The sequence below is a fragment of the Actinoallomurus rhizosphaericola genome (assembly GCF_024055675.1).
In the GTDB taxonomy this organism is placed as follows: Bacteria; Actinomycetota; Actinomycetes; order Streptosporangiales; family Streptosporangiaceae; genus Actinoallomurus; species Actinoallomurus soli.
Map to the genome: position 1 here is coordinate 282,765 of NZ_JAMXMW010000011.1, position 42,033 is coordinate 324,797.

Below are 42,033 nucleotides of genomic sequence, written 5' to 3' on the forward strand. Positions count from 1 at the left end.
TACCTCGCCGGGCTGCTCATGCCCGTGAGCCCCGGCCACCTCGCGGGGGCGCCCGCCGAGCAGGGCACGGCCTTCTACACGATGACCGACGTGGCCTTCGGGTCCTGGCTCCACCTGACGTTCGTCATCGTGAAGGGCATCGGGCCGGCGTTCTCCGCCATGTCGGCGGTCGCGGCCGCCTCCCGGCTGATGTACGGGATGGCCCGCGACCACGGCCTGCCCAAGGCGCTCGCCACCGTCGACTCCCGCACCCGGGTGCCGCGGGCCGCCCTCCTCACGACGGCGGGCGTGGCGGCCGTCGTGTCGATCTGGGCGGCCTGGCTGTCCAACGGCCTCGACGTGCTCGTGTCGATCGTGAACATCGGCGCCCTCGTCGCCTTCACCCTGCTGCACGCGTCGGTGGCCGGTTACTTCGTCGTGCGCCACCGGAGCCGGGCCTGGCTGCCGCACCTGCTCGTGCCGGCCGCGGGCGCCGCCGTCTCGATCTGGATCATCGTGTCGGCGACCACGATGGCGAAGATCGTCGGCGGCGCCTGGCTCCTGATCGGGCTCGTCCTGGTCGCCCTGCAGTACCGGGTCAGCCGAACAGGTCGGGGCGGCGGTGTTCCAGCGCCGGGAGGGTCTTCCGCACGTGTTCGGTGACCACGTCGTCGATCTCCACCACGCGCACGCCCGGGAACGGCCCCAGGTCGGTCTGGACCGTGCCCATCGGGTCCACGAGCAGGCTGCGTCCCACCCCGATCGCGCCGCCCTGCGCGTGCGGCGGGTCCGGGGCCTTGTCGACGGCGGCCGTCCAGACGGTGTTCTCGATGGCGCGGGCGCGGACGAGCGTGACCCAGTGCTCCTCCTTGAAGTTGCCCTGGGCCCAGGAGGCGATCACGGCGAGGAGATCGGCGCCGCGATCGACCAGTGCCCTGGCCAGCTCGGGGAAGCGCAGGTCGTAGCAGGTGATCAGGCCGATCCGCGCCCCGGCCAGCTCGACGACCACCGGCGTGTCCCCGGGAGCGATCAGCTCCGACTCCCGGAACCCGAAGGCGTCGAACAGGTGGATCTTGCGGTAGGCGCCGGCCCGCCGGCCGTCGGTGTCGATCGCGACGGCGGTGTTGTACACCCGGCCGTCCGGCGACGGCTCGAAGACGCCCGCGATCACGGCCGTGCGGTGCCGGCGCGCGGCCTCGGCCAGCGTGGTCACCCAGGGGCCGTCGAGGGGCTCGGCGGCCGCGGCCATGGCGCGGCCGAACCGCACCTGCACCGCCTCGGGGAAGATCGCCAGGTCGGCCTCCGAGGCGACCGCGAGCGCCTCCAGGACATGCTCCAGGTTCTCCTTGGGGTCGTCACCGACCGGGATCTGGCACAGGGCGATCCGCATGACGGGCCTCCTCATCTCGTCCTCCCACCACCGTATCGATCTCCGGCGCCGGAGCCTCGTTCACTTACGCTGATCCGGTGACCCTTGAGAACGACCCGCTCGTCGCCCGCATGCAGGGCTTCGGCACCACCGTGTTCGCGGAGATGACCGCGCTGGCGATCCGCACCGGGGCGATCAACCTGGGGCAGGGCTTCCCGGACACCGACGGCCCCGCCACGATGCTGGAGACCGCGGCCGCGGCCATCATGGGCGGCGCGAACCAGTACCCGCCCGGACCCGGGCTGCCGGAGCTGCGGGAGGCCGTCGCCGCGCAGCGCGCGGACCGCTACGGCCTGACCTACGACCCCGCCGAGGAGGTCCTGGTCACCGTCGGCGCCACCGAGGCGATCGCGGCGGCGATCCTCGCCCTCGTCGAGACCGGCGAGGAGGTCGTCGTGTTCGAGCCCTACTACGACTCGTACGCGGCGATCATCGCCCTGGCCGGCGGCGTACGCCGGCCGGTCACGCTGCGGCCCGACGGCGGGCGGTTCACGTTCGACCCGGAGGAGCTGCGCGCCGCCGTCACGCCGCGCACCCGCGTGCTGCTCCTCAACTCCCCGCACAACCCGACCGGCACGGTCTTCACCCGCGAGGAGCTCGAGGTCGTTGCGGACATCTGCCGCGAGCACGACCTCATCGCCGTCACCGACGAGGTCTACGAGTACCTGACCTACGACGGCCCGGCCGCGCACGTGCCGCTCGCGACCCTGCCCGGCATGCGCGAGCGCACGGTCGCCATCTCCTCGGCGGGCAAGACCTTCTCCGTCACCGGCTGGAAGATCGGCTGGATCACCGCCCCGCCGCGGTTCGTACGGGCGGTGCAGACGGTCAAGCAGTTCGTCACGTTCACCGCGAGCGCCCCGTACCAGCGCGCGGTCGCCTACGCGCTGCGCGAGGAGGGGAAGTGGGCCGAGGACCTGCGCGTGGCGCTGCGGGCCAAGCGCGACCGGCTCAGCGACGGGCTCGCCGCCGCCGGGCTCACGACGTTCCGGCCGCAGGGCACCTACTTCGCGCAGGTCGACGTGCGCCCGCTCGGGTTCGGCGACGGGCGGGAGTTCGTCACCGCGCTGCACGAGCGCGCCGGCATCGTCGCCATCCCGACGCAGGTGTTCTACGACTCCGACGCCGGCGACCCGTACGTCCGGTTCGCCTTCTGCAAGCGCGACGAGGTGATCGACGAGGCCGTCGAGCGTCTGCACCGGCTCTGAGGGCCGGCCGCCGGCACTCGGATACGCTGGACTGCCGTGTCCGGACACCGCATTCCGCAGCCGCAGTTCCCCGACGACGACGGGACGACGCCCGCCGAGGTCGCGCGGGCGCTGAGCGACTACGCCGAGGGCCGCGCGGGGGAGCAGCCCGTGCTCGCGGCGCTCGCCGGCACCCGCCTGCTCGTCCCGGTCGTCGCGGTGCTGACCGAGGACGAGACCGTCGACGGCCTGCGGCGGGAGAAGGAGAGCGAGATGGCGCTCCCCACCCTCGTCGGGCAGGACGGCCGGCGCGCGGTCCTCGCCTTCACCTCCACCGACAGCCTCGCCCGCTGGCGACCGGACGCCCGGCCCGTCGCGGTGCACGCCCGGGAGGCGTGCCAGGCCGCGGTCGGCGAGTCCGCCGACGCGCTCGTCGTCGACGTCGCCGGCCCCGTCCCGTACGCCATCGAGGGCGCCCGGCTGCACGTGCTCGCGAACGGCGGCGCGATCACCGCGCCGCACGAGGACCCCGACGTTCTGATGGCCGTGCACGGGGCGGTCGACGGCCTGCCCGGCATCACCGGCGTGCGCGTGGAGCCCGGCGAGCGGGCCGAGCTCGCCGTACGCCTCCGGCTGGCGGAGGGCGCCGGCGCGCAGGAGGTACGGGCCGCCGCGGACCGTCTCGCCGAGCGCCTCCGCGGCCACGTCACCGGAGGCGTCGAGATCGGCGTCACCCGCGGCTAGACCGGCCGGATGACGGTCCCCGGCGGGCGTGGTCGGATCGCCCGGCCGCCCACCGCCGAGCGGCGCGGTTAGATTGTCGGGTGACCACCCCCGACTGGGCCGAGCCGGTGCTCCGGCGGCGGCTCGCCGTCGTCGCGGTCGCCGTGATCGTCCTCGCGCTCGTCGTGTGGCGGGTCGGACCGGCGCCCGACCTCCCGGCGTTCGGCTACCTCGCGGTGGTCGGCGTCGCGCTGACCTTCATCGACGTCGCGCTCAAGCGGCTGCCCGACCCGGTGACGCTCCCGTCGTACGCCGCCGGCCTGCTGCTGCTCGGCCTCGCGGCCTTCTTCACCGACCGGGGCGGCACGCGGTTCACGCATGCGCTGCTCGGCATGGTCGTGCTCTTCGCGCTGTACGCGCTGCAGTGGCTCATCGCGCCGAGCCAGATCGGCCTGGGCGACGTGAAGCTGGCGGGCGTGCTCGGGCTCTACCTGGGCTGGCTCGGCCTCCCGACGTGGGTCCTCGGGGTGGGCGCCGGATACGTGCTGGCGGCGGTGTGGTCGCTCGCGCTGCTGGCCGGCCGCCGCGCGACGCTCAGGACCCAGATTCCGTACGGGCCGTTCATGCTGGCCGGAGTGCTGGTCGCGGTGCTCGCGCACGGCTGAGACCGCAGGGACCGCCCTTTTGCCGTCGCGTGAATTCCTCTGTCGCTCCGGACGGGTATGCCGACCGCGCGACGTGCCCGCGCGCTGAACCCGTCGCATCGGGATCGAACGGATGAGGGGCGACAATTGACTGCTCGCAGGTGGATCGCCGTGCTGACCGCCGGAACGGCCGGACTGCTGACGGCCGTGGCATCGTGGGACACGGCACCGGCCGCCGCGTACTCCACCTCCTCGGCCGGACCGGCGCGGCGGGGACAGGGCCCGCACGCGGCGCCGTCCCCGTCTCTCAGCCCGGCGACCACGGCCGGCGGCGGGGAGACCGTCGTCATCGCGCCATCGGCCCCGTCCCCGAGTCCGGCGACCACGGCCGGCGGCGGGGACAACGTCGTCATCGCGTCGCCGGCCCCGTCACCCAGCCCGACGAACACGCCGTCCCCGTCTCCGAGCCCGACGAACTCTCCGAGCCCGGCGAACACGGCCGGCGGCGGAGACACCGTCATCATCGCGCCGGAGAACGACGGCGCGAACCAGAACGCCCAGAACAACGATCGGTTCTTCCGCCGCCGGCGGCCGTTCCGGGAGAACCCCCACCTGGAGTTCACCGGCTGGATCGGCTGGCCCGAACTCGCGATGGGCTGTCACTTCGACCCGTACTTCGAGGGCGTGGACTGGAACGGACGCCGTGTCGTCTGCGTCGACCGGGCCGTCCGGCCGCCGAGTGTCGGGCTGCCCCGGGTCCGCGGCCGCCGCTTCTTCTTCCCCCGCCGCCGCTTCCCCTTCCGCCGCTTCTCCTGACCCGCGGCGGGTGGCGAGCCCGACGTGCGTTCATACGAGCTTCCCGACGCAAGCGTCGGGGGAGACGGTTTGCGACCCGAACTGGCGCAAGTGCCGTGGGTCGAGCTGCGGGCGCTCGCGTACGGAGAATGAATCGACCCGGCACGGGGTGGGTTCGTCTCACGCTGCGGACATGTGCGCGTAGCCTTCCGTGGGGATGGAAGGATTCACCTCATGCTGCGCTGGTTGACCGCGGGGGAGTCTCATGGCCCGGCCCTCGTCGCGATCCTGGAAGGGCTGCCCGCCGGGGTGCAGGTGACCTCGGCCGACATCGCCGAGGCGCTGCGCCGCCGCCGGCTCGGACACGGGCGGGGCGCCCGCATGAAGTTCGAGCAGGACAAGGTGACGATCGTCGGGGGGATCCGGCACGGCCGCACCCAGGGCGGTCCGGTGGCGATCGAGGTCGCCAACACGGAGTGGCCGAAGTGGGAGACGGTCATGTCGGCCGATCCGGTCGACCCGGACGAGCTGGCCGCCCAGGCGCGCAACGCCCCGCTGTCCCGGCCCCGGCCCGGCCACGCCGACCTGGCCGGCATGCAGAAGTACGGCTTCGACGACGCACGGCCGATCCTGGAGCGGGCGAGCGCCCGCGAGACCGCCGCGCGCGTCGCGATCGGCGAGGTCGCCAAGGCGTTCCTGGCCCAGGTCGCGGGCGCCCGGATCGTCAGTCACGTGGTGGCGCTGGGCGAGATCGCCGCGCCGGACGGCGTGGTGCCCGGCCCGGACGACCTCGAGCGGATCGACGCGGACCCGGTGCGCTGCGCCGATCCGGAGACGAGCGCCGCGATGGTCGCCCACATCGACGAGCTCCGCAAGGCCGGCGACACGCTCGGCGGCGTGGTCGAGGTCGTCGTCCACGGCCTGCCGCCCGGCCTGGGCAGTCACGTGCACTGGGACCGGCGGCTCGACGCCCGCCTCGCCGGCGCACTGATGGGCATTCAGGCGATCAAGGGCGTCGAGGTCGGCGACGGGTTCACCACCGCGCGCCGCCCGGGTTCGCAGGCGCACGACGAGATCGAGAACACTCCCGAGGGCATCCGGCGCCGCACCTCGCGCGCCGGGGGCATCGAGGGCGGCATGACCACCGGCGACCCGGTCCGGGTCCGGGCCGCGATGAAGCCGATCTCGACCGTGCCACGCGCGCTGGACACGGTCGACGTGAAGACGGGCGAGCCGGCGAAGGCGATCAACCAGCGCAGCGACGTCACCGCGGTCCCCGCCGCCGGGGTCGTCGCCGAGGCGATGGTGGCGCTGGTGCTGGCCGCCGCCGTGGTCGAGAAGTTCGGCGGCGACTCCGTCGAGGAGACCGCGCGTAATCTGCAGGGCTACCTCTCAACGCTGGTGATCAAGTGAACTCCAAGATCGTCCTTATCGGCCCGCCCGGCTCCGGCAAGACCACCGTGGGCCTGATCGTCGCCGAGCGCCTCGGTGTCCCGTTCCGCGACACCGACCACGACGTCGAGGCCACGGCCGGCAAGCCGATCGGGGAGATCTTCGTCGACGACGGCGAGGAGCACTTCCGCGCGCTGGAGCGCGCGGCCGTGCGCGACGCCCTCGCGACCCACGACGGCGTGATCGCCCTCGGCGGCGGCGCGATCCTGGATCCGGGCACCCAGGAGGACCTCGCCGGGCACCGGGTCGTCTACCTCGAGGTGGGGCTGTCGGACGCGGTCAAGCGGGTCGGGCTGGCGGCGGCGCGGCCGCTGCTCGTGCTGAACCCGCGCAGCCAGTTCCGCAAGCTGATGGAGGAACGCCGGCCCGTCTACGAGCGCCTCGCCGCGCTCACGGTGACCACGGACGGCCGAGAGCCGGCCGACATCGCCGAGGAGATCGTGAAGGGGCTCTCGTGACCCGCGTCCACGTCGGGGGCGACACGCCGTACGACGTCGTCATCGGCACCGGCGTGCTCGGGGGGCTCCCGGCGCTCGTCGGCGAGGCCAGGACGGTCGCCGTCGTGCACGCCGAGGGCCTGCCGGAGATCGCCCGCCCGGTGTGCGGGGCGCTCGCCGAGGCCGGCTACGACGTCCACGCCCTGCCCGTCCCCGACGGCGAGGCCGGCAAGGACGTCGCCGTGCTCGCGCGGCTCTGGTCCGACTTCGCCCGGCTCGGCATGACCCGCACCGACGTCGTCGTCGGCGTCGGCGGCGGCGCGACCACCGACCTGGCCGGGTTCGCCGCCGCGACCTGGCTGCGGGGCGTGAGGGTCGTGCTGCTGCCCACGACGCTGCTGGCCATGGTGGACGCCGCGGTCGGCGGCAAGACCGCGATCGACATTCCCGAGGGCAAGAACCTCGTCGGCGCCTTCCACCCGCCCGCCGGCGTCCTGTGCGACCTGACGACGCTCGTGACGATGCCGCGCGCCGACTACGTCGCCGGGCTGGCCGAGGTGATCAAGGCCGGGTTCATCGCCGACCCGAAGATCCTGGATCTGGTCGAGGAGGATCCGGAGGCCGCCGGCCGGCCGGACGGGCCGCACACTCTGGAGCTCATCGAGCGGGCCATCGCCGTCAAGGCGCGGGTCGTGTCGGAGGACCTCAAGGAGAGCGGCCTGCGCGAGATCCTGAACTACGGCCACACGCTGGGCCACGCGATCGAGAAGGTCGAGGAGTACCGCTTCCGGCACGGCGACGCGGTCGCGATCGGCATGGTGTACGCCGCCGAGCTGGCCCGGCTGGCCGGCCGCCTGGGCGACGCGGACGCCGAACGGCACCGGGAGATCCTCACCGCCGTCGGCCTGCCGACCTCCTACTCGCCCGACGTGTGGCCTTTGCTGCGCGACGCCATGCGGATCGACAAGAAGGCGCGCGGGGCGCGGCTGCGCTTCGTTGTCCTGGACGGAGTCGCCGAGCCGGGCCGCCTGGAGGATCCGGACGAGGACCTGCTCGTACGGGCGTACGAGCGGGTGACCCGGTGACCATTGGACGAGAGACGGAGGACGGGCGGTCGATGAGTGAGGTCTTCGTCCTGAACGGGCCGAATCTCGGCAGGCTGGGCAGCCGCGAACCCGACGTGTACGGCGCCGCGGACTTCGAGGCCCTCACCGCGCTGTGCCGGGACACCGCCCGGCGGCTGGGCCTGCACGCCGAGGTGCGCCAGACCGACGACGAGGCCGAGCTGATCTCGTGGCTGCACGAGGCGGCCGACGGCAGGATCCCGGTCGTGCTGAACCCCGCCGCCTTCACGCACTACTCGTACGCGGTGCGCGACGCCATCGCCCAGCGGACCGCCCCGCTGATCGAGGTGCACCTGTCGAACCCGGCCGCCCGGGAGGAGTTCCGCCACAACTCGGTCGTCGCGGGGGTGGCCACCGGCACGATCGCCGGCTTCGGGTTCCTGTCGTACGTGCTGGCGCTGCAGGCGATCGCCGAGCTCCTCGCGGAGAGCGAGGGCTGACGCCGGGGGTGCCGCGCCTGCGCCGGTACGGTATGACTGAACGTGATTCTGTTACTCGGCGGTCAAGGTCAGGATGGGTGGGTGCGGCGCCATGCGGATCGGGATGTCCCTCAACTACGCGGGCGGTTTCACGGAGACCGTCGACGAGCTGGCGGACTATGAGAAGGCCGGCCTCGACATCGTGTTCGTGCCGGAGGCGTACAGCTTCGACGCCGTCAGCCAGATGGGCTTCATCGCGGCGCGGACCGAGCGCCTGCAGATCGCCTCGGGCATCCTCCAGCTGTACTCGCGGACCCCGACGCTGACCGCCATGACGGCCGCCGGCCTGGACTACGTCTCCGGCGGGCGGTTCGTGCTCGGCCTCGGCGCGTCCGGCCCGCAGGTCATCGAGGGCTGGCACGGCGTCCCGTACACCGCGCCGATCGGCCGGACCAGGGAGATCATCGAGATCTGCCGCATGGTCTGGCGCCGCGAACGCGTCGTCTACGACGGCAAGTACTACAAGCTGCCGCTCCCCGCCGAGGAGGGCACCGGCCTCGGCAAGCCGCTCAAGCTGATCAACCACCCGGTCCGCGAGCGCATCCCGATCTTCATCGCCTCCCTCGGTCCGAAGAACGTCGAGATGACCGCCGAGCTGGCCGAGGGCTGGGAGCCGATCTTCTACGTCCCCGAGAAGGCCGGCGACGTCTGGGGCGACGCGCTCGCCCGCGGCAAGGCCAAGCGCGACCCCTCGCTCGGCGAGCTGGACATCGTCGCGCAGGCGTTCCTGGCGATCGGCGACGACGTCGACGGCCTGCTCGACCTCGGCCGGCCGATGGCCGCGCTGTACATCGGCGGCATGGGCGCCAAGGGCCGCAACTTCTACAACGACCTCGCCCGGCGCTACGGCTACGAGAAGGAGGCCGAGGAGATCCAGGACCTCTACCTCGCCGGGAAGAAGGACGAGGCCGCCGCCAAGGTGCCGTACGAGCTGCTGCAGAAGACCTCCCTGATCGGCTCGGAGGGCTTCGTCCGCGACCGGCTCGCGGCGCTGAAGGAGTCCGGCGTCACGACGCTCAACGTCGCGCCGATGGCGGGCGACCACGAGTCCCGCGTCAAGCTGATCGAGCGGGTCCGGGAGCTGGCCGCCTCCGTCTGACCACGCGGCCGCCCGTCGCGGCGCGCCGGGACGGGGCGCCGTGCTCGGGGCTCGGCGGCTCCGTCCGGCGGCGCGGGCGTAGAGTTCGGGCATGCCGGAGATCCACGAGGCCCGCCGCGCGCGGCTGGCCGGGCTCGTCGCCGCCCGCGGCGCCGACGCGGCCCTCATCACCCGCCTGGTCAACGTGCGCTACCTGACCGGGCTGGCCAGCTCCAACGCCGCGCTGCTCGTGCGCGCCGACGGGACCGCCGTGCTGGCGACCGACGGCCGGTACGCCGGCACGGCCGCGCGCGTGTGCCCGGAGCTGGAGTGCGTGATCGACCGGGCCACCGCGGGCGTGCTGGCCGGACGGGCGACGGGCCGGCTGGCGTTCGAGGCGCACGAGGTCACCGTCGAGGCGCGCGACGCGCTCGCCGGGGAGCCGGACGCGCCGGAGCTGGTCCCTCTCGGCCACGCCGTGGAGGAGCTCCGGATGGTCAAGGACGAGGAGGAGATCGTCCTCCTCGCGGAGGCCTGCGCCATCACCGACCAGGCCTTCGACGCGGTGCTGCCGACGATCCGCCCCGGCGTCGCCGAACGCGAGATCGCGATCGCCCTGGACCGCGCCATGGTCGACCTCGGCGCGGACCAGCCGGCGTTCGCCACCATCGTGGCGAGCGGCCCCAATGGCGCGATCCCGCACCACGTCCCGTCCGAGCGGGCGATCGAGCGCGGCGACCTGGTCACCATGGACTTCGGCGCCCTGCGGGGCGGCTACCACGCCGACATGACCCGGACCATCGCGATCGGCGAGGCCGGGGCGTGGGAGCGCGAGATCTACGAGCTCGTCGCCACGGCCCAGGCGGCGGGCGTCGCGGCGGCGCGCCCGGACGCGGTGACCAAGGAGGTCGACGCCGCGGCCCGCGGTGTGATCGAGACGGCCGGGCACGGCGACGACTTCCCGCACGGGCTCGGGCACGGTGTCGGCCTGGAGATCCATGAGGCACCGCTCATGGGGTATGACAAGACCGGTAAACTGAGGGATCGAGTTCCCATCACCGTCGAGCCCGGCGTCTACGTCGCCGGTCGCGGCGGGGTCCGCATCGAGGACACCCTCGTCGTCCGTGCGGACGGTCCGGAGCTGCTCACCAAGACGACAAAGGACCTGCTCGTCATCTAGACGCGGCAGACCGCCGAAGCGGGAGAACGACACACAGTGGCGACGACGAACGACCTCAAGAACGGCATGACGCTGAACCTCGACGGCCAGCTGTGGACCGTCCAGGAGTTCCAGCACGTCAAGCCTGGCAAGGGCGGCGCGTTCGTCCGTACCAAGCTCAAGAACGTCCTGTCCGGCAAGGTCGTCGACAAGACCTTCAACGCCGGCACCAAGGTCGACGTGGCGAACGTCGACAAGCGGGAGATGCAGTACCTCTACCGCGAGGGCGAGGACTTCGTCTTCATGGACACCGAGACCTACGACCAGCCGCACATCCCGGCGGCGACGGTCGGCGACGCGGCGAACTACCTCCTCCCGGAGCAGAACGCCGTGATCGCCTTCAACGAGGGCACCCCGCTCTACATCGAGCTGCCCGCCGCCGTGGTGCTCGAGGTGACCGAGACCGAGCCCGGCCTGCAGGGCGACCGCTCCACCGGCGGCACCAAGCCCGCGACGGTCGAGACGGGCGCGACGATCCAGGTCCCGCTGTTCATCACGACCGGCGAGAAGATCAAGGTCGACACGCGCTCGGGCGACTACCTGGGTCGTGCCTGATCCGTGGCCGCACGGAGCAAGGCGCGCAGACGCGCCCTCGAAATCCTCTACGAGGCCGAGGTCCGCGGTGAGCCGCCGGTCGAGGTCCTCGACCGGCGCACCCGGCAGGCGGAGCACCGGCTCGCCGAGCAGGACTTCGTCGACCGGCTCGTCGAGGGCGTGGCCACGCGCCGCGAACGCCTCGACGAGCTGATCGCGACGTACGCCGTCGGCTGGACGCTCGACCGGATGCCCATCGTCGACCGCAACATCCTGCGGCTGGGCGCGTACGAACTGCTGTGGAGCGAGGACGTCCCCGACGGCGTCGCCGTCAGCGAGGCGGTCGCCCTGGCCACCGACCTGTCCACGGACGAGTCGCCCCGGTTCGTCAACGGCCTGCTGTCGCGGCTGTTGGAGCTGAAGCCGTCCCTCGCCCTGTGAGGTCTTAGGGTGGGCGGGGAAGCGCCGAGCCGGGAGGGGGAGCCGTGACCGATCGTCCGCGATCGCGGTCGACGCGCACCGCCATCGTGTGGGAGATCCTGCGCGATGTCCTCGACGAGACCGCCAAGGAGTCGGGGCGCGACCGGCTCGACGTCGTCGACGCGGGCGGCGGCACCGGCGGGTTCGCCGTGCCGCTGGCCGAGCTCGGGCACCGCGTCACGGTCGTCGACGCCAGCCCGGACGCCCTCGCCGGCCTCGAACGCCGCGCCGCCGAGGCCGGGGTCGCGGTGCGTGCCGCGCAGGGCGACGCCGACGGCCTGCTGGACGTCGTGGGCCCGGACAGCGCGGACCTCGTCATCTGCCACAGCGTGCTGGAGTACGTCGACGATCCGGCCACCGCGCTGGCCGCGATCGCCCGCACCGTACGGCCCGGCGGAGCGGTCAGCGTGCTGGCCGCCAACCAGGTCGCCGCGGTGCTCCACCGGGCGCTCGCCGGGCACTTCGAGGACGCCCGCCGCGTCCTGTCCAGCGCGCAGGGCCGCTGGGGCGATCGCGACCCGGTCCCGCGCCGGTTCACCTCCGGGATGCTGGCCGAGCTGATCGACGCGGCCGGCCTGCGGTCGGGGCCGGTGCACGGGGTCCGGGTGTTCGCCGACCTGGTCCCGAGCGGCATCATCGACGGCGAGCGGGGGGCCGCCGACGAGCTCGTCGCCCTGGAGCGCGCCGTCTCCATGCATCCCGTCCTGAAGGACGTCGCCACCCAGCTCCACGCCCTGGCCTACCGCCGGTAGTTCTCAGTGAGCGACCATTGAGCAGGAAGCAGCAGCTGCACCGGCCGGGGCCGCAGCCCGGGCCGCCGGGGGACGACACCGGCTGCACGGTCCTGCACGTGGACATGGACGCCTTCTTCGTCAGCGTCGAGCTGCTGGAGCACCCGGAGCTGCGCGGCCGCCCGGTCGTCGTCGGCGGGGCGGGGCCGCGCGGTGTCGTGGCCGCCGCCTCGTACGAGGCCCGGGCGTTCGGGGTGCACTCGGCGATGCCGATGAGCCGCGCCCGGCGGCTCTGCCCGCAGGCGGTCGTGTTGCCGCCCCGCCACGCCCGGTACGCCGCCGTGTCGGCGGGCGTCATGGAGATCTTTCGCTCGATCACGCCACTGGTGGAGCCCCTCGCGCTCGACGAGGCGTTCCTCGACGTGGCGGGGGCGCTGCGCCGGCTGGGCCGGCCCGCCGAGATCGGCCGGATGATCCGGGAGCAGGTCTACGAGCGGCAGGGCATCACCTGCTCGGTCGGGGTCGCGAGCACCAAGTTCGTGGCCAAGCTCGCGTCCACCCGGTGCAAGCCGGACGGCCTGCTCGTCGTGCCGGCGGACGGGGTCGTCGACTTCCTGCACCCGCTGCCGGTCGCGGCCCTGTGGGGCGTGGGGGAGCGTACCGAGGAGACCCTCCGGCGCCTCGGCCTGCGCACGGTCGGCGACCTCGCGCGGACGCCGGTCGACACGCTCCGGCGCGAGGTCGGCGAGGCGGCCGGCCGGCACCTGCACGACCTGGCCTGGGGCCGGGACCCGCGGTCGGTGACGGCGAGCGTGCCGGACAAGAGCATCGGCGCGGAGGAGACCTTCGACCACGACATCGCCGACCCGGAGGCGATCCGGCGCGAGCTGCTGCGGCTGTCCGACCGGGTGGGCGCGCGGCTGCGCGGAAGCGACCAGGCGGGCCGCACCGTGGCGGTCAAGCTCCGCAGGCCGGACTTCACCACCCTGACCCGCGCCCGTACGCTCCCCGAGCCGACCGACGTGGCGCGTGAGGTCTACGCGACCGCCTGCGCGCTGTACGAGGCGTCCGGGCTGGAGGGCGTCCCCCTGCGGCTGGTGGGCGTGCGGGTCGAGAACCTCGTGCCCGCCGCGACGACCCCGCGGCAGCTGACCCTGGACGAGCCGGAGGTCGGCTGGCGCCAGGCGGAGGCGGCCATGGACCTGGCCGCCCGCCGGTTCGGCGCGGGCGCCGTACGTCCCGCCGCCCTGGTCCGCCCGGACGGCGGGCGTGATGCTCGCCACGGTCGAGAGACCGGTGACGACCAATGAGGCTCATGTGAAACATGTGACGACGCCGAGTGATCAGGGGTGATGACTTGACGATCCTCCTGTCCACAGGCGAACGTTTTCTTTCCCCCGGTCGTCAGGGCTCGTATTCTGGGCATATCACCGATAGCCATGTCCCCGTCCGGCGTGGGATTCCCCCTCGCGGGGCTGTCTTTGGGAGGCGCCGTGCCGCTCTCTGACCACGAGCAGCGCATGCTCGACCAGATCGAGCGCGCGCTGTACGCCGAGGATCCGAAGTTCGCTTCGGCGGTCCGCTCGACCGATCCGCAGGTGCATTACAGGCGCAGGATCTGGAAGGCCGCGATCGGCTCCGCACTGGGCCTGTTCGTGGTGTTGGCAGGCGTCATCGTGAACACGATGCCGATCAGCATCGTGATCAGCGTGGCCGGGTTCCTGCTCATGGTCACCTGCTGCGCGTGGGGGCTGACCAGCTGGAAGCGGATGAACGGCGTGGCCGAGGCACCGCGCAGGCGGGGCAGGCGGCAGAAGGCGGCCAGCGGCGGGTTCATGGAGCGCCTCGAGGAGCGCTGGCGCCGCCGCCACGGAGAGCTCTGACCCCCCGAAGACCGACGTCACCGCCCGGCACACCGCCGGGCGGTGACGCGCTTCCCCCCGGTACGCCCCGGGGCGGTGACTCGCCGACCGCGCGCCCCTGAGCGGACGGCCTGCCGGGTCCGCCGGGCGGTCAGCCCGCGGAGTGGCGTCGCCGGCGCATGACGAGTGAGTCGATCTGGTCGAAGGCGTCGAGCGCCCGGCCGGCCACGCCGCGCGGGAACGCCGCCGAGGACGGCGGCAGCACCCGGGCCCGCCACCGGCCGCGCCGCCCCGCCGCGGCGGCGAACGCGGCCCGTACCGTGAACGCGTCCTCGCGGAGCCCCGTGCCGGGGCCGGGCGCCGGCGCGTACCTGGCGAGCTCCTCGGCCCGTACCAGCCGGTTCAGGGCCTCGGCGGACGGCTCGTCCAGCGACAGCGCCTCGGTGAGCCGCCGCCCCGCCGCCCGGGGACTGTCCCCGGTCCGCCACGGCAGCCGGTGATCCACCGCGGCGATCCGCAACTCCTCCCATGCCGCGTGGGCCAGGTCGGCCTCGTTGGCCGCGCGTGCCCAGCGGCGGACCCGCGCCAGGCGATGCAGTGCCGCGGGGGCCGAGACCAGGAGGAGGAGGAGCGCCAGCAGGGCCAGCAACCGGCCGATCGGCGGGCCGCCGTGGTGGGGCGCGGCGAGCGGTCCGGCCGCGCCGGCCGGGTCGAGCGGGTCGGCGCGGTGGCGCGGAACCGACCCGTGGCCGGTGGCCGAGCGGCCGCCCGGGGCCTGGCCCGTCGAGGGCAGCCGGCTCGTGGATCCGCTCGTCGGCGCGCCGGGGAGCAGCAGCGGGCTGGTGTAGTCCGGCACGGTCGCGCTGCCCTGGCCCGTACCGCCCGCCGGGGTCGGCTCGAACCGCAGCCAGCCGACGCCGGCGAAGTAGAGCTCGGGCCAGGCGTGCGTGTCCTTGGTCCGTACGATCCAGCTGCCGTCCGCCTGCCGCTCACCGGAGGTGTACCCCATGGCGACGCGCGCGGGGATGCCGACGATACGGGCCAGCAGCGCCATCGACGCCGCGAACTGCTCGCAGTATCCGGTCCGGCTGCCGAACAGGAAGTCGCGGAGCGCCCCGGCGTTACGGGGGGAGGGCGCGTCGAGGCTGTACTTGAAATTGCCGGGCTTGGTGAACCACTCCTGCAGCTTGACGGCCCGGTCGTACGGCGTCGACGCCGTCGCGGTCAGCCGGTGCGCCAGCGCGATGACGTCCCTCCCCACCGACAACGGGGCCGGCACCGCGAGGTAGCGCGAGGCGACGTCGTCGGGGACCGGGACGGCGGCCTCCAGCTGCTGGTACGTCGGCGAGGGGCGCACGCTCGACACCGTGTAGGTCCGGCCGCCCGCCGTCTCGTGCGGCGAGAAGATCATCAACGTGGGGGCGTCGACCCGCCAGTCGCCCTTGATCGACACCTTGGTCGGCGGGTAGGGGGCCGGCAGGACACTCATGCCGCGTACGTGCGAGTCGATCCTGACGCTGGTGGTCACCGGATGGAGGAGGGAGGAGTCCAGGTTCAGGCCCGGCGCCGAGGGCAGGGTCTTGCCGTCGACGCGCGCGTTCTTGTCCCCGTGAATCGTGGAGTACGTCCACCCGTCGCCGTCGAACCGGTCGAGCGAGTACATCCGCAGGTAGTCCGGTGTGGAGTCGTCCGACGTGCGGTAGGTGAGGACGACGGCGTCGTCCGCCCGTACGAGCTGGCGTTTCAGGCTGACCAGTGGATCCGGGGTGGTCACCGTGGTGAGCCCGCCCGGGCCGTTCCCGTCGGAGTCGGGGAGCCAGTGCGGATCGACGTCGGGCACCGCCAGGGGGACCACGACCGCCAGGACGACGGCGGTCAGCCCGATCCGCCGTCCCGTCACGGCCAGCGGACTGGAGTCGGGGCGGTCGCGGAGCCGCACGTCGTCCGACCAGTGGCGGGTGAACACCGGGCGGCCCCAGCCCGAGAGGCGGTCACGGGCGTCGGCCACGAGGAGCGCGAGGTATCCGGCCGCGCCCGGCAGGAAGACCAGCCAGCCGGCGCTCTCCTCGCGGAACCGGGCCGGCAGCGCGTACATCGCCAGCAGGGGCAGACCGGCCGGGGCGGCGCGGCGCAGGCGGACGGCGAGCAGGTCGACGAGGATCGCGACCAGCCCGATGCCGCCGGTGCTCAGCAGCTCCACTCCCGGAAGCACCGGCACGGGCGGGGCGTAGCGGAACGAGTCCTGCCACCCGTCGCGGGCCAGCTCCGCCAGAGACGACAGCGACCCGGGGGTCGGGATCGCTCCGAGGAATGCGTCGCCGGCGGCGAACAGCACGTCGAGGTAGAAGACGAGCGCCACGACGGAGATCAGGAGACAGGCCACGGCGGGCAGGCGGAAGCGCCGGGTCAGCAGGCCCGCCCCGCCGACGGTGAGCACCGCCCCCAGCCCGCTGCCGAACCACCCCGCCGTCTTGAACAGCGGGTAGAGCGCGATCGAGGCGAGCAGTGTCGCCACGCAGGCCACGATCGTCAGCCGTATCCTCATCGCGCCTCCGTCCGCTCCGGTCGGCCGGGCCGTCCTCCGTCGTCGGGCCAGGCCGTCCGCAGCGCGGCGGCCGAGGAGACCGGGATGATCCGCCATCCCGCCGCGCGCAGGATCCGGGCGACCTCCGGGTCCGCGCCCTCCTCCCCGATGATCACGGCGACGCGGGCGGCGGTCCCGTGCCCGGCCCCGGCGATCTCGCGGGCGTCCTCCGGAGTGAGCCGTCCGAACACTCCGACGATCAGGCCGTCGCCTTTGTTCGCCGTCTCGCGCACGGCCGCCAGGCCGGGCCGCAGCGACCGGCTCCGCGACGTGCGGACGACGGCGAGGAGGTCCAGGAGCGTCCCCTCGAACGTCGCGGAGGGGGCGAGCGCCACGCCTTCGTCGGTGACGTATCGCAGGCCGAGCCCCTCCCGCCCGAGCCGCAGCCCGATCGAGGCCGCCGCGGACACCGCCTGCTCGAACGACGCGCCGGGACCGTCCCCCCAGTGCGCCGTCCGGCGGGTGTCGAGGAACAGGGTGCCGCTGGTCTGCCACTGCTGTTCCTCGCGGCGCACCATCAGCTCGCCGCGGCGCGCCGTCGACCGCCAGTGCACCCGCCGGAGGTCGTCGCCGTGCCGGTACTCGCGCGGCGTCACGTCGTCCTCCCCGGCGCCGGCCACCAGCCGGGCCCGGCTCTCACCGCCTCCCGTCCACGAGCCGGTCGGCCGGCCCGCCGGGAGGGGCACGATCGCGGGCGTGACGGTGATGACGTCCGCCGCCGAGAACGACCGGGCCAGCTCGACCAGGCCGAACGGGTCCGCCAGGCGTACGGTCAGCGGCCCGACGGGGTACCGGCCGCGGACGTCGGCCCGTACCCGGTAGGCCATCTCCCGGGCGCCGCCCGGCTCGATCCGGTCGATGACGAACCGCGCGCGCCCGCCCAGCGTGTACGGCACCTGGTCCTCGACGAGGAGGATCCCGGTCGGCAGCCGCGAGACGTTCTCCAGCAGGACGTTCACCTGGGCCTCACCGCCCGCGGCGAAGCGGGTCGGGCTCGCCCGGCGCGAGCAGGTCAGCCGGTAGCGGGTCCGCGAGACCACCAGCACGGACAGCAGCGGCAGGGCCAGGATGAGCAGGCCGGCGCGGAGCAGGTCCCGCTCGCCCAGGACGAACGAACACGCGATCGCGGTGGCCCCGGCCGCGACGAACGAACGGCCCCGCGTCGTCAGCGCGCTCAGCGTCCCCGCCATGTCAGCGCCGGTGATCGGGGACCGGGACGCGTTCGACGAGCTCGGCGACGATCTGCTCGGCCGACCGGCGCTGGACCTGGGCCTCGGCCGTCGGCAGGAGCCGGTGCGCGAGCACGGGCACCGCGAGGCGCTGCAGGTCGTCGGGGAGGACGTACTCCCGGTCGTCCAGGGCCGCGTAGGCGCGGGCGGCCCGGACGAGCTGGAGCGTCGCCCGCGGTGAGGCGCCCAGGCGCAGTTCGGGGTGGTTCCGCGTGGCGGTGACGAGCGCGATGGCGTAGGCGCGCAGCCCGGGCGCGACGTGCACCTCGCGGACCACCTCGATCATCGCCCGCACGTCGCCGTCCTGGGCCACGGGCTGCAGCCGGTCCAGCGGGGACGGCCCGCCGTGCACGTCGAGCATCTCCAGCTCCGCGGCCGGCTCCGGATAGCCCATCGCGATCCGGGCGGTGAACCGGTCCCGCTGGGCCTCGGGGAGGGGATAGGTCCCCTCCATCTCCACCGGGTTCTGCGTGGCGATCACCATGAACGGGGCGTCCAGGGGGTATGTGCGGCCGTCGACGGTGACCTGGCGCTCCTCCATGCACTCCAGCAGCGCGGACTGCGTCTTCGGCGACGCGCGGTTGATCTCGTCGCCCACCACGATGTTCGCGAACACCGGGCCGGGCTTGAACTCGAACTCCCGGAGCTCCTGGTTGTAGGCGCTGACCCCGGTGATGTCGCTCGGCAGCAGGTCAGGTGTGAACTGCACCCGCCGCACCGAGCAGTCGATCGATTTGGCGAGCGCCTTGGCCAGCATCGTCTTGCCGACGCCGGGGACGTCCTCGATGAGGAGGTGGCCCTCGGCGAGAAGAACGGTCAGCGCGAGGCGTACGACGTCGGGCTTGCCCTCGATGACGGACTCGATGGCTCCGAGGATCTTGCTCGAGATCTGGGCCAGCCCGTCCAGTCCCCGGCCGATCCCGCCGTGCGTGCTTACTGACACTTACCCCTCCTCGGGCCACCCGTACGGCGGGTGTCGCATCGCACACCGGCCGTGGATGGGCACTCCCACCCGATATGTCGTACTGACAGTACGTCGTCGGGGCCGGTCACGGCGATGGCTGAGGAATGACCGCGGCGATCTCTTAGGCGGCGCGTGAGACTCCTTCCCGGAGACGTCTCGGCCCCGCCGGCGCGAGCGGTGCCCGGACGGCGACGGAACGTGACCTCGGCGGTCCTCCACTTTCCCCCACCCGGTGCTCCCCGGCCCCGCCCGAGAGGCCGCCGGAGGGTCTTGACCGACGCGCCGGGCGGCTCTGACGGGGTCTGTGGCACCCCCCGGCGGCGCCCTCTTCTGACCTGCCCGTACGCCGGGCGAGATGCCGCGTGACCGGTGTTTTGGTCGTTGACCGTGGGGGAGAGTGGAGTACAGTGGGGCGCCGTGGGGGAGGGCATCGACCCCGCGAAGCGGGAGGTGGGGGCCGATGTTCCTCGGCACTCACACCCTGCGCCTGGACGACAAGGGACGACTGTTCCTGCCGGCGAAGTACCGCGAGGAGCTGTCAGGGGGATTGGTGATCACGAAGGGCCAGGAACGCTGCCTCTACGTCTTCCCCGAGGCCGAGTTCCAGCGCATCACCGAGGCGCTTCGCACCGCACCGGTCACCGCCAAGGCAGTGCGGGACTACAGCCGGGTCTTCTTCGCCGGCGCCTCCGACGAGGTCCCTGACAAGCAGGGCCGGATCACCATCCCGCCGACGCTCCGGCGCTACGCGGGCCTGACCCGCGACTGCGCCGTCATCGGGGCCAACACGCGCTTGGAGATCTGGGACGCCACCGCGTGGGAGACCTACCTGGACGACCAGGAGCAACAGTTCTCCGACCTGTCGGAGGAGGTGCTGCCCGGGATTCTTTGACGCACCATCGCCGGTGATCGGATCCGTTCGGCGAGGTCTCCACCCGCTCCCAGCTGGCGCACCTTCCCCGGTGCCAGATGGCCGTTGCACAGCTCTTCCTCACGGAGCAGCGGATGGGGACCTGGCCGGGCGAAATCCCGAAGGGGGCCGGCGTAAGCCATTGAGCGGTGAGCCGCCGAGCAGGAGGGGTGGCGTCTTCCATACGGGGCAGACGGCCACACCGGCCGCCTTGATCGTTCCTGATCGATTCTCTCTCAGGGGTGGCGGGCGACAGCGAGCGCGGTCTCAGCGCTGTCCGCGAGCAGTGGCGTCCTGAGGGGGGTTTCATGCACGGCGACGACGAGCGCGAGGAGGGCTCGCGCGCGCGCCACGTACCGGTCATGCTCGACCGGATCCTGGCGCTGCTCGCACCGGCCCTGTCGGCACCCTCCGATGAGGACGCGATCTACGTCGACGCCACCCTGGGCCTCGCCGGGCACGCCGCCGCCGTCCTCGCCGCGCACCCGCGGGCGCGGCTCATCGGGCTCGACCGCGACACGACGGCGCTGGAGCGATCCCGGCGCCGCCTGGAGCCGTACGCCGGCCGGTTCACGCTCGTGCACGCCGTGTACGACGAGATCCCGCGGGTCCTGGCCGACCTGGGCGTCCCGCACGTGCACGCCGTCCTGTTCGACCTGGGGGTCTCGTCCCCGCAGCTCGATGAGGCCGAGCGCGGTTTCGCCTACTCCTACGACGCACCGCTCGACATGCGGATGGACCGCACCCAGCGGCTCACCGCCGAAGAGGTGGTCAACACCTATTCGGCCGCCGACCTGACGCGCATCCTGCGCGACTACGGCGAGGAGCGGTTCGCGCGGCGCGTCGCCGAGGCGATCGTCCGTGAGCGGGGGCGCGCCCCGTTCACGTCGACGGCCCGCCTCGTCGACGTCGTCCGCGGCGCCATCCCCGCCGCTTCGCAGCGCACCGGCGGGCATCCGGGCAAGCGCACCTTCCAGGCCCTGCGCATGGAGGTGAACGGCGAGCTGGCCGCCCTCGAGCGCGCGGTGCCCGCCGCCCTCGACGCCCTGGCCGTCGGCGGGCGCATCGCCGTCCTGTCCTACCACTCGCTGGAGGACCGGCTGGTCAAGCGCGCGCTGGCCGAGCGCACCACCGACACCACCCCACCCGACCTGCCGGTCCCGCTGCCGGAGGCGCAGCCCCGGTTCCGTCTCCTCACCCGGGGGGCGGAGCGACCGGCCGACGACGAGACCACGATCAACCCCCGGGCCGCCTCGGCACGCCTGCGCGCCGCCGAGCGGATCCGGGAGGAGCGACGTCCGCGAGGCATCGGCGCGATGCCCCTCGGTGAGAAGCCGCCGAGCGGGCGGAGTGGAGCAGGAGGCATCGCATGACCATCACGACTCCGCCGCCGGAGACCCGGCGTCGCCGTCGGCGCGCGGACGCGCCCGTCCGGGCGGGCGATGCCGGAAAGGACGCCGGCCAGAAGGAGAAGGCGGCACCGCGCGGCACGTCCACCAGGACGGCCAAGCCGGCCAAGCCGCCGGCCAAGTCGGCCGAGGCGGCCAAGACGACGAAGACCACCAAGGCGGCCAAGGCCGCCAAGGGGAAGACGAAGGCCGCGCCCGCCGGCGCGCGGGCGCGCGCCGGAGCGAGCGGGAAGACCGCGGGCAGGGCGGCGAGCGCCGCGGACCGGACCACCGGCACGTCGGCGAGTGCTCCGGCGAAGACCGGCGCCGCGCGGACGGCGACCAGGCGGTCGGCGACCCGGCCGCCCGAGCGGACGCGCACGGCGCCGAGCCGCTCACCGGCGACCCGGCCCGAGACCGCCGCGCGGCGGCCACGGACGCCCGCGCCGCCGCGCGCCCGCGCGCCGTTCGTCCTGCTCGTCGTCGGGCTGCTCGGCGGCGCGCTCGTCAGCCTCCTGCTGCTCAACACCGTCCTCGCCCAGGACGCCTTCACGCTCAGCGAGCTGCAGCGCGACAACCGGCAGCTGGGCGAGCGCGAGCAGGCGCTGAAGTCCGACATCGCACGGGAGCAGGATCCGGGGGTGCTGCACCAGAAGGCCCGCAGCCTCGGCATGGTCGACCCGCAGGGCACCGCCTTCATCGACGCGCGCACGGGACGGGTGACCGAGGTCGGGGCTCCGCCGCAGGGCGTCTCCGACGAGGCCGTGGCCGCCGCCGCGGCCGGGGCCGTCACCGGCGCGCCCGGCGCGCTCGTGCCGCCGGCCGGCGGTCCGGCGCCGCGCCAGGGCACCACCGGTACGTCCAAGGCCGCTCCGCGCCAGGGCGCCGTTCCTCAGCGCCAGGGCACCGCCCCGAAGACGAACCCGGCCGCTCCCCGGCAGGGAGGCGGCACGCGGTGACCTCCCGGCGTGGCCGCGGGCCGGCCGCTCCCTCCCCGCCCGGAGGCCCGCGCCGCACGAGCGGCCCCGGGCAGACCGGCCGCGGCCAGGGCGCCCGTGGGCAGGGCGCCCGCGGCCAGGCCGGTCGTGGGCAGGCGTCCACCGGGCGCCCGGGCGTCCGGGGCGGCGCCGACCCCGCCGTTCGGCGTGCCCGCGGCGGCCGCCCGCCGGGCCCGCCGCGACGGCCGGCGCTGCTGCGGCGCCGCATCGTCCGGCGTGACCCCATCAAGCGGCTGAACGTCGGCCTGCTGCTCGTGGCGTTCGTGCTGTCGCTGTTCGCCGGGCGTCTCGTCCAGCTCCAGGGCCTGGAGTCGAAGGGCTACGCCGAGGCGGCCATCCGCCAGCGGCTCAACCGGGTCCCGCTGCCCGCGGTGCGCGGCGCCATCACGTTCTCGCAGGGCCAGCCCATCGCCGAGACCGTCGACGCCCGCGTCATCTACGCCGACCCGTCGATGATCCAGCAGTACGAGCAGAAGAACCACACGGACCTCCGGAACAAGATCGCGACGACGCTCGCGTCGATGTTCGGGCTCGACCCGGCCACGCTGCTCAAGAAGCTCACCCCCCGGTCGAACATGGACCGCTACCGGGAGCTCATCCACCACGTGCAGCCGGACCGCGCCCGCATGGTGACCGCGATGAACCTCCCCGGCATCGGCACGCAGCAGGAGTACCGCCGGGACTATCCCGGCGGCTCCCTCGCCGCGAACGTCGTGGGCTTCGTCAACGCGGCGGGCGACGGCGCCGCGGGCCTGGAGTCCAGCATGAACAAGCTGCTCAAGGGCCGCAACGGCTGGCAGAAGGTCGAGGTCAGCGAGAAGGGCCAGCGGATCCCGATGGGGGAGGACCAGCAGCTCAAGCCGATCCCCGGCAAGGGGCTGCGGCTCACCCTCGACCAGGACATCCAGTGGAAGGCGCAGGACGCGATCGCCAAGCAGGTCAAGGCGACCAAGGCGCAGAGCGGCAGCGTCATCGTCATGGATCCCCGGTCGGGCCAGATCCTGGCGATGGCGACGGCGCCGTCCTTCGACCCGGCGAACTACGGCAGATACCCCGAGAGCGACTGGGGCAACCGGGTGGTGCAGGACGACTTCGAACCCGGCAGCACCAGCAAGGTGGTCACCGCGGCGGCGGCGCTGGAGGCCGGCCACGTGACGCCGGACACCGTGTTCACCGTGCCGGACCACATCACGAAGTTCGACCGGACGTTCCACGACTCCGAGCCGCACAAGACCGAGTCCCTCACGTTCGGGGGCGTGCTCGCCAGGTCCAGCAACGTCGGCACCATCCTGGCCAGCGACCGGCTGACGCCGACGCAGCTCTACCAGTACATGCGGGCGTTCGGGTACGGCCAGGAGACCGGGATCGGCCTGCCGGGCGAGGCGGCCGGCTCGCTCAAGCCGCCGAGCCAGTGGTGGGGCACCGACCGCTACTCCCTCGCGTTCGGCCAGTCCGTCTCGGTCAACGCGCTGCAGGTCGCCAGCGTCTACGCGACGATCGCCAACCACGGGATCCGCGTGACCCCGAGCCTCGTCGCCGGCACCACCGACGAGCACGGCAACCTCACCCCGGCGGCCAAGCCGGCCCAGCACCGGGTGATCAGCGGCACGACCGCCGCCGAGATCACCAAGATGCTCGAAGGGGTCATCACGAAGGAGGGCACCGCGCCCGCCGCGCAGATCCCCGGCTACCGTGTCGCGGGCAAGACCGGCACCGCGCAGCGCGTCAACCCCCGCACCGGGAACTACGAGGGCGGGGGGTACACCGCGACGTTCGTCGGCTTCGCCCCGGCCGAGAACCCACAGCTCGTCGTCGAGGTCGTGCTGCAGAAGCCGCAGAACGGCTACTACGGTGGTGAGGTGGCCGCCCCGGTGTTCAAGGACGTGATGAGCTTCGCGCTGCAGAGCCGGCGCGTCCCGCCGAGCGCGGGCCGGTCCCAGAAGATCCGTATCACCCCAGACCAGGGGTGACCGGCGGTACCCTCTCCGCCGTGTCCAACAGACCCGATCCCGATCTCATGCGACCCAAGACCGTTCCCGCCCGCCCGCTGTCCGGGCTCGTCTCCCTCCTCGGCCTGCGCGAGGCGACCGAGCCGCCGCAGGGGATGGTCACCGGTGTGACGCACGACTCCCGGAAGGTCCTGCCGGGGGACCTGTACGCCGCGCTGCCCGGCAGCCGCTTCCACGGCGCGGTCTTCGCCGCGCAGGCGGCCGAGGCCGGCGCCACCGGAATCCTCACCGACCGGGAGGGCCGGATCCGGGCGGAGAAGTCGGGACTGCCGGTGCTCGTCGTGGACGACCCGCGCGCGGTGCTCGGCAGGGTGGCGTCCTGGGTCTACGGCGACCCCGTACGCGACCTGACCCTGCTGGGCGTCACCGGAACGAGCGGCAAGTCGACGACCACGTTCCTGCTGGAGGCGGGGCTGCGGGCCGCCGGTCACGAGACGGGCCTGGTCGGCGGGATCGAGATCCGTGTCGGCGGCGAGGTGCTGCCCAGCGCGCTGACCACCCCGGAGGCCACCGACCTGCACGGCCTGTTCGCGCTGATGCGCGAGCGCGGCGTGACGGCGGCGGCCATGGAGGTCTCCAGCCACGCCCTGGACTTCGGCCGGGTCGGCGGCGCCTTCTACGAGGTCGCCGTGTTCACGAACCTCTCCCAGGACCACCTCGACCACCATCCGACGATGGAGGACTACTTCGCCGCCAAGGCGCGGCTGTTCACCCCGGAGTACAGCAGGATCGGCGTCGTCAACGTGGACGACTCCTGGGGCCGGCGGCTGGTCGAGCGCGCGGGCATCGCGATCACGACCTTCTCCCCGTCCGGTGCCGCCGGCGCGGAGTGGCGGGCGGCCGACGTCCGCCTGCGCGCCGACGGCAGCGACTTCCGGGTGGTGGGCCCCGGCGGGGTGGAGGCCGACGTACGGCTGCCGCTGCCCGGCCCGTTCAACGTCGCCAACGCGCTCGGCGCGGTCGTGGCGCTGGTCGAGTCGGGGATCGCCCTGCAGACCGCCGTGCGCGGCGTCGGCGGCCTCGCCGGCGTCCCTGGGCGGCTGGAGCGCGTGGACGAGGGCCAGGAGTTCACCGCGCTGGTCGACTACGCGCACAAGCCCGGGGCCGTCCAGGCCGTTCTGGAGACCCTGCGGCCGCTCGTCGCCGACGACGGGCGCCTGATCATCGTGCTCGGCTGCGGCGGCGACCGCGACACCGGCAAACGTCCTGTCATGGGAGAACTCGCCGCCCGTCTGGCCGACGTCGCGGTGTTCACCAACGACAACCCACGCTCCGAGGACCCCTGGGCCGTCCTCACCGCTATGGTCGAGGGGATACTCACCGTGCCGGAGAGCGAGCGCGCGCACGTGATCGTGGAGCCCGACCGGGCCGCGGCGATCGCTCTCGCGGCCGGCCGGGCCCGGCGCGGCGACGTCGTCGTCGTGGCCGGCAAAGGTCATGAACAGGGGCAGTATGTCGGCGGTGCGGTCCTCCCCTTCGACGACCGCGAGGTCATGCGGCGCGTGCTGCGCGAACGCCGGGAGCGACACGATGACCGGTGAGCGCGCGCGGCGCCGCGCGCCCCGGCACCGACGGACGATTCGGACTTCCGGCAAGGAGCAGACTTGATCCCACTCTCGCTCGCGAGGATCGCGGAGATCACCCGGGGCAGGCTGGACGGTGCGTCACCTGAGACGGTCGTGAGCGGACCCGTCGTCATCGACTCGCGCCAGGCCGAGCCCGGCGCGCTGTTCGTCGCGTTCCGCGGGGAGCGCGCGGACGGGCACGACTTCGCCGCACAGGCGGCGGAGGCCGGCGCGGCGGCCGTGCTCGCCGAGCGGCCGGTCGGCGTGCCCGCGGTCGTCGTCGACGACGTCCTGACCGCCCTGAGCGCGCTCGCCCGCGCGGTGGTCGACCGGCTGCCCGAGACGACCGTGATCGGCATCACCGGGTCGGCGGGCAAGACCTCGACCAAGGACCTTCTCGCGCGGCTCACCGGACGGCTCGGGCCGGCCGTCGCGCCGCCCGGGTCGTTCAACAACGAGATCGGCCACCCGCTCACCGTCCTGCGCGCCGACGAGGGCACGCGCTACCTCGTGCTGGAGATGGGCGCCCGCGGGCTCGGGCACATCGCCCATCTCGCGCGCGTCGCGCGGCCCGACATCGGCGTCGTGCTGAACGTCGGCAGCGCCCACATCGGCGAGTTCGGCAGCCGCGAGGTCGTCGCGAAGGCCAAGGGCGAGATGGTCGAGTCGCTGTCGCCGGAGGGCGTCGCCGTGCTCAACGCCGACGACCCCCTCGTACGGGCGATGGCGGCCCGCACCTCGGCGCGGATCACGCTGTTCGGCCGGGTGCCGGAGGCGGACGTGCGCGCCGTGGACGAGTCCCTCGACGACGCCGGCCGGCCGCGCTTCACCCTGGTGACGCCGGGGGGCTCGGCGCCGGTCGCGCTCCGGCTGTACGGGGCGCACACGGTGAGCAACGCGCTCGCCGCGGCCGCCGTCGCGCACGAGCTGGGCATGCCGGCCGCCGACATCGCCGAGGTGCTGTCGGAGGCGACTCCGGCCAGCCGCTGGCGGATGGAGGTCACCGAGCGGCCCGACGGCGTGACCGTCATCAACGACGCGTACAACGCCAACCCCGAGTCGGTACGCTCCGCGCTCGACACCCTGGTCCACATGGCCCGTGACCGGCGCGCCTTCGCCGTGCTCGGCGAAATGGCGGAGCTGGGTGCGACGACGGTGAGTGAGCACGAGAGGATCGGTACCCACGCGGCGCGGGGCGGCCTGACGGGTCTGATCGCCGTCGGCGAGACCGCCGCGTCCGTGCTGAAGGGTGCTGGACAAGTGGGGTCATGGACGGGAGAAGGCGTGCGGGTCGAGGATGCCGACGCGGCGGTGGCCGCGCTGGGCGAGAGACTGCGGCCGGGTGACGTCGTGCTGGTGAAGGGCTCGCGCGTCGCCGGGCTGGAGAAGGTCGCCCAGGCAGTGCTGGAGATGCCCGAAGGGGGGCACGAGGCGTGAGGACCATCCTGGTCGCGTCGGCCCTCTCCCTGATCATCGGGCTGCTCGGCACGCCGGTGTGGATTCGCGTGGTCCGCCGTCTCGGGTACGGCCAGATGATCCGCGAGGAGGGGCCCGAGGCGCACCTCAGCAAGCGGGGCACCCCGACCATGGGCGGCACCGTGTTCATCATCGGGTCGCTGATCGGCTACTTCGTCGCCCACGTGGCGACGGGGACCCAGCCGACGGTGTCCGGGGCGCTGGTGCTGCTGCTGATGACCGGCCTGGGCCTGGTCGGGTTCGTCGACGACTACATCAAGGTCTTCAAGCAGCGCAGCCTGGGCCTGCGCAGCGGCGCCAAGATGATCGGCATCATCATCGTCGGTGTGGTGTTCGCGCTGCTGTCGCTGCGCTTCCCGAACGCCTACGGGGCCACCCCGGCCAACCCGTACCTGTCGTTCCTGCGCGACTTCGGCCCGCCGATCGGCCCGTACCTCTTCGTGATCTGGGCGCTGCTGATGATCGCGGGCACGTCCAACGCGGTGAACCTCACCGACGGCCTGGACGGCCTCGCGGGCGGCGCGGTCGGCACGGTGCTCGGGGCGTACGTCCTGATCGGCAACTGGCAGCTGCGCAACAGCTGCTTCTACGTCGGGCTGGGTCCGACCTGTTACACGGTCCGGGATCCGCTGGACCTGGCGGTCGTGGCGGCGGCCGTGCTGGGCGCCCTCGTCGGCTTCCTGTGGTGGAACGCCCCGCCGGCCCGGATCTTCATGGGCGACACCGGCTCGCTCGGCCTCGGCGGCGTGATCGTCGGCCTGGCCGTGATGACCCGCACCGAGCTGCTGTTCATCATCCTCGGCGGGCTGCCGGTCCTCATCACGCTCTCGGTGATCATCCAGGTCGGGTCGTTCAAGCTGACCCGAAAACGGGTCTTCAAGATGGCGCCGTTGCAGCACCACTTCGAGCTGTCCGGCTGGGCCGAGACGACGATCGTGGTGCGGTTCTGGCTGATCTCCCTGCTGTGCGTGGCGGCGGGCCTGTCGCTGTTCTACATCGAATGGATGCCGAACTGATGACCGCCTGGAACGGCCTGCGGGTGTGCGTCGCGGGTGCCGGCCTGTCCGGCCGCGCCGCCGCCCGCGTCCTGGCCGCCCGCGGCGCCGACGTCACGCTCGTCGACGCGCGGGACGACGAGTCGCTGCTGGCCAAGGCCGCCGTTCCCGGCGTCACGGTGCGCCTGGGCGACGGCGACACGCTGCCGTCGGGCACCGAACTGGTCGTCACCTCGCCCGGCTGGCGTCCCACCGCCCCGCTGCTGAGGGCCGCCGCCGAGGCCGGTGTCGAGGTCATCGGGGAGGTCGAGCTCGCCTGGCGGCTTCGCGGGCCGGACGCGCCGCCCTGGCTGGCCATCACCGGCACCGACGGCAAGACCACCGTCGTGCGGATGCTGGCGCGGATGCTCGAGGCGGCCGGGCACCGGACGATCGCGGTCGGCAACGTCGGCACCCCCATCGTCGAGGTGGTCGCCGGCGGCGAGGGCGCGTCCCCCGAGCCGTACGACGTGCTGGCCGTCGAGCTGTCCAGCTTCCAGCTGCACTGGTCCAGCTCGATCCGCCCGCTCGCCGCGACCGTCCTCAACGTCGCGCCCGACCACATCGACTGGCACGGCTCCTTCGAGGAGTACGCCGCCGCCAAGGGCAAGATCTTCGCGCCGGGCACCCTCGCCGTGGTCAACGCCGACGACGAGTGGTCCGTACGCCTCGGAGCGGACGCCGAGCGCTCCATCGGCTTCACGCTCGGCGTGCCCAGCCCCGGCCGGCTCGGCGTCGTCGAGGAGCTCCTCGTGGACCGGGCGTTCACGGGCGACCCGGTGCGCGAGGCGGTCGAGCTCGCCGAGCTGGCGGACGTCCGGCCGTACGCCCCGCACAACGTCGCCAACGCCCTGGCCGCCGCCGCGCTGGCCCGCGCGTACGGCGTGCCGCCGGAGGCGGTCCGGGAGGGCCTGCGCCGGTTCCGGCCCGATCCGCACCGGATCGAGCACATCGCCACGGTCGCCGACGTGGACTACGTGAACGACTCCAAGGCCACCAACCCGCACGCGGCGGCCGCGTCCCTGGCGGCCTTCCGCTCGATCGTGTGGATCGCCGGCGGGCTCCTCAAGGGCGCCGACGTCGACGAGCTCGTCCAGGCGTGCGCGGAACGGCTGCGCGGGGTGGTCCTGATGGGCGCCGACCGCGCGCGGATCGCCGAGGCACTCGCACGACACGCCCCGGATGTCCCGGTCGTGGACGTCGCCGACACCGACACTGGTGCGATGGACCGCGTCGTCACCGAGGCGGCCCGGCTGGCGCGGCCCGGGGACACCGTGCTGCTGGCACCCGTGGGGGCCAGCATGGACATGTTCACCGGGTATCCGGCGCGAGGAGAGGCGTTCGCGGCGGCCGTGGGGCGGCTCGCCGAGTGAGCCCCGCGTCCGCGGGGACCGCATGAGGAGGGGAGCCGACCGTTGAGCGGGGCCTACGTCGACGAGGAGGAGCCGCGGTCGGGGCCGCGCGCCTGGGCGTCCGGGGTCGCCGGCCTGCTCGACCGCCCGCTCACCTCGTACTACCTGGTGCTCGGCAGTTCGCTGCTGCTGCTGGCCCTCGGCATGGTGATGGTGCTGTCGGCCTCCAGCGTCCGCCAGTACCAGAACACCGGGTCGGCGTTCACCCTCTTCGAGAAGCAGGCGCTGTGGGTCGGCATCGGCCTGCCGCTGATGTGGCTCGCCGCCCGGCTCCCGGCGAAGACCTTCCGCACGGCCGCCTACCCGCTGATGCTGCTGTCGGCGCTGGCCCTCGCGGTCGCGCTGACCCCGGGCCTCGGGCAGAGCGCCAACGGCGCGCAGCGGTGGATCAGCTTCGGCGGGCCGTTCCAGCTGCAGCCCTCGGAGCCGGCCAAGCTGGCCCTCGTCCTGTGGGGCGCCGACCTGCTGGCCCGCAAGGAGAAGCTGCGCCAGCTCACCGACTGGCGGCAGCTGCTGATCCCGCTGCTGCCGGGCACGGGCGTCCTCGTGCTGTTCATCATGCTCGGCAGCGACCTCGGGACGACCATGGTGCTGCTGATCATCTTCCTGTCGCTCATGTGGGTGGTGGGAGCGCCGGGCCGGCTCTTCGTCGGCATGGCCGGCCTCACGAGCGTCCTGGTCGCCATCCTCATCCTCGTCGAGCCGTACCGCCTGGCGCGGCTCACCGGCTTCCTCGACCAGTCCGGCAACCAGCTCACCACCAACTACCAGGGGCTCCAGGGCCTGTACGCCATCGCCTCGGGCGGCGTGCTCGGCACCGGGCTCGGTGAGGGCCGGGCGAAGTGGAACTACCTGCCCCACCCCGAGACCGACTTCATCTTCGCCATCATCGGCGAGGAGCTCGGCCTGATCGGCACGCTCATCGTCCTCGGCCTGTTCGGCGTGCTCGCGTACGCCGGCCTGCGGATCGCCCGGCGGGTCAAGGACCCGTTCATGCGGCTCGCCGCGTCCGGCGCGACCGCCTGGCTGATCGGTCAGGCCATCATCAACATCGGCGCGGTGATCGGCGTCCTCCCCATTACGGGCATTCCGCTGCCTCTGGTGTCGTACGGTGGGTCCGCCCTCATCCCGACGTTGTTCGTGCTGGGCATGCTGCTGTCGTTCGCCAAGCGCGAGCCCGGCGCCCGGCAGGCCCTCGCCGCACGTGGTCCGGGACCGGCCGTGATGGCTCTAAGCTGGCTGGGCCTGGCAAAGCGCTGAGGGTGTTGCACCCGTGACGGAGCGAGTCGATTAGAGCAGGAGCGCGAGCATGAGGGTTGTCCTGGCCGGTGGCGGCACAGCCGGACATATCGAACCCGCCCTGGCCCTCGCCGACGCGTTGCGCCGGGAGCATCCCGGCGTTCAGGTGACCTGTCTGGGCACCGAGCGGGGCCTGGAGTCCCGCATCGTGCCGCAGCGGGGCTATGAGCTCGCGATGATCCCGCCGGTCCCGCTGCCGCGGACGCTCACGCCCCGCCTGCTGACCGTGCCCGGCCGGCTCGCGGGCGCGATCAACGCCGCGGCGGCCATCCTCGACCGCACGCAGGCGGAGGTGCTCGTCGGCTTCGGCGGGTACGTCGCGACCCCCGGTTACCTCGCCGCGCGCCGCCGCAAGATCCCCATCGTCGTGCACGAGGCGAACCCGCGGCCCGGCCTGGCCAACCGGCTCGGCGCCCGCTTCACCGAGCACGTCGCGGTGGCGGCCCCCGACACGCCGCTGCCGCACGCCGAGGTGGTCGGCATCCCGCTGCGCCGCGAGATCTCCACGCTGAACCGCCTGGGCATGGGCGACAAGGCGCGGGCCCACTTCGGCCTGCGCTCGGACCTGCCCACGCTGCTGGTGTTCGGCGGCTCGCAGGGCGCCCGTTCGCTCAACCGGGCGGTCGGCGAGGCCGTCCCGCAGCTGCGGCAGGCCGGCATCCAGATCCTGCACATCGTCGGCCCGAAGAACCTCGCCGAGCCGGAGTTCACCCCCGACGACCCGGCCTACATCATGCTGCCGTACTGCGACCGGATGGACCTCGCGTACGCCGCGGCCGACTTCGCGATGTGCCGGGCCGGCGCCATCACCTGCGCCGAGCTGACCGCCGTCGGGCTGCCCGCGGCGTACGTCCCGCTGCCGATCGGCAACGGCGAGCAGCGGCTCAACGCCGAGCCGATCGTCCGGGGAGGCGGCGGCCTGCTCGTCGAGGACGGCGAGCTGACCGCCGACTGGATCCGCGCGAACGTCCTGCCCATCCTCGGCGACGCCGAGCGGGTCGCGATGATGTCCGAGGCCGCCGCGCGCATGGGCCGCCGGGACGCCGACATCGCCCTGGCCCGCCTCGTCGCCCGTGTCATCGCGGAGGGACCGGCCGCATGAGTCTTGTCACACCGGTGGACGTCGTTCCCGCCGACCGGCTGGGCAGGGTCCACTTCGTCGGAGTCGGCGGCGCGGGCATGTCCGGGATCGCGCGCATCATGCTGGGGCGCGGCATCCCGGTCTCCGGCAGCGACGCCAAGGACTCCGACCTGCTGCGCGAGCTGCGGGAGCTCGGTGCGACGACGTACGTCGGGCACGCCGCCGAGCACGTCGGCGACGCCGCCACGGTCGTCGTCTCGACCGCCATCCGCGAGACCAACCCGGAGCTGGCCGCCGCCCGTGAGCGGGGGCTGCGCGTCCTGCACCGCGCGGCGGCGCTGGCGTCGCTGATGGCGGGCCGCCGCGCCGTCGCGGTGGCGGGCACGCACGGCAAGACGACGACCACCTCCATGCTGACCGTCGCCCTGCAGCACGCCGGGGCCGACCCGTCGTACTGCATCGGCGGCCAGCTGGTCACGACCGGCCTGGGCGCGGGCGAGGGCTCCGGCGACCTGTTCGTCGCGGAGGCCGACGAGAGCGACGGCTCGTTCCTGATGTTCACGCCGCACGCCGCGATCGTCACCAACGTCGAGGCCGACCACCTCGACAACTACGGCGGCTTCGAGCAGGTCAAGGAGACCTTCGCCGACTTCGTCGGGCGGATCGAGCCGGGCGGCCTGCTCGTCGTCTGCGCCGACGACCCCGGCGCGCGCGCCCTGGGCGAGACCGGCGCCCGGCGCGGGCTCACCGTGCGCACGTACGGCGAGGCGCCCGGCGCGGACTACCGCGTCGAGGGCTTCACGCCGCGCGGGCTGGGCTCGCGGTTCACGGTGGCGGGGCGGGAGCTCACGCTGGCCGTCCCCGGCCGCCACAACGCCCAGAACGCCGCCGCCGCGTACGCCGTGGCCGTCGAGCTGGGCGTCGACGCCGCCGCGGTCGCCGAGGGCCTGGCCGGCTTCGGCGGGGCGCGGCGACGGCTGGAGCCGAAGGGCGAGATCGGCGGCGTCAAGGTGTTCGACAGCTACGCCCACCACCCGACCGAGCTCGCCGCCGATCTGCGGGCCACCCGCGACTACGTCGAGGAGCTCGGCGGCGGCCGCATCGTCGCGGTCTTCCAGCCGCACCTGTTCAGCCGCACCAGGTTCTTCGCCGACGAGTTCGGCGCCGCGCTCGGGCTCGCCGACGAGGCGGTCGTCCTCGACGTCTACCCGGCGCGCGAGGACCCCATCCCGGGCGTGACGGGGGAGCTGGTCGCCAAGGCGGTCCCGCACGGGCGGGTGACGTACGAGCCCGACGAAAGCGCGGTCGCCGGGCGTGTCGCGGCCATGGCCGCTCCCGGGGACGTCATCATCACGATGGGCGCCGGCGACGTGACCCGGCTCGGTCCGGAGATCCTCCGGCTGCTCGGCGCCTGAGCGGCGGCTCATCCGGGGCGGACTCCCGCTCGGTCGCGGGCGCCGCGGAACGAGTGAGGAGGCGTGACGATGGAGGCCGAGGACGTGCCGGGCGCCGTGGGAACGGATCCCGGCGCTCCGGACGCGGACGTGCCGGCCCGGCCGTCGCGGCCCGTCCGCCGTCGTCCCAACCGGTGGAAGGTCCTGTTCGTCGGGCTCTTCGTCGCGGGCGTGCTCGGCACGGCGACCTGGGTCCTGCTGGGCTCTCGGCTGCTCGTCGTCCGGCACATCGACGTGACCGGCGAGCGGCTCGTCTCCCGTGAGGAGGTGCTCGCCGCGGCGCGGGTGCGCCTGGGCGAGCCCCTGGCCCGGCTCGACACCGGCGTCGTCCGCGATCGGGTGGAGACGGTGCAGGCGGTGGAGACCGCCCACGTCGAACGCCGGTGGCCGACCACGGTCCGGATCGTCGTACGGGAGCGGACGCCGATCGTCGTCGCCCAGCGCGGCAACCGGTACCTCCAGATCGACCGGTACGGCGTGACCGTCGTCACGTCCGCCGCGCGCCCGCGCGGGCTGCCGGTGATCGATGTGGCGAATCCCACGCAGAGCGACCCGGCGCTGCGGGCCGGGCTGTCCGTCGTCCAGGGCCTGCCCTCGTGGCTCGGCCGTCAGGTGGTCGGCGTGGACGTCCCGTCGACCGAGGCGGTGAGCCTGCGGCTGGCGGACGGCGTCACCGTCGTGTGGGGCGCCGCGGAACGCGGGCCGGAGAAGCTCCGGCTGCTGCACGGCCTGCTGGGCGCGTCGCCGCGCCGGGGGGTCCAGACGATCGACGTCAGCTCCCCGGAGGTCGTCACCACGAAGTAGCCGGAAGGCGTGGGAGGGCGCGGCGGCCGCGCTCCGGTGCCTTCGAGTAGCGAACGATCCTCAGGCGCGGGACACTTGTCCTCGCGCGACCGGTGGGAACGGCGCGCACCGGATCGGATGAATTGGGATGACTGGGGTGTCGCGACACGCCGGTGTACTCAGGGCCGGGTTAGTTGACCCTGCAGTGGGGCGCCCCTACTGTCCGTATCAGCCCTAGGTTGACATAACTCTAAGTCTCAACTTGAGGGTGAGGGTTCCGGCCCAACAATGTAGGTGGATTCAGTAAGAAACACCGGAGCGGTGGTACGCCGGCCGGTTCGATAGAGCGAGCGGAAGGGCCCCTCGTCGTGGCAGCACCGCAGAATTACCTGGCGGTCATCAAGGTCGTCGGCATCGGCGGCGGCGGCGTCAACGCCGTCAACCGGATGATCGAAGAGGGGCTCAAGGGTGTCGAGTTCATCGCGATCAACACGGATGCCCAGGCGCTGCTGATGAGCGACGCCGACGTCAAGCTCGACGTCGGCCGTGAACTCACCCGTGGTCTCGGCGCGGGCGCCAACCCCGACGTCGGGCGCAAGGCGGCCGAGGATCACCGCGAGGAGATCGAGGAGGTCCTCAAGGGGGCCGACATGGTCTTCGTCACCGCCGGAGAGGGCGGTGGCACCGGCACCGGAGGCGCTCCGGTGGTGGCCAACATCGCCCGGTCCCTGGGTGCGCTGACGATCGGCGTGGTGACCCGCCCCTTCAGCTTCGAGGGCAAGCGGCGCGCGATGCAGGCCGAGGCCGGCATAGAGACACTCCGCGACGAGGTCGACACCCTCATCGTCATCCCGAACGACCGGCTGCTGTCGATCTCCGATCGCCAGGTGAGCGTGCTGGACGCGTTCAAGGCGGCCGACCAGGTGCTCCTCTCCGGTGTTCAGGGCATCACCGACCTGATCACCACGCCGGGTCTGATCAACCTCGACTTCGCCGACGTCAAGTCGGTGATGTCCGGGGCCGGCTCCGCGCTCATGGGCATCGGCTCCGCACGCGGGGACGACCGTTCGGTCGCAGCCGCCGAGATGGCCATCTCCAGCCCGCTGCTGGAGGCCAGCATCGACGGCGCCCACGGCGTCCTGCTGTCGATCTCCGGCGGGTCCGACCTCGGCCTGTTCGAGATCAACGAGGCGGCGCAGCTCGTGTCCAACGCGGCCGCGCCCGACGCGAACATCATCTTCGGCGCCGTCATCGACGACGCCCTGGGCGACGAGGTCCGGGTGACGGTGATCGCCGCGGGCTTCGACGAGATCCGGCCGCAGAACGCCCCGGTGCCCCAGGCCGAGCCGAAGCGGCTGTCGCCGCCCCGCCCCGCCATGGCGACCCCGCCCGTGACGCCGCCCCGCCCGGTCACCCCGCCCGCCACGCCACCGCCCGCGCCACCGCGGGTCTCGGCCGTACCGGCTCCGGCCCCCGCTCCGCACCGGGAGCCGGCCCCGTCCTCGCCGGTGGAGGGCAAGCCGGTCGAGGCGAAGCCGGACCAGCCGAAGGCCGAGCCGCCCAAGCCCGCGGACACCAAGCCCGAGCCGGTGGCCGACAAGCCGGCGGAGAGCGCGACCGACGGCGGAGCGACGCCGCCGCGTCCGGCCTCCGGCGAGTCAGCGGCCCGCCCTAAGGTGCCGCGGCCGGCCACCGAGCCGACCGCGGCGCGCCTCGGCACCGACCCGATCCGCCGCCGCCCCGTCGTCTTCGACGAGGACGACGACCTTGACGTCCCCGACTTCCTCAAGTGACGATGCCCAGCCAGTGATGCACGACCAGTGATGTCCAGCCGAGAAGAGCACCTGGCCGCCAACCTCGCGGCCGTCCGTGAACGCGTCGCCAAGGCGTGCGCCGCGGTCGGCCGCTCCACCGCGGAGGTCACCCTCATCGCGGTGACGAAGACCTTCCCCGCCTCGGACGTTCGCCTGCTGGCCGGGCTGGGTGTCACCGACGTCGCCGAGAATCGCGACCAGGAGGCGTCGGCCAAGGCCGCCGAGTGCCGTGATCTGCCGCTCACGTGGCACTTCGTCGGGCAGTTGCAGACCAACAAGGCCCGCTCGGTGGCCTCCTACTCCGACGTCGTCCACTCCGTCGACCGGGAGCGTCTCGTGACGGCGCTGTCCCGCGCCGCGACCGGGATGGACCGGTCGCTCCGCTGTCTCGTCCAGGTGGCGCTCGACGACGCCGAGGGTCGGGGCGGCACCCGGCCCGACGGTGTTCCGGCGCTGGCCGACGCGATCGCCTCCGCTCCCGGCCTCACCCTCGGGGGCGTCATGGCGGTGGCGCCCCTGGGCGGCGATCCGGCGGCGGCGTTCGGCCGGCTCGCGGAGGTCGCCACCGCGCTGCGCGCGGCTCATCCGGGAGCGAGCATGATTTCTGCCGGAATGAGCGGCGATTTGGAAGAAGCGATCGCGTGTGGTGCGACACACGTGCGAGTCGGTACGGCGTTGCTCGGAGGACGACGGGCAATCGTCAGGTAATGTCCCCACCGTGGACCTTGGAGTCCGCGCTCAAACGTAACCGATCAGCTAGCGGAAGCTTCCCGCAGGGATCTCCTGTCGGCGGACGACGGAGGGGGCGTATGGCCAGCGCGATGCGCAAGATGGCGGTCTACCTCGGCCTCGTGGAGGACGACCGCTACGACGACGATTACGATGACTACGACGTCTATGACGACGAGGCCGTCGAGCGGCGCCGGGCCGAGCGCGGTTCCGACGATTCCGCCGGGCAGCCTACCGGAGTCCAGGCGCCCGCTGTGGAGGAGCAGAAGCCGTTCGGACCCGAGCGGCGCCCCCCAGTTGGGGAGTCCGCGGTGTCCGACCTCGCTCGTATCACTACGCTTCACCCCAGGACCTACAACGAGGCCCGCACGATCGGCGAGCACTTCCGGGAGGGCACCCCGGTGATCATGAACCTCACCGAGATGGTCGACAGTGACGCGAAGCGTCTCGTCGACTTCGCGGCTGGTCTCATATTCGGCCTGCACGGAAGCATCGAGCGTGTTACGAACAAGGTGTTCCTGTTGTCCCCAGCCAATGTCGAGGTGACCGCCGAGGACAAGGCCCGTATGGCAGAACGAGGGTTCTTCAATCAGAGCTGACAGCCACAAGCGAGAGTGTTCGTGAACCTTGGAAATTACCTGAGCATCCCGCTGTACCTCTTCCTGCTCTTCCTCATCGGCAGGATGGTCTTCGAGACGCTTCAGGCGTTCGCCCGGTCGTGGCGGCCCAGAGGGGTGGTGCTGGTGTTGGCGGAGGCCACATACACCGTCACCGACCCACCTCTCAAGCTCCTACGCCGTTTCATCCCGTCGGTTCGGCTGGGTAACGTTGCACTCGACCTGAGCTTCACGGTTCTCTTCTTCGTGGTCTGGTTCTTGATCATCATTGTCCAGCCGCTCTGATCGGGTACCGTCCGTTCGGGGACAGACTCCAAGCGCGCCAAGGAGACCAGATGCCGCTGACACCCGCGGATGTGCGGAACAAGCAGTTCAGTACAACCCGGCTCCGGCCGGGATACGACGAAGAGGAGGTCGACGCGTTCCTCGACGAGGTCGAGGCCGAGCTCGACCGGCTCATCCAGGAGAACGAGGAGCTGCGCGCCAAGCTGGCCGAATGCCTTCGTGGCAAGGTGCCCGCGATGGCCGCTCCGATCGTCGAGCCCAAGCCGGAGATCGCGCATCTGCCCGAGCCGCCCAAGCCGCCGGAGCCCAAGCCTGAGCCCGAGCCGATGATGGGTCTCGGCATGCCCCCCGCCCCGCAGGCGCCGCCGCCTCCTCCGCCGATGGCCACGCCCGGCGAGGACAACATGGACACGGCCGCCCGGGTGCTCGCCCTGGCGCAGCAGACCGCCGACCAGGCCATCGCCGACGCCCGCCGCGAGGCCGACGAGACGCTGGGGCGTGCCCGGCGTGAGGCCGAGGAGATCCTCGGCAAGGCCCGCCGGCAGTCCGAGCAGATCGTCAGCGAGGCCCGCGCCCGCGCCGAGTCGCTCGAGCGGGACGCGCAGGAGCGCCACCGCCAGGCCATGGGCTCCCTCGTCCAGCAGCGCGAGGAGCTCGAGCGCATGGTCGAGGACCTGAACCTCTTCGAGCGCGAGTACCGCAGCCGTCTCAAGGCCTACCTCGAGGGTCAGCTGCGCGAGCTGGAGGCCGGCAGCCACGCCGGGCCGTTCGGTGGACCGGGCAACACGGGCCCGCAGCCGGCCGCCCAGCCCGCCGTCGTCCCTCCGCCGCCGCACCCCGAGATGCAGCGCAACGGTCAGCCGAGCGTCGGTCCGGGCAACACCGGTGCGAACCCCTTCCCGCAGCCGCCGCAGGCCGAGCCGCAGCACGCTCAGCACGGCGCCACCGGAAGCTTCCACACCGCCGACAACCCGCACGACCGGCGCTGAGCACGGCCGGACGGTTCCGGACGACCGTCACATCGACGGTCATGTCAGGAACCAAGTGGTAGCGGGTTGGAGGCGGCCGAACCGTCCGAAGTTGCGCTAGCGTTGCTGCGCATCTCCGGTACGACGGTTGGTAGAGGGAGACCTGTGTGATCATCCTGAGTGGCGTGCTCGTCGTCCTGGCGATCGCTCTTCTTGTGACGGGCATCGTCACGGGCAACACCGGGCATGAGATTCTCGGTCTTGACGGGCTGAAGCTGATCTACGTCTCGATCGGGGTCAGCATCGTCTCCGCCCTCTTCCTGGCCGTCGGAGTGTTCCTCCGGCGCAAGGAGCTCTTCGGCGCCACGGCCCCGGCCACCGCCAAGGCGTCCGGCCGGACCACCGCCCGGCCGGTGAAGGCCAAGGCGCGGGTCGGAGCGGGAGAGGACGCGGCGATCGTCCCGGTGACGTCCGCCTCCGCGACCGACGTTCCCGACGAGACCACCGTCTACGTGGTCCCGGGCCGCAAGCGCTACCACCTCGAGACCTGCCGTCAGCTCGCAGGACGCGAGAAAGAGGAGCTGACCTTCGTCGAGGCGCGTGAAGAGGGCTTCACCCCCTGCACCGCCTGCCTGCCCGACACGGCGCTCGCCGCGCGTGCCGCCCTCACCGACAGCGTCGAGGAGCGAGCCGCGGACACCGTCGGCACGGTGGCCGACACCCGGCCGCAGAGCCCGCCCCTGGAGCCCGTGGACGTCACCCGGACCGACATCCCGGTCACCCGAGCACTGCCGGCCTCCGAGCAGCCGCCCGCCGAGGAGCGCGACGGCCTCACGGCCGGCCGGGCCACCACCGACGAGACCGAGGCGACCCGGTCCCCGGAGACGGACGCCCGCGACACGGAGTCCACGACCACCCCGCCGGCCGACGCGGAGCGCACGACCGCCGACGCGCCCGAGGAGCCCCTCGCCGAGCGCTCGAGGCGACGCGGCCGGTCCCTGTTCGAGCCTCTGGACCGCACGGAGACCACTGCGGACACGGCCGCGGCGGACCCGACCGAAGAGGCCGCCGCCGAGACCGACGGCACCGGATCGCCGGACGTCGCGCACCGCGACGCCGAGCCCACCCTCGCCGGCGCCACGGACGAGTCCGAGACGGCGGAGCCGCAGGACGACGTCCACGACGGCACCGACGAGGCCGCGGACGTCGCGGCGGTGACCCGTGAGGTGCCCCGGCCCGGAGCCACCGAGCGCGAGACCCCGGAGCCCGCGGCCGCGGACCGCGAGACCGCCGCCCCCGAGGCCACGGACGCCGACCGCACGGACGCCGACGCGCGCGACGCGGAGACGGCGAACGCGGACCAGGCGGACGCCGAGACCATTGACGCGAAGACCGCGGACGCCGAGACCGCGGACACGCAGACCACGGACGCGGAGAAGGACGACACCGCGACGGCCGGGCCCGGAGCCGAGGCGGATGCCCCCGAGGCCGCCCTCGAGCCCGAGGAGCCCGCCGACGAGGAGCCTGCCGGCCGGGCGGCCGCCGATGAGGCGGCCACGGCCGATGCCACTCCGGCAGAGGCCGCCGAGCGGGCGGAGACCGCCACCGAGCACGACGAGTCCGCCGACGACGCGGGCACGGAGAACACCGACAAGGCCGACAAGGCCGACGAGGTCGACGAGATCGGCAAGGCAGGCGAGACCGACGAGGCCGAGGAGAGCGCGGAGGCCGCCGACGCCGAGGACACGGCGAAGGCCGAGCCCGCGGACGGCTCCGATGACGCCGATGACGCCGACGGCCCGACGGTGCGCATCCTGAGCGGTACCAAGCGGTACCACCGGTCCGACTGCGCGCTGATCGAGGACATCGCCGACGACGCCGACGACCTGGAGAGCCTGTCGCGCGAAGAAGCGCGAGAGCGCGGCTGCACCCCCTGCCTGGTCTGCCAGCCCGACGACTGACGCTCGCCCGGTTCGGACGTCCCGGGCCCGGCCACCGGCCGGGCCCGTCCGGTTGTACGGGCCCGACCCACAGGCGGCCGGCCGGGCCCGTCCGGTCGCTGGGTGCCCGTCCCGGAGGCGCGGTCGAGTCCGGCCGGGGATCTACTCCGCGGTTTCTGTGAGCGCCGCTGTACCCCTGCCTGGTCTGCCACCCCGACGACTGACGCTCGCCCGGTTCGGACGCCCCGAGCCCGGCCACCGGTCGGGCCCGTCCGGTTGCGCGGGCCCGACCCACAGGCGGCCGGCCGAGTCCGGCCGGGGGATCTGCTCCGCGGTTTCTGTGTGCGCGGTCGCGTCCTTGCCTGGTTTGCCAGCCCGGCGACCGAGGTTCGCCGGTCGTCATCGCGGCCGGCTGGCGCCTCGCAGACGCTCGGCATGTCAGGTCACTGGTGCGCTCGTGTCCTCTGATCATTGGCGGATGCTGCCGCCTGGCACTCAGTGGACGCCAATGATCATGTGGTGAGGTCGGCCGCGCGGCGACTGGGCATGCGAAGGCTCCTCCGCGAAGGCACTGAAGAGTCTTCGGAAGAGCCCCTGCGAAGCCGCTCGAAAGGCCCGCTGCGGTCTGTGGTCAGAGGCCTGCGATCGTCTACATCCCGTCCGTGCGCCGGCGCCTCGGCTCGGCGCTGCGTAAGGGCGACCCAATGCCGACGGTGATCCCGAGGCGTCGTCGGTCTGTGGGCCGTCGGCGCACAGAGGTCTCGGCGAGCACGGTCGGACGGGGGCGTTTTGCGCCGGTCCGCGACTCCCTCTGGCCCCCTCAGCCCCATTCACCGAGACTTCCGTCCGCGTCAGTGCCCTGGCACGGTGCCCACGACCGCTGGGAACACGGCGGCGTGCTCGAGACGGCAAGATACGCTGCACCGCCATCGCGTACGCGGGCCGGTTCTAATCAGCGCCGAGGATTCTGTTCGCTCCCACCACCGAAATCCTCGGCCGAGACGGGGCGCACGGAATCGAGGCGGTGAGCGACTTCTGTGAGCACGGCGGCGATGTCTGCTCCCGGTGGTCGGGCGAAGCGCCCGGTAGAGCGGCCGGAAGCGGGTCGTCGATCAGAACGAACCGCCGTTCTCACGGCTCTCGCCCGAGCCTTGTGCTTCGCGAGGGACAGTCATCGGCCTGGGAACGCCGTGGGGGCACCGGAGCTCTCGGTCTGTCAACGACGGCTGAAAACGGACCCGTCTGCGGCGGGCGAAAATGGACCCGTTTGTTGATCTTCAGTCGTTGGTCTTGGCCGCGGGGACGCGGCCGAGGTCGCGGTCTTTGAGGCGGTAGCTGTCT

The 42,033-nt window shown here is 73.0% G+C and carries 38 protein-coding genes (1 of these 38 cut by a window edge); 34 read left to right on the forward strand and 4 right to left on the reverse strand.

The genetic code is table 11. From position 1 onward, the window contains the following. Nucleotides 1–642, forward strand: the 3' portion of a protein-coding gene (locus tag NE234_RS24960; RefSeq protein ID WP_252783028.1) for an APC family permease. 732 nt of this gene lie to the left of the window's left edge; 642 of the gene's 1,374 nt are visible here — the last part of the coding sequence; its start codon lies beyond the left edge, outside the window; it ends in the stop codon at nucleotides 640–642. On the opposite strand, the gene NE234_RS24965 is transcribed toward NE234_RS24960, so the two are convergent. Next, on the reverse strand, nucleotides 578–1,369 hold the full coding sequence (locus NE234_RS24965) for a carbon-nitrogen hydrolase family protein (RefSeq protein ID WP_252783029.1): 792 nt from the start codon (nucleotides 1,367–1,369) through the stop codon (nucleotides 578–580). The two genes, NE234_RS24960 and NE234_RS24965, sit on opposite strands and share 65 nt — an antisense overlap. Nucleotides 1,370–1,446: 77 nt before the next feature. Between NE234_RS24965 and NE234_RS24970 the strand changes: the two genes are divergently transcribed. From NE234_RS24970 to NE234_RS25040, 15 genes are all read left to right on the forward strand, one after another. Then, nucleotides 1,447–2,616 carry a pyridoxal phosphate-dependent aminotransferase gene (locus NE234_RS24970; RefSeq protein WP_308206922.1) on the forward strand — a complete coding sequence of 390 codons (1,170 nt, stop codon included), beginning with the start codon at nucleotides 1,447–1,449 and terminating at the stop codon, nucleotides 2,614–2,616. A gap of 36 nt (nucleotides 2,617–2,652) precedes the next feature. Further along, nucleotides 2,653–3,339, forward strand: coding sequence for an SseB family protein (locus NE234_RS45465; protein ID WP_252783031.1), 687 nt, complete (start codon nucleotides 2,653–2,655; stop codon nucleotides 3,337–3,339). Between the two features lie 80 nt (nucleotides 3,340–3,419). Then, on the forward strand, nucleotides 3,420–3,983 hold the full coding sequence (locus tag NE234_RS45470) for a prepilin peptidase (RefSeq protein WP_252783032.1): 564 nt from the start codon (nucleotides 3,420–3,422) through the stop codon (nucleotides 3,981–3,983). Nucleotides 3,984–4,109: 126 nt separating this feature from the next. Then, on the forward strand, nucleotides 4,110–4,778 hold the full coding sequence (locus NE234_RS24985) for a hypothetical protein (protein WP_252783033.1): 669 nt from the start codon (nucleotides 4,110–4,112) through the stop codon (nucleotides 4,776–4,778). 213 nt (nucleotides 4,779–4,991) lie between these two features. Then, a complete protein-coding gene (gene aroC / locus NE234_RS24990; protein WP_252783035.1) occupies nucleotides 4,992–6,170 on the forward strand; it encodes a chorismate synthase in 1,179 nt (392 codons plus the stop codon). After that, on the forward strand, nucleotides 6,167–6,667 hold the full coding sequence (locus tag NE234_RS24995; RefSeq protein WP_252783037.1) for a shikimate kinase: 501 nt from the start codon (nucleotides 6,167–6,169) through the stop codon (nucleotides 6,665–6,667). Before aroC ends, NE234_RS24995 begins: the two co-directional genes overlap by 4 nt. After that, the gene (aroB, locus tag NE234_RS25000; RefSeq protein WP_252783038.1) at nucleotides 6,664–7,731 is read left to right on the forward strand and encodes a 3-dehydroquinate synthase; all 1,068 of its coding nucleotides are present in this window, start codon (nucleotides 6,664–6,666) and stop codon (nucleotides 7,729–7,731) included. The genes NE234_RS24995 and aroB overlap by 4 nt, the downstream gene beginning before the upstream one ends. 32 nt (nucleotides 7,732–7,763) lie before the next feature. Continuing rightward, nucleotides 7,764–8,210: a type II 3-dehydroquinate dehydratase gene (gene aroQ, locus NE234_RS25005; protein ID WP_252783040.1), complete on the forward strand. Its 447-nt coding sequence runs from the start codon at nucleotides 7,764–7,766 to the stop codon at nucleotides 8,208–8,210. A 91-nt stretch (nucleotides 8,211–8,301) separates the two neighbouring features. Then, a complete protein-coding gene (locus NE234_RS25010) occupies nucleotides 8,302–9,348 on the forward strand; it encodes an LLM class F420-dependent oxidoreductase (protein ID WP_252783041.1) in 1,047 nt (348 codons plus the stop codon). Between the two features lie 91 nt (nucleotides 9,349–9,439). Continuing rightward, complete coding sequence (locus NE234_RS25015; RefSeq protein ID WP_252783042.1) at nucleotides 9,440–10,507, forward strand: M24 family metallopeptidase; 1,068 nt, start codon at nucleotides 9,440–9,442, stop codon at nucleotides 10,505–10,507. A gap of 36 nt (nucleotides 10,508–10,543) precedes the next feature. Then, nucleotides 10,544–11,101, forward strand: a complete 558-nt coding sequence (efp, locus tag NE234_RS25020; protein WP_252783044.1) for an elongation factor P — start codon at nucleotides 10,544–10,546, stop codon at nucleotides 11,099–11,101. A 3-nt stretch (nucleotides 11,102–11,104) separates the two neighbouring features. Beyond that, nucleotides 11,105–11,521 (forward strand): transcription antitermination factor NusB, encoded by a 417-nt coding sequence (gene nusB, locus NE234_RS25025; RefSeq protein WP_252783046.1) that lies wholly within the window; start codon nucleotides 11,105–11,107, stop codon nucleotides 11,519–11,521. A 44-nt stretch (nucleotides 11,522–11,565) separates the two neighbouring features. Beyond that, on the forward strand, nucleotides 11,566–12,312 hold the full coding sequence (locus NE234_RS25030) for a methyltransferase domain-containing protein (RefSeq protein WP_252783047.1): 747 nt from the start codon (nucleotides 11,566–11,568) through the stop codon (nucleotides 12,310–12,312). Nucleotides 12,313–12,329: 17 nt separating this feature from the next. Beyond that, the gene (locus tag NE234_RS25035) at nucleotides 12,330–13,601 is read left to right on the forward strand and encodes a DNA polymerase IV (protein ID WP_252783049.1); all 1,272 of its coding nucleotides are present in this window, start codon (nucleotides 12,330–12,332) and stop codon (nucleotides 13,599–13,601) included. A 183-nt stretch (nucleotides 13,602–13,784) separates the two neighbouring features. Continuing rightward, nucleotides 13,785–14,174 (forward strand): DUF3040 domain-containing protein, encoded by a 390-nt coding sequence (locus tag NE234_RS25040; protein WP_252783051.1) that lies wholly within the window; start codon nucleotides 13,785–13,787, stop codon nucleotides 14,172–14,174. A gap of 130 nt (nucleotides 14,175–14,304) precedes the next feature. On the opposite strand, the gene NE234_RS25045 is transcribed toward NE234_RS25040, so the two are convergent. The 3 genes from NE234_RS25045 to NE234_RS25055 are packed head-to-tail and all read right to left on the reverse strand — an operon-like array spanning nucleotide 14,305 to nucleotide 18,909. Then, nucleotides 14,305–16,698 carry a transglutaminase family protein gene (locus NE234_RS25045; protein ID WP_252783053.1) on the reverse strand — a complete coding sequence of 798 codons (2,394 nt, stop codon included), beginning with the start codon at nucleotides 16,696–16,698 and terminating at the stop codon, nucleotides 14,305–14,307. Beyond that, entirely contained in the window at nucleotides 16,695–17,927 is a 1,233-nt protein-coding gene (locus NE234_RS25050) for a DUF58 domain-containing protein (protein WP_252783054.1), read from the reverse strand. Before NE234_RS25050 ends, NE234_RS25045 begins: the two co-directional genes overlap by 4 nt. Nucleotide 17,928: 1 nt before the next feature. Continuing rightward, on the reverse strand, nucleotides 17,929–18,909 hold the full coding sequence (locus NE234_RS25055) for an AAA family ATPase (protein ID WP_406567063.1): 981 nt from the start codon (nucleotides 18,907–18,909) through the stop codon (nucleotides 17,929–17,931). Nucleotides 18,910–19,390: 481 nt separating this feature from the next. Between NE234_RS25055 and mraZ the strand changes: the two genes are divergently transcribed. From mraZ to NE234_RS25145, 18 genes are all read left to right on the forward strand, one after another. Then, on the forward strand, nucleotides 19,391–19,822 hold the full coding sequence (gene mraZ, locus NE234_RS25060; RefSeq protein WP_252783056.1) for a division/cell wall cluster transcriptional repressor MraZ: 432 nt from the start codon (nucleotides 19,391–19,393) through the stop codon (nucleotides 19,820–19,822). A 326-nt stretch (nucleotides 19,823–20,148) separates the two neighbouring features. Next, nucleotides 20,149–21,213: a 16S rRNA (cytosine(1402)-N(4))-methyltransferase RsmH gene (gene rsmH, locus NE234_RS25065; RefSeq protein ID WP_252783057.1), complete on the forward strand. Its 1,065-nt coding sequence runs from the start codon at nucleotides 20,149–20,151 to the stop codon at nucleotides 21,211–21,213. Beyond that, nucleotides 21,210–22,187 (forward strand): hypothetical protein, encoded by a 978-nt coding sequence (locus NE234_RS25070; RefSeq protein WP_252783059.1) that lies wholly within the window; start codon nucleotides 21,210–21,212, stop codon nucleotides 22,185–22,187. The genes rsmH and NE234_RS25070 overlap by 4 nt, the downstream gene beginning before the upstream one ends. A 245-nt stretch (nucleotides 22,188–22,432) precedes the next feature. Next, a complete protein-coding gene (locus tag NE234_RS25075; protein ID WP_454923401.1) occupies nucleotides 22,433–24,196 on the forward strand; it encodes a peptidoglycan D,D-transpeptidase FtsI family protein in 1,764 nt (587 codons plus the stop codon). A gap of 47 nt (nucleotides 24,197–24,243) precedes the next feature. Beyond that, on the forward strand, nucleotides 24,244–25,776 hold the full coding sequence (locus NE234_RS25080) for a UDP-N-acetylmuramoyl-L-alanyl-D-glutamate--2,6-diaminopimelate ligase (RefSeq protein WP_252783103.1): 1,533 nt from the start codon (nucleotides 24,244–24,246) through the stop codon (nucleotides 25,774–25,776). Nucleotides 25,777–25,839: 63 nt separating this feature from the next. Next, nucleotides 25,840–27,237, forward strand: a complete 1,398-nt coding sequence (locus NE234_RS25085; protein ID WP_252783063.1) for a UDP-N-acetylmuramoyl-tripeptide--D-alanyl-D-alanine ligase — start codon at nucleotides 25,840–25,842, stop codon at nucleotides 27,235–27,237. Next, a complete protein-coding gene (mraY, locus tag NE234_RS25090) occupies nucleotides 27,234–28,292 on the forward strand; it encodes a phospho-N-acetylmuramoyl-pentapeptide-transferase (protein ID WP_252783065.1) in 1,059 nt (352 codons plus the stop codon). Before NE234_RS25085 ends, mraY begins: the two co-directional genes overlap by 4 nt. Beyond that, on the forward strand, nucleotides 28,277–29,683 hold the full coding sequence (gene murD, locus NE234_RS25095) for a UDP-N-acetylmuramoyl-L-alanine--D-glutamate ligase (protein ID WP_252783067.1): 1,407 nt from the start codon (nucleotides 28,277–28,279) through the stop codon (nucleotides 29,681–29,683). Before mraY ends, murD begins: the two co-directional genes overlap by 16 nt. A 42-nt stretch (nucleotides 29,684–29,725) precedes the next feature. Beyond that, entirely contained in the window at nucleotides 29,726–30,982 is a 1,257-nt protein-coding gene (gene ftsW, locus NE234_RS25100; RefSeq protein WP_252783068.1) for a putative lipid II flippase FtsW, read from the forward strand. 49 nt (nucleotides 30,983–31,031) lie between these two features. Next, nucleotides 31,032–32,123: an undecaprenyldiphospho-muramoylpentapeptide beta-N-acetylglucosaminyltransferase gene (gene murG / locus NE234_RS25105; protein ID WP_252783070.1), complete on the forward strand. Its 1,092-nt coding sequence runs from the start codon at nucleotides 31,032–31,034 to the stop codon at nucleotides 32,121–32,123. Then, nucleotides 32,120–33,517, forward strand: coding sequence for a UDP-N-acetylmuramate--L-alanine ligase (murC, locus tag NE234_RS25110; protein WP_252783072.1), 1,398 nt, complete (start codon nucleotides 32,120–32,122; stop codon nucleotides 33,515–33,517). The genes murG and murC overlap by 4 nt, the downstream gene beginning before the upstream one ends. A gap of 69 nt (nucleotides 33,518–33,586) precedes the next feature. Next, entirely contained in the window at nucleotides 33,587–34,360 is a 774-nt protein-coding gene (locus NE234_RS25115) for a cell division protein FtsQ/DivIB (RefSeq protein WP_252783074.1), read from the forward strand. 347 nt (nucleotides 34,361–34,707) lie between these two features. Further along, nucleotides 34,708–36,132, forward strand: coding sequence for a cell division protein FtsZ (gene ftsZ / locus NE234_RS25120; protein ID WP_252783076.1), 1,425 nt, complete (start codon nucleotides 34,708–34,710; stop codon nucleotides 36,130–36,132). Between the two features lie 30 nt (nucleotides 36,133–36,162). Next, on the forward strand, nucleotides 36,163–36,861 hold the full coding sequence (locus NE234_RS25125) for a YggS family pyridoxal phosphate-dependent enzyme (RefSeq protein WP_252783077.1): 699 nt from the start codon (nucleotides 36,163–36,165) through the stop codon (nucleotides 36,859–36,861). Nucleotides 36,862–36,962: 101 nt separating this feature from the next. After that, complete coding sequence (locus tag NE234_RS25130; protein WP_252783079.1) at nucleotides 36,963–37,481, forward strand: cell division protein SepF; 519 nt, start codon at nucleotides 36,963–36,965, stop codon at nucleotides 37,479–37,481. A gap of 21 nt (nucleotides 37,482–37,502) precedes the next feature. Continuing rightward, a complete protein-coding gene (locus NE234_RS25135; protein ID WP_252783080.1) occupies nucleotides 37,503–37,784 on the forward strand; it encodes a YggT family protein in 282 nt (93 codons plus the stop codon). A 50-nt stretch (nucleotides 37,785–37,834) separates the two neighbouring features. After that, nucleotides 37,835–38,773 (forward strand): DivIVA domain-containing protein, encoded by a 939-nt coding sequence (locus NE234_RS25140; RefSeq protein ID WP_252783081.1) that lies wholly within the window; start codon nucleotides 37,835–37,837, stop codon nucleotides 38,771–38,773. 146 nt (nucleotides 38,774–38,919) lie between these two features. Next, nucleotides 38,920–40,713 carry a prolipoprotein diacylglyceryl transferase gene (locus NE234_RS25145; RefSeq protein WP_252783083.1) on the forward strand — a complete coding sequence of 598 codons (1,794 nt, stop codon included), beginning with the start codon at nucleotides 38,920–38,922 and terminating at the stop codon, nucleotides 40,711–40,713. The last annotated feature ends 1,320 nt before the right edge of the window (nucleotides 40,714–42,033 follow it).

Bases quoted from the DNA above. Each gene is read 5' to 3' on its own strand.
- NE234_RS24965 (WP_252783029.1), bottom strand. From the start codon at position 1,369: ATGCGGATCGCCCTGTGCCAGATCCCGGTCGGTGACGACCCCAAGGAG.
- aroC (WP_252783035.1), top strand. From the start codon at position 4,992: ATGCTGCGCTGGTTGACCGCGGGGGAGTCTCATGGCCCGGCCCTCGTC.
- aroQ (WP_252783040.1), top strand. From the start codon at position 7,764: ATGAGTGAGGTCTTCGTCCTGAACGGGCCGAATCTCGGCAGGCTGGGC.
- NE234_RS25010 (WP_252783041.1), top strand. From the start codon at position 8,302: ATGCGGATCGGGATGTCCCTCAACTACGCGGGCGGTTTCACGGAGACC.
- NE234_RS25015 (WP_252783042.1), top strand. From the start codon at position 9,440: ATGCCGGAGATCCACGAGGCCCGCCGCGCGCGGCTGGCCGGGCTCGTC.
- NE234_RS25045 (WP_252783053.1), bottom strand. From the start codon at position 16,698: ATGAGGATACGGCTGACGATCGTGGCCTGCGTGGCGACACTGCTCGCC.
- NE234_RS25050 (WP_252783054.1), bottom strand. From the start codon at position 17,927: ATGGCGGGGACGCTGAGCGCGCTGACGACGCGGGGCCGTTCGTTCGTC.
- mraZ (WP_252783056.1), top strand. From the start codon at position 19,391: ATGTTCCTCGGCACTCACACCCTGCGCCTGGACGACAAGGGACGACTG.
- rsmH (WP_252783057.1), top strand. From the start codon at position 20,149: ATGCACGGCGACGACGAGCGCGAGGAGGGCTCGCGCGCGCGCCACGTA.
- NE234_RS25070 (WP_252783059.1), top strand. From the start codon at position 21,210: ATGACCATCACGACTCCGCCGCCGGAGACCCGGCGTCGCCGTCGGCGC.
- NE234_RS25080 (WP_252783103.1), top strand. From the start codon at position 24,244: ATGCGACCCAAGACCGTTCCCGCCCGCCCGCTGTCCGGGCTCGTCTCC.
- murD (WP_252783067.1), top strand. From the start codon at position 28,277: ATGGATGCCGAACTGATGACCGCCTGGAACGGCCTGCGGGTGTGCGTC.
- murG (WP_252783070.1), top strand. From the start codon at position 31,032: ATGAGGGTTGTCCTGGCCGGTGGCGGCACAGCCGGACATATCGAACCC.
- murC (WP_252783072.1), top strand. From the start codon at position 32,120: ATGAGTCTTGTCACACCGGTGGACGTCGTTCCCGCCGACCGGCTGGGC.
- NE234_RS25115 (WP_252783074.1), top strand. From the start codon at position 33,587: ATGGAGGCCGAGGACGTGCCGGGCGCCGTGGGAACGGATCCCGGCGCT.
- NE234_RS25125 (WP_252783077.1), top strand. From the start codon at position 36,163: ATGTCCAGCCGAGAAGAGCACCTGGCCGCCAACCTCGCGGCCGTCCGT.
- NE234_RS25130 (WP_252783079.1), top strand. From the start codon at position 36,963: ATGGCCAGCGCGATGCGCAAGATGGCGGTCTACCTCGGCCTCGTGGAG.
- NE234_RS25140 (WP_252783081.1), top strand. From the start codon at position 37,835: ATGCCGCTGACACCCGCGGATGTGCGGAACAAGCAGTTCAGTACAACC.